Annotated in this window: 44 protein-coding genes (2 of these 44 cut by a window edge); 21 read left to right on the forward strand and 23 right to left on the reverse strand. The window is 65.8% G+C overall.

Annotated elements, in window-relative coordinates:
- Window positions 1-2201, forward strand: the 3' portion of a protein-coding gene (gene mfd, locus IAQ70_RS06605; RefSeq protein WP_190988522.1) for a transcription-repair coupling factor. It extends 1480 nt beyond the left edge of the window; only the last 2201 of its 3681 coding nucleotides appear in the window; the start codon falls outside the window, past its left edge; it ends in the stop codon at window positions 2199-2201.
- A 6-nt stretch (window positions 2202-2207) separates the two neighbouring features.
- Window positions 2208-3014, forward strand: coding sequence for a metal-dependent hydrolase (locus tag IAQ70_RS06610; protein ID WP_190988523.1), 807 nt, complete (start codon window positions 2208-2210; stop codon window positions 3012-3014).
- Between the two features lie 85 nt (window positions 3015-3099).
- Here the strand turns inward: IAQ70_RS06610 and IAQ70_RS06615 are convergent, their stop codons facing one another.
- The 6 genes from IAQ70_RS06615 to nirB all read right to left on the reverse strand — a co-directional run bounded on the left by IAQ70_RS06615 (window position 3100) and on the right by nirB (window position 10060).
- On the reverse strand, window positions 3100-3345 hold the full coding sequence (locus IAQ70_RS06615; RefSeq protein ID WP_190988524.1) for a hypothetical protein: 246 nt from the start codon (window positions 3343-3345) through the stop codon (window positions 3100-3102).
- A gap of 50 nt (window positions 3346-3395) precedes the next feature.
- The gene (gene deoC, locus IAQ70_RS06620) at window positions 3396-4121 is read right to left on the reverse strand and encodes a deoxyribose-phosphate aldolase (RefSeq protein WP_190988525.1); all 726 of its coding nucleotides are present in this window, start codon (window positions 4119-4121) and stop codon (window positions 3396-3398) included.
- 102 nt (window positions 4122-4223) lie between these two features.
- Window positions 4224-5084: an FAD-dependent oxidoreductase gene (locus IAQ70_RS06625; RefSeq protein ID WP_190988526.1), complete on the reverse strand. Its 861-nt coding sequence runs from the start codon at window positions 5082-5084 to the stop codon at window positions 4224-4226.
- 148 nt (window positions 5085-5232) lie between these two features.
- A complete protein-coding gene (locus tag IAQ70_RS06630; protein ID WP_190988527.1) occupies window positions 5233-6378 on the reverse strand; it encodes a uroporphyrinogen-III synthase in 1146 nt (381 codons plus the stop codon).
- A gap of 14 nt (window positions 6379-6392) precedes the next feature.
- Window positions 6393-7427, reverse strand: coding sequence for a uroporphyrinogen-III C-methyltransferase (gene cobA, locus IAQ70_RS06635; RefSeq protein ID WP_190988528.1), 1035 nt, complete (start codon window positions 7425-7427; stop codon window positions 6393-6395).
- A 2-nt stretch (window positions 7428-7429) separates the two neighbouring features.
- Entirely contained in the window at window positions 7430-10060 is a 2631-nt protein-coding gene (gene nirB, locus IAQ70_RS06640; RefSeq protein ID WP_190988529.1) for a nitrite reductase large subunit NirB, read from the reverse strand.
- 294 nt (window positions 10061-10354) lie between these two features.
- Between nirB and nirD the strand changes: the two genes are divergently transcribed.
- Window positions 10355-10729 (forward strand): nitrite reductase small subunit NirD, encoded by a 375-nt coding sequence (gene nirD / locus IAQ70_RS06645; RefSeq protein ID WP_190988530.1) that lies wholly within the window; start codon window positions 10355-10357, stop codon window positions 10727-10729.
- Window positions 10730-10738: 9 nt separating this feature from the next.
- Here nirD and IAQ70_RS06650 read toward each other — a convergent pair whose 3' ends face one another.
- Together IAQ70_RS06650 and IAQ70_RS06655 are read right to left on the reverse strand one after the other, a co-directional pair.
- On the reverse strand, window positions 10739-12535 hold the full coding sequence (locus IAQ70_RS06650) for a phospho-sugar mutase (RefSeq protein WP_190988531.1): 1797 nt from the start codon (window positions 12533-12535) through the stop codon (window positions 10739-10741).
- Between the two features lie 64 nt (window positions 12536-12599).
- On the reverse strand, window positions 12600-13418 hold the full coding sequence (locus IAQ70_RS06655; protein ID WP_190988532.1) for a purine-nucleoside phosphorylase: 819 nt from the start codon (window positions 13416-13418) through the stop codon (window positions 12600-12602).
- 117 nt (window positions 13419-13535) lie between these two features.
- On the opposite strand from IAQ70_RS06655, the gene IAQ70_RS06660 reads away from it, so the two are divergent.
- On the forward strand, window positions 13536-14954 hold the full coding sequence (locus IAQ70_RS06660; protein WP_190988533.1) for an NAD(P)H-quinone dehydrogenase: 1419 nt from the start codon (window positions 13536-13538) through the stop codon (window positions 14952-14954).
- A 68-nt stretch (window positions 14955-15022) separates the two neighbouring features.
- Window positions 15023-15208 (forward strand): PspC domain-containing protein, encoded by a 186-nt coding sequence (locus tag IAQ70_RS06665; RefSeq protein ID WP_190988534.1) that lies wholly within the window; start codon window positions 15023-15025, stop codon window positions 15206-15208.
- A 29-nt stretch (window positions 15209-15237) separates the two neighbouring features.
- Here the strand turns inward: IAQ70_RS06665 and IAQ70_RS06670 are convergent, their stop codons facing one another.
- Together IAQ70_RS06670 and IAQ70_RS06675 are read right to left on the reverse strand one after the other, a co-directional pair.
- Complete coding sequence (locus IAQ70_RS06670; protein ID WP_190988535.1) at window positions 15238-15933, reverse strand: hypothetical protein; 696 nt, start codon at window positions 15931-15933, stop codon at window positions 15238-15240.
- A gap of 1132 nt (window positions 15934-17065) precedes the next feature.
- The gene (locus IAQ70_RS06675) at window positions 17066-17563 is read right to left on the reverse strand and encodes a hypothetical protein (protein WP_190988536.1); all 498 of its coding nucleotides are present in this window, start codon (window positions 17561-17563) and stop codon (window positions 17066-17068) included.
- A gap of 1132 nt (window positions 17564-18695) precedes the next feature.
- On the opposite strand from IAQ70_RS06675, the gene IAQ70_RS06680 reads away from it, so the two are divergent.
- The 6 genes from IAQ70_RS06680 to IAQ70_RS06705 all read left to right on the forward strand — a co-directional run bounded on the left by IAQ70_RS06680 (window position 18696) and on the right by IAQ70_RS06705 (window position 24300).
- The gene (locus IAQ70_RS06680) at window positions 18696-19376 is read left to right on the forward strand and encodes a hypothetical protein (RefSeq protein WP_190988537.1); all 681 of its coding nucleotides are present in this window, start codon (window positions 18696-18698) and stop codon (window positions 19374-19376) included.
- Window positions 19377-20574: 1198 nt separating this feature from the next.
- Window positions 20575-22953 (forward strand): VWD domain-containing protein, encoded by a 2379-nt coding sequence (locus tag IAQ70_RS06685; RefSeq protein ID WP_190988538.1) that lies wholly within the window; start codon window positions 20575-20577, stop codon window positions 22951-22953.
- The gene (locus tag IAQ70_RS06690; protein WP_223859382.1) at window positions 22865-23299 is read left to right on the forward strand and encodes a DUF4158 domain-containing protein; all 435 of its coding nucleotides are present in this window, start codon (window positions 22865-22867) and stop codon (window positions 23297-23299) included. The genes IAQ70_RS06685 and IAQ70_RS06690 overlap by 89 nt, the downstream gene beginning before the upstream one ends.
- Window positions 23300-23535: 236 nt before the next feature.
- A complete protein-coding gene (locus IAQ70_RS06695) occupies window positions 23536-23691 on the forward strand; it encodes a hypothetical protein (RefSeq protein ID WP_190988539.1) in 156 nt (51 codons plus the stop codon).
- A 175-nt stretch (window positions 23692-23866) separates the two neighbouring features.
- A complete protein-coding gene (locus IAQ70_RS06700) occupies window positions 23867-24055 on the forward strand; it encodes a hypothetical protein (protein ID WP_190988759.1) in 189 nt (62 codons plus the stop codon).
- Window positions 24052-24300 carry a hypothetical protein gene (locus IAQ70_RS06705; protein WP_317983602.1) on the forward strand — a complete coding sequence of 83 codons (249 nt, stop codon included), beginning with the start codon at window positions 24052-24054 and terminating at the stop codon, window positions 24298-24300. Before IAQ70_RS06700 ends, IAQ70_RS06705 begins: the two co-directional genes overlap by 4 nt.
- A 67-nt stretch (window positions 24301-24367) precedes the next feature.
- On the opposite strand, the gene IAQ70_RS06710 is transcribed toward IAQ70_RS06705, so the two are convergent.
- From IAQ70_RS06710 to IAQ70_RS06720, 3 genes are read right to left on the reverse strand one after another with little or no spacing between them, the layout of a single operon-like run.
- The gene (locus IAQ70_RS06710) at window positions 24368-25930 is read right to left on the reverse strand and encodes an FAD-dependent oxidoreductase (RefSeq protein WP_190988540.1); all 1563 of its coding nucleotides are present in this window, start codon (window positions 25928-25930) and stop codon (window positions 24368-24370) included.
- Window positions 25927-28155 (reverse strand): molybdopterin oxidoreductase family protein, encoded by a 2229-nt coding sequence (locus IAQ70_RS06715; protein ID WP_190988541.1) that lies wholly within the window; start codon window positions 28153-28155, stop codon window positions 25927-25929. The genes IAQ70_RS06710 and IAQ70_RS06715 overlap by 4 nt, the downstream gene beginning before the upstream one ends.
- A gap of 1 nt (window position 28156) precedes the next feature.
- Window positions 28157-29557 carry an MFS transporter gene (locus IAQ70_RS06720; RefSeq protein ID WP_190988542.1) on the reverse strand — a complete coding sequence of 467 codons (1401 nt, stop codon included), beginning with the start codon at window positions 29555-29557 and terminating at the stop codon, window positions 28157-28159.
- A gap of 272 nt (window positions 29558-29829) precedes the next feature.
- Here IAQ70_RS06720 and IAQ70_RS06725 point away from each other — a divergent pair, with 272 nt between their 5' ends.
- Window positions 29830-31242, forward strand: a complete 1413-nt coding sequence (locus IAQ70_RS06725; protein ID WP_190988543.1) for an MFS transporter — start codon at window positions 29830-29832, stop codon at window positions 31240-31242.
- A 138-nt stretch (window positions 31243-31380) separates the two neighbouring features.
- Here the strand turns inward: IAQ70_RS06725 and IAQ70_RS06730 are convergent, their stop codons facing one another.
- From IAQ70_RS06730 to IAQ70_RS06755, 6 genes are all read right to left on the reverse strand, one after another.
- Window positions 31381-32112, reverse strand: coding sequence for a glutamine amidotransferase (locus IAQ70_RS06730; protein ID WP_190988544.1), 732 nt, complete (start codon window positions 32110-32112; stop codon window positions 31381-31383).
- A 62-nt stretch (window positions 32113-32174) separates the two neighbouring features.
- A complete protein-coding gene (locus IAQ70_RS06735; protein WP_190988545.1) occupies window positions 32175-32627 on the reverse strand; it encodes a YybH family protein in 453 nt (150 codons plus the stop codon).
- Between the two features lie 18 nt (window positions 32628-32645).
- The gene (locus IAQ70_RS06740; RefSeq protein WP_223859296.1) at window positions 32646-34460 is read right to left on the reverse strand and encodes an acetyl/propionyl/methylcrotonyl-CoA carboxylase subunit alpha; all 1815 of its coding nucleotides are present in this window, start codon (window positions 34458-34460) and stop codon (window positions 32646-32648) included.
- A gap of 129 nt (window positions 34461-34589) precedes the next feature.
- On the reverse strand, window positions 34590-35258 hold the full coding sequence (locus tag IAQ70_RS06745) for a Maf family protein (RefSeq protein ID WP_190988546.1): 669 nt from the start codon (window positions 35256-35258) through the stop codon (window positions 34590-34592).
- Between the two features lie 9 nt (window positions 35259-35267).
- Entirely contained in the window at window positions 35268-37793 is a 2526-nt protein-coding gene (locus IAQ70_RS06750; RefSeq protein ID WP_190988547.1) for an MMPL family transporter, read from the reverse strand.
- A 1-nt stretch (window position 37794) separates the two neighbouring features.
- Window positions 37795-38511, reverse strand: coding sequence for a TetR/AcrR family transcriptional regulator (locus tag IAQ70_RS06755; protein ID WP_190988548.1), 717 nt, complete (start codon window positions 38509-38511; stop codon window positions 37795-37797).
- Between the two features lie 160 nt (window positions 38512-38671).
- Here IAQ70_RS06755 and IAQ70_RS06760 point away from each other — a divergent pair, with 160 nt between their 5' ends.
- The gene (locus IAQ70_RS06760) at window positions 38672-39259 is read left to right on the forward strand and encodes a hypothetical protein (protein ID WP_190988549.1); all 588 of its coding nucleotides are present in this window, start codon (window positions 38672-38674) and stop codon (window positions 39257-39259) included.
- Window positions 39260-39358: 99 nt separating this feature from the next.
- Here the strand turns inward: IAQ70_RS06760 and IAQ70_RS06765 are convergent, their stop codons facing one another.
- The 4 genes from IAQ70_RS06765 to IAQ70_RS06780 form a co-directional block, all read right to left on the reverse strand.
- Complete coding sequence (locus IAQ70_RS06765) at window positions 39359-40822, reverse strand: dicarboxylate/amino acid:cation symporter (protein ID WP_190988550.1); 1464 nt, start codon at window positions 40820-40822, stop codon at window positions 39359-39361.
- A 122-nt stretch (window positions 40823-40944) separates the two neighbouring features.
- Window positions 40945-42660: a DUF885 domain-containing protein gene (locus IAQ70_RS06770; RefSeq protein ID WP_190988551.1), complete on the reverse strand. Its 1716-nt coding sequence runs from the start codon at window positions 42658-42660 to the stop codon at window positions 40945-40947.
- Window positions 42661-42669: 9 nt separating this feature from the next.
- A complete protein-coding gene (locus tag IAQ70_RS06775) occupies window positions 42670-42912 on the reverse strand; it encodes an acyl-CoA carboxylase subunit epsilon (RefSeq protein ID WP_317983603.1) in 243 nt (80 codons plus the stop codon).
- Window positions 42909-44492 carry an acyl-CoA carboxylase subunit beta gene (locus tag IAQ70_RS06780; protein WP_190988552.1) on the reverse strand — a complete coding sequence of 528 codons (1584 nt, stop codon included), beginning with the start codon at window positions 44490-44492 and terminating at the stop codon, window positions 42909-42911. Before IAQ70_RS06780 ends, IAQ70_RS06775 begins: the two co-directional genes overlap by 4 nt.
- 240 nt (window positions 44493-44732) lie before the next feature.
- Here IAQ70_RS06780 and IAQ70_RS06785 point away from each other — a divergent pair, with 240 nt between their 5' ends.
- From IAQ70_RS06785 to IAQ70_RS06820, 8 genes are all read left to right on the forward strand, one after another.
- Complete coding sequence (locus IAQ70_RS06785; protein WP_190988553.1) at window positions 44733-45650, forward strand: SDR family oxidoreductase; 918 nt, start codon at window positions 44733-44735, stop codon at window positions 45648-45650.
- Window positions 45651-45758: 108 nt separating this feature from the next.
- A complete protein-coding gene (locus tag IAQ70_RS06790) occupies window positions 45759-46667 on the forward strand; it encodes a biotin--[acetyl-CoA-carboxylase] ligase (protein WP_190988554.1) in 909 nt (302 codons plus the stop codon).
- Window positions 46660-47259: a PH domain-containing protein gene (locus IAQ70_RS06795; protein ID WP_190988555.1), complete on the forward strand. Its 600-nt coding sequence runs from the start codon at window positions 46660-46662 to the stop codon at window positions 47257-47259. The genes IAQ70_RS06790 and IAQ70_RS06795 overlap by 8 nt, the downstream gene beginning before the upstream one ends.
- On the forward strand, window positions 47249-48361 hold the full coding sequence (locus tag IAQ70_RS06800) for an adenylate/guanylate cyclase domain-containing protein (protein WP_190988556.1): 1113 nt from the start codon (window positions 47249-47251) through the stop codon (window positions 48359-48361). Before IAQ70_RS06795 ends, IAQ70_RS06800 begins: the two co-directional genes overlap by 11 nt.
- A 225-nt stretch (window positions 48362-48586) precedes the next feature.
- Window positions 48587-54709, forward strand: coding sequence for an Ig-like domain-containing protein (locus IAQ70_RS06805; RefSeq protein ID WP_190988557.1), 6123 nt, complete (start codon window positions 48587-48589; stop codon window positions 54707-54709).
- 68 nt (window positions 54710-54777) lie between these two features.
- The gene (locus IAQ70_RS06810) at window positions 54778-55749 is read left to right on the forward strand and encodes an AAA family ATPase (protein WP_190988558.1); all 972 of its coding nucleotides are present in this window, start codon (window positions 54778-54780) and stop codon (window positions 55747-55749) included.
- 53 nt (window positions 55750-55802) lie between these two features.
- Window positions 55803-57134 (forward strand): DUF58 domain-containing protein, encoded by a 1332-nt coding sequence (locus IAQ70_RS06815; RefSeq protein WP_190988559.1) that lies wholly within the window; start codon window positions 55803-55805, stop codon window positions 57132-57134.
- On the forward strand, window positions 57131-57671 hold the beginning of the coding sequence (locus IAQ70_RS06820) for a transglutaminase family protein (protein ID WP_190988560.1). The gene runs 2027 nt beyond the window's last position; only the first 541 of its 2568 coding nucleotides appear in the window; its start codon is at window positions 57131-57133; its stop codon lies beyond the right edge, outside the window. Before IAQ70_RS06815 ends, IAQ70_RS06820 begins: the two co-directional genes overlap by 4 nt.

A 57671-nucleotide genomic window follows, 5' to 3' on the forward strand; every position in this document is an offset into this window, starting at 1 on the left:
CCACAGCCGCCGTCGGACGCGGTTTTGTCCTGGACAGCCTCAAACTGGGTCTGCTCACCGAAGCCGATCTGCTCGGACGGACTTCAGCAGGTTCCACCAAGGACATGCGGCGCATGCCCTCCAAGCGGCGGAACGCCGTGGACCCGCTGCAGCTGGTCAACGGCGACCACGTGGTGCACGAACAGCACGGCATCGGCCGGTTCATCGAACTTATCCAGCGCAAGGTTGCGGGTGGCGGCGACGGCGTCCGCGAGTACCTGGTCCTGGAATACGCCCCGTCCAAGCGCGGCGCCCCGGGGGACAGGCTCTTTGTCCCCACGGACCAGCTGGACCAGGTGACCCGGTACGTGGGTGGCGATACCCCGGTGCTCAGCAAGATGGGCGGCTCGGACTGGGCCAGCACCAAGTCCAAGGCACGCAAGGCGGTCAAGGAGATCGCCGGCGAACTCATCCGGCTCTACTCCGCGCGGATGGCCTCCCGCGGCCACGCCTTCGGTCCGGACACGCCATGGCAGCGTGAGCTGGAGGAAGCTTTCCCCTACGTGGAAACGCCGGACCAGCTGACCACCATCAATGAGGTCAAAGCGGACATGGAGCGCGAGATCCCCATGGACCGCCTCGTGTCAGGCGACGTGGGCTACGGCAAAACGGAGATCGCCGTACGCGCCGCGTTCAAGGCCGTCCAGGACGGCAAGCAGGTGGCGGTCCTGGTGCCTACCACCCTGCTCGCCCAGCAGCACTATGAGACGTTCACCGAGCGTTTCTCGGGATTCCCGCTGCGCGTCAAGGCACTGTCGCGCTTCCAGGGCGCCAAGGAATCCAAGGAAACCGTGGAGGGCGTCAAGACCGGTTCCGTGGACGTGGTCATCGGCACACACCGGCTGCTGTCCAAGGACTTCGCGTTCAAGGACCTGGGCCTGGTGATAGTGGACGAGGAGCAGCGCTTCGGTGTGGAGCACAAGGAGGCGCTGAAGAAGATGCGGACCAACGTGGACGTTCTGGCCATGAGTGCCACTCCGATTCCCCGCACGCTGGAGATGTCCCTGACCGGCATCCGCGAAACGTCCACGCTTGCCACACCGCCGGAGGAACGCCACCCCGTGCTGACCTACGTGGGGCCGTACACGGACAAGCAGACCTCGGCCGCCATCCGGCGTGAGCTGATGCGCGAAGGCCAGGTGTTCCTGGTGCACAACCGTGTGTCCACCATCGAACGGACCGCGGCGAAGGTCCGTGAACTGGTTCCGGAGGCCCGGGTTGAGGTGGCGCACGGGCAGATGTCCGAGAGCCGGCTGGAGCAGATCATCGTGGATTTCTGGGAGAAGCGCTTTGACGTGCTGGTGTGCACCACCATCATCGAAACCGGCCTCGACATCTCAAATGCCAACACGCTGATCGTGGACGGCGCGGACAAGTACGGGCTCTCCCAGCTGCACCAGCTCCGCGGACGCGTGGGCCGTGGCCGCGAACGCGCCTACGCCTACTTCCTTTACCCGTCGGAGAAGCCGCTGGGCGAGGTGGCGCTGGAACGCCTCAAGGCCGTGGCCACACACAACGAACTTGGTGCCGGCATGCAGCTGGCCATGAAGGACCTCGAAATCCGCGGCGCGGGCAACCTGCTCGGCGGCGAGCAGTCCGGCCACATCCAGGGTGTGGGCTTTGACCTGTACATCCGGCTGGTAGGCGAGGCCGTGGCCGACTACCGCGGCGACGCCGAGGAAAAGGCCGCCGAGATGAAGATCGAACTGCCGGTGAACGCCCACCTGCCGCACGACTATGTGCCGGGGGAGCGCCTGCGACTGGAGGCCTACCGAAAGCTTGCTTCCGCGCTGACCACCGAGGCCATCGAGGAGGTCCTGGCCGAGCTGGTGGACCGTTACGGGGAACCGCCGCTGCCGGCCCAGAACCTGATCGCCGTGGCCCGCTTCCGCGTGGGTGCCCGCGAAGCCGGCCTGTCCGACGTCGCGCTGCAGGGGAACTTCATCAAGTTCTCGCCGGCACAACTGCCGGAGTCCAAGCTCATGCGGCTGACGCGGATGTACCCGGGCTCCCAGTCCAAGCCTGCGCTGGACGCGGTGCTGATACCGAAGCCCAAGACCGCCAGGATTGGCGGCCGGGACCTACAGGACGCCGAAATCCTGGAATGGGCCAACGGGGTCATCCGCAACATCTTCTCCGACGCACCGCTGGCGGTGAGCTGACCGTTGATGGGAGGACATCACGCCGCGTCGGGAGCCGCGGCGTGGGTAGCTATTGCCTCGACCGGTCCCTACACCCTGGGCTGGTATCCGCTGGATGCCACCGGCATCCTGATCGGCGGCATGGCGACGGCGGGTACAGCCCTGGTGTGCGACTGGGACCACCGCCACAGCACCGTGGCCAACTCGCTGCCGCCGCTGTCCAACGTCATTGCCCGGGGGATCGAGAACGCCAGCGGCGGGCACCGGCAGGGCACCCATTCCATCCTGGGGGCGGCCTTCTTTGTGGTGCTCGCCATGATGGCCGGGCAGATCCAGCTGCAGACCGACTGGGGCCTGCTGTCCATCGGTGCCGGCCTGCTGTGCATGTTCATGATCAACATTGCGGCCAAGGCGCTGAAGCTCTTCCCCAAGTCGGGTTTCATCAGCAACTGGATCTTCGCCCTGGCCATGGCCGGCCTGGTGACGTGGTTTGCCCCGCACCAGTGGACCTGGCTGCCGGTGTCCATGATGACCGGTGTTGTGGTCCACATTGTGGGGGACATGATCACCACCGGGGGCGTGCCGCTGCTCTGGCCGATCGTCATCAAGCCGCCCCGGTTCCTGCGCAAACTCCCGGTGCTCAACGACGTCTGGAAAGCGAATGGGGCGTTTTCGCTGCCGCTGCTGGGCCGGGCAGGGTCGCGGCGGGAGTGGCTGGTGCTGATCCCCGTGAGCGCCTACGCCATGGTGGGGATGTGCGTTGCCGCCTGGGCGGTGGCCCGGCAGCACGGACCGGAAGTCCTCACCGCGGTCTTCAACGTTATCCGCCCTTAAACAAACCAACGCGGGGTCAGATAATGCCCGATAAATCCTTGAGGACGGGCATTAGATGACCCCGCGTTGCGGTGAAGAGCGGTTGTTACTTCTCGCCGGCTGAATCGGAGCGGCCCGTGATGGTCTGCGGGATCCAGTACGCCAGGAAAAAGAGGCCAAGGCAGACGGCCATCGGCCACGGGTTGTCCAGCGTGAGGAATGAAAGCGAGTAGACGGCGCCCAGGAACAGGATGATCATGACGACAAACAGGCCGATGCTCGTTGCAAGGTTGTTTTCGTTCTCGGGGGTCTGCACCTTGGCACTGCCTGACGCTGTGGTCTTGCTGGACATTCGTTCCTCCTCGGCCCCGCGGGGCTCAATCTGTGGCGGCTCCGGGGGCGTCAGTATCCGGCTGAACCCTGTTCACCCTTGACGATCGCAATACCGGAGCTGGCACCTATACGTGTTGCACCTGCAGCAATCATAGCCTGAGCGTCAGCCAGGGAACGTACCCCGCCGGAGGCCTTGACGCCCAGCTCAGGACCGACAGTCCGGCGCATCAGGGCGATGTCTTCCGCCGTGGCGCCCCCGCCGTTGAAGCCTGTGGAGGTCTTGACGAAGTCCGCCCCCGCCTCAACTGCCGCCTGGCAGGCAAGGACCTTTTGGTCGTCGGAGAGGAACACCGTCTCGATGATGACCTTCAAAATGGCCCCGCTCGCGTGGACGGCTTCAGCGACGGCGGAAATGTCATCCACCAGGGTCCCCTTGTCCCCGGCCCGCGCGGCCGCGATGTTGATGACCATGTCGATTTCATCGGCGCCGTCCAGCACGGCACCGCGTGCTTCGAAGGCCTTCACATCGCTTGGGGTAGCACCCAGGGGAAAACCGATCACGGAGCAAGTCAGCACTCCGGACCCCTTCAGGGCGGTCTTGACCGTCTTGACCCAAAGGGGATTCACGCAGACAGACTTGAAGTGGTATTCGGCTGCCTCGGCGCACACTTTGAGGATCTCAGCCTCGCTGGCTTCAGGCTTGAGCAGGGTGTGGTCAATGTAGGACGCGATGTTGCCCGGGGTTGAGTCCGTACCGGCTCCGCGCTGGTCAGCAGAAATGGCTTCGTTGCTCATGATGGTCCTTTCCTCGTGGCCTTGGGGGCCGCTGGAGCCACGGAGTGCAGGGCTCTTTTGGAAACCATCTTGCCACAGCAGGAACCGCGATAAGCCGGAGGGTCAGGCGGCGGTCTGGAGAACCGCACCAGCCGGCGACGCGGTCATCAGCTGGGCGGCACAGGCACCCGCCGCAGAAGCCGCGGCGACCAGCAGTCCCAGCCGGACGCCGTCGAACGTTGCGGCGTCACCGAGTGCCCAGATCCCGGGCACCGAGGTGCGGAAATCCTGGGTGATGGCGATGCCGCCGCCGGGCGCTGTCCGCAGCCCGGCGCCGGCGGCGAGCCCGTCGAGGGAAACCCGTTCCTCGGCCAGGACCACGATGTCGCCATTCATGGTGCTGCCGTCCGGAAAGACGATCCCGGCGGACTGCAGCCCCGGGCCGGGCGTCCGGGGTGTCACCGCGGCGGGCCGCATGGTGGTACGGACGGGCCGGACGCCGCGGGAGCGGAGCACCGCCTCCGCCTGTCCGGCCGCGGCACCTGTGCCCACCAGAATTCCCAGCGGCCGCCTGCCCAGTTCCGCGCTGAGGTCCTTGACGGCGGACCCAATGCGGGCGGCGTCATCAATGGTGGAGTAGCTCAGGCAGTGGTCCGAACCCTCCACGGGGGCCTGCTCCGGTGCTGAACCTGTGGCGATCACCAGATGGTCGTAGCCGAATTCCATGCCGTCTGCCGTGGTCACTGTCCGGGTTCCCGGCTCGATGAAGCTGGCGGGCTGGCCGCACCGGAGCGAGACCTGGGGGAGCGTGGCGAGTTCCAGGAGTTCCGCGGAGACGTCATCCCGGTTGCTGAGGACGGTGATCGTGCCGGTGAACCGGGCCCGGTCCAACTGGCTGACGAGCGCCTGGGCGGCGGGCCCTGCGCCTGCGATGACAATGCGGGTAGCAGTGGGGGTGGACGTGGAGGGTGCCGGAGCGGACATGTGCTGGCCCTTTCGCTGGCGGCCGCTGAACGGCCGGAACTTCGTGATGATGCCAGCGTAGGCGCCCCGTTTTACCGGCGTGTTTCCCCGTCATTGCAGGTTGAACGGGGTGCGTTCGCCAATGTTTACCCGCCGGTAATGCCCTGGGTCACACCCGGATCCGGTAGCCCCGCTTGACCACTGTCTCCACCAGACGGCCGTCCGGCAGCGAGGAGCGGAGTCGGCTGACGGTCATGTCCAGGGCGTGGACCGAGCCCCTCAGCTCGAGCAGGTCCGAGAGCGCTTCCCGGGACAGTACCGCCCCGCCGGCCCCCAGCAGGGCGCGCAGCAGCAGCAGCGGTGCCGGGGCCAGCTCGACAGGCTGCCCGTCCACCCGCAGGCTGCGCCCGCGCAACTCGATGTTGCCGGAGCCGGTGTCCAGGCGCCGGACATGGTTCAGGGCGAGGTGCTCGCACACCAGCCGGATGAGGGCACCCATCCGGAACCGCTCGGGAATGAGCGGGGTGACGCCGGCGTCAAGGAGCGGCTGGGCCGTCACGGGGCCAACCACAGCGGTGGTGACGTTGGTCTTGAGGCTGTGGATCAGCTCCTTGTAGACGCCCATTTCGTGCGCGGTGCTCCACATGGCGTCAACGGCGGGCGCGCTCGTAAAGGTGAGCACATCAAGGTTCCCGCTGCACGCTGCCTCGATGAGGCGGGGAAGCCGGTCTTCGCCGTCGGGCTTCACCCAGCGGTAAGGGGTCACGGTCAGGACGGTGGCACCGGACATGCGCAGCCGTTCCAGCTGCCGGACGTCCGTGTAGCCGTGGAGCTGCACGGCCACGGTCTTGCCCCGCACCCCTTCGGTGAGCAGCATGTCCACCAGCGTGGCGGTGGTTTCGTCGCTGCTGATGCCGACGTCGGCGAGACCGGCCGCGCGGACGGCACCCCGGGCTTTGGGGCCGCGGACGAACATCCGGCACGCGCCGAGCGTCTCCAGCAGTTCCTCCCCGATCCCGAACGAATCGGCCGCCTCGCACCAGCGGCGCATGCCATACGCTGTGGTGGCGATGCAGAGGTCCGGGCGGGCCGCGATGATGGCCTTGGTGTCCTCGATGAGGCGGATGTCCTCCTGCACGGGCGCGATTTTCAGCGCCGGGGCATGCAGCACTTCCGCGCCGCGGCGTTCCAGGGCCTCGATGAGGTCCCGGGAGCGCCGGTGCGACGTGACGCCGATACGGAAACCCTCCAGCGGGGAGCTTCCGGCGTCCGATGCTTCGTCTACCTCAGGTTCTGCCGGTGCCAGTGCGTTCATGGGGGTCAATCCTTTCACGAACCCAGCAGCGAGGCCGCCAGCCTGTCGAGGTCGGCGGCAGCCTCAGCGTGCCCGCGGTTGGCTTCGGCCACCCGGACCACCTCGCCGATGACCAGCACGGCGGGGTTGCTGCAGCCGGCGGCGGCGGAGGTGATGGTACCCAGGTCAGCGATGGTGGTGCGCTGGCCGGGACGGTAGCCGCGTTCGACGACGGCCATGGGCATGTCGGGACGCATGCCTGCCTTGCGGAGCCCGGCGGCGAGCTGGTGCAGGGTGCCGATGCCCATCAGGACCACGATGGTGCCGCCCAGGCCGGCCAGGTGCATGTGTTCCTTTTCGGTGAGCGGCGCGTGGCCGGAGACCACGGTGAACATGTGGCTGACCTCGCGGTGCGTCACCGGGATGCCGGCGGCTGCCGGCACTGAGATCGCACTGGTGACACCCGAGATGACGCGGACGGGGACGCCTGCCGCGACGCAGGAGGCAACTTCCTCGCCGCCGCGGCCGAAGACGTAGGGATCGCCGCCTTTCAGCCGGACCACGTTGTTGCCCTCCAGGGCGGAAGCCACCATCAGCTTTTCGATGTCGGCCTGGCTCACCTTGTGGTGGCCGGGCTTCTTGCCCACGTCCACCAGCTCGGCCGAGGTCAGGATTGGCAGGTCCTGGCACGGCGCCAGCCGGTCGTAGAACACCACATCGGCATCGCGAAGGGCGTTGACGGCGGCGACAGTCAGCAGCTCGGTGGTGCCGGGGCCGCCACCCACGAGGGTGACCTGGCCAACAGGCCCCGCGGCCGGTTCGGCCGCTACCGGGATTCCCGCTGCGCGGCACCGGCCGAGCAGGGCCTCCCAGCCCGGCTGGCCGTCGTCGACGGCGGCGACCAGGAAGGGCCGCTCGGGAACCGGGCCGTCATGCGCGGCACCCTGCGGGGTGCTGAGGCGGTAGACGACCGCGCCCGCGGCTTCGTAGCGGCGGACCGCCTGGCGGGCGGCGTGGTCGGAGCCGGTGACCAGGACTTCACGGCCGGTCAGATCAATGCTGAGCTGCATGGCTATACCTCGTTCTCGTCGCGGGGCCGCATGGGGATGGAGGCGCCGATCAGGACCTTGCCCTTCTCCTCCGGGGTCGCCGGCCGCATCTGGCCGCGCTCGTCGGAGACGAAGGTGATGGAATCGTCCTTCTGGTCCGGGGCGTTGACGAAGGAACGGAACCGGCGCAGGCGCTCGGGATCCTTCAGGGTGTCGGCCCACTCGTCCACGTAGGTGTCAACGTGCTTGGCCATGGCCGCTTCGAGTTCCTCGGCGATGCCCAGGGTGTCCTTGACCACCACATCCTCGACGTGCTTGATGCCGCCGTCGAGCTCTTCCTGCCAGCGTGCGGTGCGCTGCAGGCGGTCGGCGGTGCGGATGTAGTACATGAAGTAACGGTCGATGTACTTGATCAGCGTCTCGTCGTCCAGGTCCTTGGCGAGCAGCTGGGCGTGGGCCGGGGTGGCGCCGCCGTTGCCGCCGACGTACAGGTTCCAGCCGTCGGCGGTGGCGATGACGCCCACGTCCTTGCCGCGGGCTTCGGCGCATTCACGGGCACAGCCGGAGACGCCCATCTTGAGCTTGTGCGGGCTGCGGAGGCCGCGGTAGCGCAGCTCGAGCGCGATGGCCATGGCCACCGAGTCCTGCACGCCGAACCGGCACCAGGTTGAACCCACGCACGACTTCACCGTCCGCAGGCTCTTGCCGTACGCCTGGCCGGATTCGAAGCCGGCGTCCACCAGTTCCTTCCAGATTTCCGGGAGCTCCTCCAGGCGGGCGCCGAACATGTCGATGCGCTGGCCGCCGGTGATCTTGGTATACAGGTTGTACTTTTCGGCCACGGCGGCGATGACGCCGAGCTTCTTCGGGGTGATTTCACCGCCGGCGATGCGGGGGACCACCGAGTAGGTGCCGTCCTTCTGCATGTTGGCGAGGGCGCGGTCGTTGGTGTCCTGCAGGGTGCCGCGGCCGGCGTCCAGGACGTAGGCGCTGTTCTGGCTGGCCAGGATGTTGGCGATGGTCGGCTTGCAGATGTCGCAGCCGGCCCCGGTGCCGTACTTGGCCATGATCTCCTCGAAGGAGGTCAGCTCCAGGACGCGGATGGCGTCGAAGAGTTCCTGGCGGGAGAGCTCGATGTGCTCGCAAAGGGCCTTGGAGACCTCGACGCCGGACTTGGTGAGTTCGGTTTCGAGCAGTTTCTTGAGCATCGGCACGCAGGAACCGCAGGAGGTTCCGGCGCGGGTGCAGCCCTTGAGTTCGCCGAGTTCCTGGACCGGGGCATTGCCGTCGCAGGCACCGCAGCCGTTGACGGTGTCGCGGATGGTTCCGGCGGAGACGTTGTTGCAGGAGCACAGGATGGCGTCGTCCGGCAGTTCAGTTTCCGGCGCGTCGCCGCCGCCGGCTGCCGTGAGGTACGCGCCGGGCTCGGCGCTCAGCTCGCGGCCCAGGAGCGGGCGCAGGCTGGTGTAAGGCGTTGCGTCGCCCACGAAGATGCCGCCCAGGAGGGTCTTGGCGTCGTCGGTGGTGACGATCTTCTGGTAGACGCCGCGGGCGGGGTCGGCGTAGACGATTTCGAGCGAGTGCTCGGTCTTGGCGAAGCCGTCACCGAAGCTGGCCACGTCCACACCGGAGAGCTTGAGCTTGGTTGCGGTGTCGAAGCCGGGGAAGGTGGCCTCGCCGCCGTGGAGGCGGTCGGCCACGATCTCTGCCATGGTGTTGGCGGGGGCAACCAGGCCCAGGCACATGCCCTCGAAGTTGGCCACTTCACCGATGGCCCAGATGCCCTCCACCTCGGTGGCGCAGTAGTCGTTGATGACCACACCGCCACGCTGGCCCAGGCTGAAAAGCTGTTCGTCGCCCTCGGCGGCGCGGAAGAGTTCGTCGCGGGGCCGGACGCCGATGGCCACGATCACCATGTCTGCGTCGATGATGCGGCCGTCGGCCATGAGGACACCCGTGACCTGGCCCTCGTCGTCGGACAGGACCTCCGAGGGGAAGACGCCGCCGTGGACTTCAAAGCCCTTGGCCTTGATGAGCCGGCCCATGGCCTGGCCAGCTCCTTCGTCCAGCTGCGTGGCCATCAGCCACTTCGAACCGTCGATCACGATGGGCGTGGCGCCGAGCTGTTCCGTGCCGGCGGCCGATTCGAGACCCAGGAGGCCGCCACCGATGGTGACGGCGTTGACCTTGCGGCCAAGCTTTTCCGTGAGCTCGGTGATGGCCTTGTTAATGGCCCACACGTCTTCAAGGGTGCGGTAGACGTGAGTGAGCTCGTTGCCGGGGATGGGCAGGCGGGCGGCATTCGAGCCGGTGGCGACCACCAGGTGGTCGTATTCGACGGTGCTGCCTGCAGCGGTTTCCACCGTCTTGGCTTCGGGATTGATCTTCACGACGCGCTCGCCGGTCTTCAGTTCCAGCGAAGCGTGGTCCCACATGGAAGCCGATCCCAGTGTCAGGTCCACGCCGGTGTCCGTGAGGGCCTTGGAGAGTGCCACGCGGTCATAGGGCAGGTGGGCTTCCTCGGTGAGGACCGTGACATGCCAGCCTTCGAGGCCACGGGAATGCATGGCATCGGCGAAGCGGTGGGCAGCGGGGCCGCCACCGGCGACGACGATGCGGCGCGGGTTCTCTGTGCTTGAAGTCTGTTCGGTCACTGTGGGCCTTTCGCATGGGCCGCAGACGGTGTTCTGCGACCTTCTCTGACGAGGTGTCCACTCAGACTACGGAGACGCAGTTTCGCTTCAGTTTCCCAATTGTTTCGTGGGCTTAACTTCTGCATCACGAACGCGTTTCCGACCGGGTGAGGTCTCTTTTACCCGCCGGACACATTCACAGCACGCCGTTGAAACACCCGGTGCCTACGTTATTAGTACGGCCACGAAGGTCATGACGGTCACACAAGAGTGGCCCAACAATCAGACAGACAAGTACGGGGAGTTGAACCGGATATGACGGCAACACTGGAATTAGGGGCACTCGCCGCCGACACCTCGGAGATCGCCGGTGGCTGGCACCGGGTTTGCGCTGTGGCGGAGCTCGAGCTCGCCTGGGGCGAGGCAGCACTCATCGCCGGCCGCCAGGTGGCCCTCTTCCGGACCGGCCCCAGTGAGGTTTTTGCTGTGGCGCACGAGGACCCGGCGACCGGTGCCCACGTGATGGCCCGCGGCATCCTGGGCTCCCGCGGCACCAGGCCAACCATCGCCTCGCCGCTGCACAAAGAGGTTTACGATCTGGAAACCGGTGAATGCTTCGGTACCGCGGCAGTGCGCCTGGAAACGTTCCGCACCCGCATTTCCGACGGCTTCATCGAAGTCGAGGTCTAGCAGGCACCACTAGAGTCCGAGGGCCTCGCGGACATCGCCGATCACGGCATCCAGGGCGAGCCGGGCGGCCTGCCGGGCCTCCGGAAGCTCGGCCGCAGACTCCACCGGACGGAGCACTTCGAGGTAGCACTTGAGCTTCGGTTCGGTGCCGCTGGGCCGGATGATCACCCGGGTCTGGTCCCGGGTCAGGTACAACAGGCCATCGGTGGGCGGCAAGTGTTCGCTCCCTTCGGCCAGGTCCACAAACGTCTCCACTGCGGAAGAACCGAAGGACTCGGGCGGGCTGACGCGCAGGCGGTTCATCATGGCATCCAGCAGGCCCAGATCCGCCACGCGGATGCTCAGCTGATCACTGGCGTGCAGACCATGCTGGAGGTAGAGCTCATCCAGCGTGTCGAAGATGGTCTTACCGGCAGCCTTGGCGGCGGCAGCCATCTCCGCGATGAGGACCGCGGCCGAGATGCCGTCCTTGTCCCGGACCAGGTCCGGCGCCACGCAATAGCCCAGGGCCTCCTCATAGCCGTACAGCAGCCCGGGCACCCGCGAAATCCACTTGAAGCCGGTGAGAGTTTCCTCGTGGGCGTAGCCGGCCGCCGCGGCGATGCGGGAGAGCAGCCGCGAGGACACGATGGAATTGGCGAACACTCCGGCACGTTCGGCACCGGCTGTTTCACCGCCGTCGGGCGTCCCGGCCCCGTCAGGTCCGGCACTGCCCGCCGTAGGACGGGCCGCCGCGAGGCGGGCCACGATATGGGCCCCCAGCAGCACCCCGACCTCATCCCCGCGCAGCATGCGCCAGTCGCCGGTGTCCGGGTCCTTTGCGGCCACCGCGGCACGGTCGGCGTCGGGGTCGTTGGCCAGGACAATGTCGGCGTCAACGCGGGCGGCGGTCTCGAGTGCCAGGTCCAGGGCGCCCGGCTCCTCAGGATTGGGAAAGCTCACCGTGGGGAAATCCGGATCGGGCTCGGCCTGTTCAGCCACCAGCGTGACGTCGGCAAAGCCGGCGGCCGTCAACACCGTCACCGCCGTTTCACCGCCGACGCCGTGCATGGGGGTCAGGACGATGCGCAGGTCGCGGGAGGGGAAGCGGACAGCATCGGCGAGCGCCGCCGTCGCGCGTTCATAGTCTGCGGCCACGGAACGGTCCAGCACAGTCCAGCCGTCCGCGGCGAGGGTGATGGAATCAAGCGCCCCCACTGCCCCAATCCGCGAGGCAATCCGTGCGTCGTAAGGCGCCACGATCTGCGCTCCGCGGCCGCTTGCCTCCACGGCATGGCGGCCCAGGTACACCTTGTAGCCGTTGTCCTGAGGCGGGTTGTGGCTGGCGGTGACCATCACGCCGCCGTCGCAGTCGAGGGCACGCACGGCGAAAGCGAGCATGGGAGTGGGCAGCGCGGCGGGCATCAGGAAGGTGTCAATCCCGGCGGCGGCGAAGATGGCCGCCGTCTCCGCCGCGAAGATGTCCGAGTTGTGGCGGGCGTCATAGCCGACGACGGCGCGCGGCCGGGTTCCGGGCGCGGCCTCACCGACGGCGTGGGTGAGGAAGGCGGCGAGTCCGGCGGCGGCGCGGCGCACCACCACGCGGTTCATCCGGTTCGGCCCGGGTCCGAGGGCAGCGCGGAGGCCGGCGGTGCCGAACTGCAGGGTGCCGCTGAAGCTGTCGGCGAGTTCCTGATTGGCGGCGGCGGAGCCGTCCTCCGCCAGCTGCAGCAGCTCTGTGAGCGCGGCGGCCGTGGCTGAATCCGGATCTTTGGCCGCCCATTCCCGGGCGTGGCTGAACAAGGAGGCGGCTTCGGTGGACGTCATGGGGTCAACGCTATCGTCATTGTTCCCGGAACGGTCCCGGACACTCGCCGGTGGCGCGTTGCAGCTAAAGCTTCGCGATGATCCCGGCCAGCAGTTTGGAGATGCGGGGTCCGGCTTCCTGGCCTGACTCGAGGACTTCCTGGTGGCTCAGCGGCATGGCGCTGATCCCGGCAGCAAGGTTGGTCACCAGGGAAATGCCGAACACCTCCATGCCGGTATGACGGCCGGCGATGGCCTCCAACGCGGTGGACATGCCGACCAGGTCCGCGCCGATCCGCTTGGCAAACTGCACCTCGGCCGGGGTCTCGTAGTGCGGTCCGGAGAACTGGACGTACACGCCCTCATCCAGCGAAGGATCAACCTCACGGGCGAGGTCCCGGATGCGCGAGCTGTAAAGATCTGTCAGGTCAACGAACGTGGCGCCCTCCAGCGGGGACGTGCCGGTGAGGTTGATGTGATCTTTGATGAGGACCGGCGTGCCCGGAGTCCAGTTTTCATTGATGCCGCCGCAGCCGTTGGTGAGGACCAGGGTTTTGCAGCCGGCGGCCGCCGCCGCGCGGATGCCGTGGACCACGGCACGGACTCCCTTGCCTTCGTAGTAGTGGGTCCGGGCGCCCAGGACCAGTGCGCGTTTGCCTTCCTTGGTCAGCACGGAGCGGATGGTGCCCACATGCCCCACCACGGCCGGGGCGTGGAAACCGGGGACCTCGTCCGCGGCCAGGGTGGCGGTGGTCTCGCCGATCAGATCGGCAGCTTCGGCCCAGCCCGATCCCAGGACCAGCGCGACGTCGTGGCTGCCCACCCCGGTCTTCTCGGCAATGTACTCAGCGGCGGAGCGCGCGGCGTCGAAAGGATCCATGGTCAGGAAGTCTGTATTACTCACTGGTACAAGCTATCGTGCCGCCGCCGCTGTGCACAGTGTCACGGGTGCCGGTGACGTGCACCATTGATCCGGGCTTTTTGTTGGTGTCCCGGCGAGATGGGGAGAGAATGGTTGATTGTGACTACGCATCCAGATTTCAGCTCACCCCGGATCGCAATCCTGGGAGGTGGACCCGGCGGATATGAAGCTGCCATGGTCGCGGCCTCCCTGGGGGCGCAGGTCACCATCATTGAACGTGCCGGACTGGGCGGTTCGGCGGTCCTCACCGACGTCGTCCCCTCCAAAACGCTGATCGCGACGGCGGATCTGATGACCCGCGTCGGGGAGGCGGGGGAGCTGGGAGTGAAGTTCGACGTCGACGGCGGCGACTTTGTGCCCGTCATGCACGCCGATCTCAAACACATCAACGACCGCCTCCTTGGCCTGGCCCGCCAGCAGTCACGTGACATCACGTCCGGGCTGCAACAACATCCGAACATCCGCATCATGATCGGCTCCGGCAAGCTCGTGGACAGCCACACCATCGAAGTCCTGACGGCGGACGGCACGGAAACCGTGGAGGCCGATACCATCCTGCTCGCCGTGGGTGCCCACCCGCGGGAGCTGCCGACGGCCCGGCCCGATGGTGAACGCATCCTGAACTGGGCGCAGATCTACAACCTCGATGAGCTTCCCGAGGAACTGATCGTGGTGGGGTCAGGTGTGACCGGTGCGGAATTCGCCTCCGCCTACAACGGTCTGGGCTCCAAGGTGACCCTGATCTCCAGCCGCGACCGTGTGCTGCCCGGGTCGGACACCGACGCCGCAGTGGTTCTTGAGGAAGTCTTCGAGCGCCGCGGAGTGCGGGTCCTGTCCCGCGCCCGCGCCGAAACCGTGGAGCGGACCGACGACGGCGTGGTGGTCACCCTCGGCGACGGGTCGAAGGTCACCGGCAGCCACTGCCTGGTCTGCGTGGGCTCCATCCCCAACACTGCCGGCATCGGCCTCGAAGAGGCCGGCGTGGAACTCAGCGAGAGCGGCCATATAAAGGTCGACGGCGTCTCCCGCACCACCGCGCCGAACATCTACGCCGCCGGCGACTGCACCGGCGTCCTGGCGCTCGCGTCGGTGGCCGCCATGCAGGGCCGGATTGCGATTGCCCACTTCCTGGGCGACGCCGTGACGCCCATCAAGCTGCACCAGGTGGCGTCCAACATTTTTACGTCCCCGGAAATCGCCAACGTGGGGGTCTCGGAGGCCGAGATCCAGTCCGGCAAGTACCAGGCTGACATCATCAAGCTGTCGCTCAAGAGCAACGCCCGCGCCAAAATGCGCAACGCCAAGGACGGCTTCGTCAAAATCTTCGCCCGGAAGGGGTCCGGCACCGTGATTGGCGGTGTGGTGGTGGGACCGAACGCCTCCGAGCTGATCTTCGCCATCTCCATCGCGGTGAAGCAGAAGCTCCACGTGGACGACGTCGCCAGCACGTTCACCGTGTACCCGTCCCTGAGCGGCTCCATCTCGGAAGCCGCCAGGCGCCTGCACGTCCACATGTAACCGTCGCTGGGTGGGCCGGGTGGGGAAAACCCAGGCTCAACCACTGGCATATGCGATAGCGTGGCGACATGACTACAGCACTTGAGCGACCCCGCAGTGGCAAAATCATCGGCGGCGTCTGTGCCGCGCTGGCTGCCCGGTTCGGGCTTCCGAAGTTTCTGGTCAGGCTCGGCTTTGTGATCTTTGGACTGGCGGGGATCGGTGAGCTGGTCTACATCGCTTTGTGGATCATGATTCCGAAGGCCCCGGCCTAGCTTCCGCGCACTCCGGCGGAGCCATCCAGTCAGGACCGGGCGTAGGCCGGGACCACGTGTCCGGCCGCAAAGGGCTTGAACCACTGCTCGAAACCCAGGCTGGCGGTGTCGATTTCGGCAGCGTCGGGGCCGTCCACGTACAACGCTGCGCTGTCCGCGTCTTCGAGAAGGACCTCCTCAACCTGTGCCCGCCAGTCCTCCGGCAGGTCCAGTTCGTAGATATCCTCGGTGATTTCCGCCTGGTCGAGCAGGCAGCGGACGGCGAGTTCGGCAGCGATGCAGCCGGGAGCGGCCCAGCCGCGGCCAAGGGAGGCAGCGACATCGGAGGCGACGACCAGGAACTTCCGCGTGAACCCGGCGTCGTAACTGGACGCGAACTGCGGCGGCAGGGAGGACAGCACGCAGGACTTGGCGATGCCGGACGGGGTGACGGCATCCGGTCCGACCAGTGTTTCGAGATCCCGGAAGAGCTGGTCGATCAGAACACCCGACGAGTTCCAGAGGAGGCCTGCCAGCAGGCGGGTCCGGCTCACAGCTTCTTGCCGATCGTCGGCCGGGACAGCAGCCATTTCGGCCAGGTCTTCCGGGTCGAACAGGAGCAGCTGTTCCGGAGTCATGTCATCCGGGTGCGGATCAAGGCCCAGCAGTTCAAGGCTCAGCCCGGTCAGCCTGCCTGCGTCAGCCAGGAGTTCCTCGGTGATGTCGTCTTCTTCGTCGGCATTCATGGCCCCGATGCTACCGCCGCGACTGCCGGCATGCCGATTCGCGTTACGCGTCCATGTCCGGACTGCCTCAACTTGCAGGCATACCATAAGACTCCGGACCCTTGCGGAGTGGTCCTAAAGTTGGTTGGGTCAGCTGCCCTGGATCCTTTGCCATCTACCCCGACCCTCGCCTGTAGAGCATCACGGCAATGACTATGCCCAAGACAACGAACCCAACTGCGGCAATGATGATAATCATGAGCGCCTGGGACTCGTCAGTTGCCCGGCCCGGTTGCCCGGCCCGGTTGCCCGGCCCGGTTGCCCGGCCCGGTTGCCCGGCCCGGTTGCCCGGCCCGGTTGCCCGGCCCGGTTGCCCGGCCCGGTTGCCCGGTAATGAGCGAGTCGATCACCGGGGCCGCCCCTGCGAGAACCATGAGAATTGCACCTATCCCGAAGTACTTCGCCGACCCGACCTCCGAGGCCAATCCTCCCGGTTTGCCCAAGCGCTTGTTCGACCTTCGGTTTAACTGAGCAATTCGGTCGCGTTGCCAAAACCCCAGGCAGTACTGCTGCGCGGGCTTGCGTCCGCTCGTTATCGGTGGGGACCAGGGACAGCAGGATTTCGACGAGGGCGCGGTGGTCCCCCGGGCGGGGGGTGGCGGTTAGGGCTCAATATGGACTCGCGCCAGTTCCGCAGTCGAAAGACCCGTCGAAACAGTCGATCGCAGCCTGGGCCGAACAGTACTGCGCAAGGTCGGAACTCTCGCCGTGCACAGGGATTGAGGATCGTAGCGCGTCACTCTGCATCGAGAAATGGGACTGCCACCTAGCGCTCCTAGTGCCCTTTGAACAAGGAGTGGCAGCATTCGTATCGGGCGGAATCTTCCAGCAACCCCAGATCTTCGCAGTTTGGCGAACCGAATCCGACCCAGAAGCCGCGAGATATGGCGGCGCCCGGAGGATTCTTGATGAGTACCTTCTCACCGTGGGGGTGTGCCCTGGCAATGGTCGCGGGAATCCACGAGGGACCACTTGTCGGTAATTCCTTCAATGCGGCCCCGACCAGGGACAGCTACGAAAACTGCTGACACCACATGACCGTTATTGGCCAGCTAGCCAAAAACGACCGGATTCCGATGCAAGTGGCGTCGCGTTACGTCCACTTATCCAACATCAATAGGGCTCCGGTCGCAGAAAGCGCCAAAAGGGCTGAGGACAGTCCCAGCATCTTCCCCAGGCCGTCCACCGCTATAGACCCACTATGAGCCCACAGGCGGGCTAAGGCGGCCAGTAAGCCGAGGACCGCAGCGGTGGCTGCAAGATATTTGAACTTCTGTACGAGGTCAGCTCCGCTGGTCAGGGAAACAATAATCAGAACAGCGCTCAAGGCTAGCGAGATGATGATTGCGTGTTTCTCCAGGAACATCGTAAGTCCCGACTTGCGCTCCTTGGAGCTCTGCGCAGCCTCTCTGCTGATGCGGTCATTTAGGAGCTTGGTTTGAACGCTCTCCCACAGTTTCTCTTCGGTTGACGGGATGGAGGCACCGTTGGGTGTGGTGTTTGTAGCAGTTGTTCGATTCTTGCTCAGCTCGTCCCTGTGAGCCTTCACGAGTTGTTCGAGATTGCTGAATCCGTTAGCAGCATCGGTCATAGTGTCCTCCTTCGAGCTGCATACGTTATGCAGCTCATCCGAACATATAGGAATCAAAGTGACCGTTGAAGGGCGCTCTCCGGGCGTGATGGGGGGGAGAGGCCGCTTTGTTCCTTGTTCTCGGGCTGTTCGGACGTCGTTTAGAACTAGTCGATAACGACAGCTTCGGAGGCGGCCGCCTTTTGTTTTTGTAATCTGCGAAAAGCAGAGCGATCCGGCAGAATGACCGTCGCGCGGCCGTTGCTTCTCAGCCTCCATGAGTCAGCGACGCCAACGACGCTGTGAACGATAAGCCACAACTGCGAGAGTGGCAAAGACCAAAGCAGCGTTAGACCTTGAAGGGGGAGATGATGCAGATACATCCCCCTCGTAAAGGGGAGAGACAGATATTAACGAGACGACCGAGCTAGCCTCACGAGTTGAGCGGAGCCACTCGAAATGAAGACTGGCTAACAATGAAGCTCCGACACCCCGGACGATTCCGCTTGCCATCAGCAAGTTCTGCCACGGCTCTAAATCGTCGATATTGGTTACGCGGGCTGAAGCGCGAAAGGCCTGCTTGCTCTCCCAAAGGATTTGCTGGTGTCGGCTAAAGAGGGGGAAGCCCCCCGATGAGCGGCCACGACTGGATTCTGCGAGGTCCATTAATGCCCCAAACATTGCCGATTCGCTCAACGGGTCGGCCCATCACCTGGGAAGGGCCACGAATCTTGCGGAAGCCGGGCGGTCCGCCGCGCAGGGCGAACCAGTGCAGCTACTCACCAGCGGTGGACCGCCGATCAACGCGCCGCCCTTGCTCACAACCAGGTGCCGCGCATACCAGGGACAACGAACTGCTCTTTAACATGAAACTGCTCCCCGTAAGTTAGAACTGAATTTTCAGTCCAACTTTCGGGGAGCAGTTCAAACAGCAGGCCTTTCTTGTGTCCTGGCATCATTGCCGCGGCCGCTGTTGGCCACTGGGTCAGCCCCCACCTTCAGCAGGTCGCACGGGATGATGAGCTGCGGTGATGTTCCCCATGGCTCATGGCCTGCGCCGCCGGCTCACCTGTCCACAGCGGCTGGGTCTCTTTCAGCAGGGACGGCGGCCAGGTGGCTGTTCGGAGGCGTGGCGTCGTCCCGATCGAGCCGGATGGACAACACAACGACTGTGGCCACCATCGAGGAGTACGGGTGTCCCGGCTGCTCGATAAACTGGCCGGCGTTGGTGAAGCACGTACCCCCGCGCGGGCGTAACTGCTGTGATAACGCCCGCGTAACGCTGGGTGGGCCACTATCGACGCGGGAGGTGATGACGATGAGCGAGGGGCCCGGCCGCGACCCGGACACGGCGCGACCCGAGGATGTGCTTGTAGTGCCCGCTTGGCACGACCCGAAGGGACGGACGAAGTTCGTCTGGGATGCCACCACCATCCGTGTCGGTCTCCTTGCCCTCGACCGGCGAAGCCTCTTCTACGCGACCGGAGATGGCGTGCAATTTTCCGGTTCCCTGGACTCCGTAAAGGTCGAGTGGCGGTCCTTTGCGAAGTGGATCAGTGGTTGTTGGTTGACGGTGAACGGTGAGAGTAACCTCATGTACTTCGCCCGGCCGTTACCCGCCGCGCCGCGGGCGACTAAGACGACGCTTAATTCCATCGCTGATAAACTGAGCAGTCCTGCCATCCAGCTTGGAGGACTGGTCTGGAGCGGACTTGGGATGTTGGACCTGGCGGGCAACCTCCTGGCTATTCCCGGTGAGTTTTCCGACCAGAAGCAGGGCATCAGGAACGGGGAAGCGGTGAAGGCGTGGCTGGAGGAGTTCGGGCAGCACTGAACGCCCTGCCTGGCAGAGTCCGCCGGATCGTGCCGTGGTAGTTCGTCACCGTCAGGGTCAGCCGGGGCAGATCGCAATGACAAGAAGGTGAGTCAATGTGGCTGCATGCTCGTGAGCGGTTCCTCGCTAATGGTGGCACTTAAGATCCCGACCATCAATGCTGATAACAGCGTCGGGATGTGTCTCCGTAATCTTGATCTGCTCACCCTTGTAAGAGAACTGTGTCTCTTTAGTGTCCATTTCCGTTCCTTTCATTGGTTACGGAATATGCGCCGAAGTCGCCGCCTGCAGTTTGCGGAGGACTTCGACGTCGATTAGCGCCTGCTGTTTTCTGGAAACTCTCCAAAATCAACTTCCGGGGCAGAACTTCCCGACAAGCTGGACGCGGTTTTACTGCGTAATTTTTTTCGCGAGAACTCCGTCAGGAATCTTCCAAAGTGTATGGCCACAGTGTAGGCCTGTGAGGACCCGCTGAGTAGAGCCCGATGAGATTCACGTAAAGTGTTCGCGAATTGAGGCACGCGCCCCATTTCGCGGGCACTTTACGTGAGTCTCGGCGCCAGAAGTGTTCGTTCAGTACCGAGCAGCATCTAGTCAGCCGCTCCCGTCGTGACCCATGCCGCAATAAGACGAGGGCTCTAGAAAAGGAGCATTCCGCCCCGGACCTCGCCGCGCAGCTCCATTTCGACGGTCATCTCACGGTGATCTCGTAGCCCCGGTCGCTGACAATGCACGTTAGATGGGAGCCGCCGCTCCCTGTAAACACCAGGTTTGTATGGCGGGCATGATCACGCGATATGCCGGGAGGAATCTGCACTCGGCTGTAACGGTACAGTAACGCGGCTCGCTGTTTGATTGCGGCTATAGACCCTTCTAAATGGCGGCAAATCATGTTGATGCTGAGCGCGTCACCCGTTCTCAGGGGCGTTTAGACGTGGCGCATAACGTTCTCCTCCATCTCCTGCGACTGGCCGCGGGAACACTGCTCCTTTTGGTCACGGCATTGGCCTGGTCTGCGCTCCCGACGGCTGTGGCTTCCATTGGCATTGGCGACCATCCGGCCCCGGCACTTTCTGCTGGCCAACCCGTTGAAGACATGCCCTCGTCTTCATTGGAAATAGTCGCTCTGCAGGCTGACTACCGGTTGGACGAATCTTCCAGCCTGACCTATCGGTTTACGAACGGCCAAATGCGCTGTATGGCCAGCAGTAGCTCCGCCGCTGCCTTGCAAGTTACGTCACTGGAGCACGACGGAAAGCCCGTCCAACCACAACTTGCCTCCGTTAGTTTCGAGGATGGGTATGCTCAGGCTGTTGCTCCGACCCTGACCGAGCTGGCGGCTGGAGGTTCATCCACGCTGGAACTTAAAGTCATGCGCGGGGAAGAGGACGCGCATCTGGGACTAATTACTGTAACTGCCGGCGACGCGGCTTCCACGTACGGGACCCAGTCTAGGTGGCCCATAGTCACCCCGGGCCGCTACCGTTTGACGGCAACCTATCAGGCGCCGTGGCTCGTAAACTCCTCGACCCCTTGTGCGGCGCACACGCCAGTTACTGTGGAGTTCAACGTGAAGGACCCCAATTCGGTGGAGGTCCTGCCCTACTTCATTGCAGGCCTTGTAGTGCTTGTCCTCGTGGCCTTTATCCTCTTTTTCCTCCGTAGACGGCGGAGACAAGGGACGACCGCCCTGACATTGCTTTTTGTATTTCTTTTCGCAGTTAGCGGTGTCACCCTCTTTGGACAGCAGCCGGCCTTGGCCTCCATCGATGTGCATCCAGGCGTTCAACAGCGTTTCAACGACTGCAAGAGCAAGTACCAGGCACACGGCGGGGATGAGGCAGGAGTATACGAGAGGACGACCACAGCCGACGGCGAAGTGAAGCTGCGCCGGTCATTCCCGGAGGGCGATAAACCACTGGATTTGCCCGGCAGCAGACACTACGATCTACCCGTTCCCGGCGGAACCGTTGCCTGGGATCTGGACCCCACGCAACCACCCCTGACGGGCGGAGTTCCCCGCGATGCCTGCAGCGAGCTTTACCACGAGCTGGCGCATGCTGATGAGCAATTGAGGAACAAGCGGACTGACCGCCGTATTTGCGTATATGACGGCCCGAACGGGGAAGTAATGAGTAATATCCCGATGACCGAAGTGGCGGCGACGCGCGCGGAGAACCAGTACCGGGCATCCCAGGGCCTTCCCCTGCGTACGTCTTATTCTGAAGATAGGAATGGGACTCCCCTTAAGTTGCCGCCTGACGGGACTCAGTGCAGGCCACGGGCGTTGATAGACATCCTGCTCGGGAACGGGGGGGCAAAGTGTTCGGCGGACCTCGGCTGTAGCACGATGTACGGAGACCCCCACATAAGAACCTTGGATGGCGTGTATCTTGACGTGCAGGCGGTGGGTGAGTTCTACGCTGCCCGGTCTCTGGCCCCGGATCCTGATCTCGCTGTGCAGGTAAGAATGGCCCCCTTGCCTGGGTCGCGGTTTGTCAGCGCAGTGACTGCTGCTGCCGTGGGGGTCAATGACAACAGGATCGGGTTCTTTCTTGCTGGCGGCGGAGTATCCCTGACCGTTCGCGTCAATGGACAAACGGCTGACATGTCTTCGGGTCACATCGCGCTTGCAGGCGGGGGAAGCATCGACCGCTCAGCGGACGGCACATATTCGGTGACTTGGCCCGACGGATCCACTCTGTGGATGACGCAGCAGTACTCCGTTCTGAACCTGAGGATCGGGTTGGCCGCCTCCCGCCAAGGCGCAGTGAACGGTTTGCTCGGGAGTTTCGACGGAAATCGGGACAACGATATATCCACACGGGAGGGAACCACGTTCATGCCACCTGTGGCATTTGGGGATCTGTACGGCGGGTTCGCGCAGAGTTGGCGGATCAATAGTGCAGAATCCCTGTTCGACTACGGGGCTGGACAGGACACGGGTACGTTCACTGATACGACGTTCCCCGACCGGTTTTTCTCCGCAAAGGACCTTGGTGACACCGGTTCCGCCGAACAAGTCTGCCGTTCCTCCGGCATTACGAGCGACCCATGGCTCGCCAACTGCATCCTGGACGTTGGGCTCACAGGAAACCCCCGATTTGCCATCTCAGCAGCCGAAGCGCAAGTCTTCACGATTTCGGGATCGCTGCAGTTCGTCACACGTTCCGGCGCGGACCGTCTCGGATCAGGCGACGGAAACCTAGCGCCCGACGGAACAGCCGACGCGGTCCTTACCGCCGAATTGAAGGGCCACATAGCGAATCTGGTATTGGCCGTGTGTAGTGAAGACGGGACACCCGCCTCCCACCACTGGGATACATACGCCGGCAGCGCGCCCATTCCGCCAGGCTTCTCGTTTGGCGTGGGTAGTCAGACATGGTCGCTGGGTATTTACAGCGGGAGCACCCAACTGAACTCCAGCGACGGTTCGATGCCCACCTTGACGCTGAATGAACCGCGCACCTTCGAACTGCATGTCCAGGATGACGGTAGCTTGGCGGCAAGCGGGCGGGTCTGCCTCAGCGTTTTCGCACCTGACGGGTCGTCCTACCGCATCGCTGCCCGTTTCTGAACCGTCAAGAACTCATATCCGTCTGGGATTCGCTGTTCAGCTGGCTAAGGTGCGGGTCGTGAGCCGATTCCTGACCGATCCGTTGGCCATTCCGTGGTCGGTGGTCGAGTCCCTGGCCGGACAGCTGGGTATTGCGGATGCTTCCGTTCTGAAGCTTTACGCGCAGCGGGGACAGACCGGTTATGAGCATGCCGAGGAGATCTCCGCCGTTTACGCGTACGTGGACTTCGCTGATCCGGAGAAGAACGAGCAGCTGAAGCTGTTCCTGTCGGCCCGGGCCTGGACTTCGCCGGAGGGGCCGGTGCGCTTGTTCGAACGGGCCGCGGTCTGGTTGGGGTCGCCGTAGTACTCGGGAAAGATCGGGCGGATATGTCTGGGTAGGCTTCTGATCAGGGGATCTTTTGGCTCAAGTGGGAAGTTGCTGGTGGTCGTTCAGGTGTTCACGGACGAGGAGCTGGAGGGGCTGCGGCGGTTTCCGGAGATCGGCCGGGAGTGCGCCGGATTGCCGCCCACCCAATGCCCCTGCCTTAGCGTGTCCGTGGACTCCTGCCTCTGTCCCAACACAGGCCCTGGGGGGAGTGGGTGACCCTGGACGTCGACCACTCCCAATGGCAAAGCCACCTGAACCGGATGCAGAACCTCCGCCGGGGAAATCCCAGCCTGTACGAGCCATCGACGGATATCCGGGAATTCGGCGAAAGCCTTTATGCACTGTACTGGTCCGTCTGGAATCTGTGAGACGCGTCAAGCCTGCTCCAGGCCTACCGGGCACTGCTTATGAGATCCTGGCGAGGGCCCTGTCGAAGAAGATCAGGACATCCGTCTTGCCTACGAGGGCGACCAGGTGGGCATAGACGCCCGCCAGGTCTGTGTCGACCGACACCTGCTGCTGCAGGCAGTCGAGGAATTCTTGATGCGGTCGACCATCGCCACATGCCGCGATCAGGCCTTTCGCTTCCGCCACTGCCAGTACCTGACGATCGACGCCACCGTCCCCGGATACCTGACGATCCGGCTCGACCCGCTCCCGACACGGCGGGCCACGACCGCGATCGCCGAACTCTGCGACCACCTTCCGCAACACCTGTTTCCGAAGAGGTGAAGCGGAGATTCAGCCGCCTCACTCGCTACATGATGGTCTTCACGCCCGTCATGCTGATCCTGACCTTCATGCCGATAGATACCGAACCGTGGGTGTGGATCAAATTGGGCATCCTCGCTATGGGAACCACCATTCTGATCGTATGGGCAACCTGGTTTTCGTTATGGCAACGGGATGAATACTGGCGTGAAAGGGGCAAGGACCCGAAGCATCCCGAACGCTTGCCCGAGGGGACGGCTGAGTGAGCAAGCTGAGCTTGCAGTTCGCTCGGGCTGTGCTTGACAATGATTCCCCGCCAGGCGTCAGGTCAACTCAGGCGGCGGGGGCCGCCTGGAAGTGTTTTTCGATCATGCCCTTGATGTCCTCGTGGCAGCCGCCGCAGCCGGTGCCGGCGCGGGTTGCCTTGGATACGTCGGCCACAGTGGAGCAACCCCCCTCGACTGCGCCCTGGATTTTGGCCCCGCTGACTCCGGCGCAGCGGCACACCGTGCCCGCAGGATCGGCCGGGCCGGAGGACGCCAGCTGGTCCGGGCCGTCCAGCCGGAGCAGCAGTGACCTGTCTGCCGGCAGCTCCGCACCGCGTTCGAACAATCCCACCAGCTCGGCAGCAGTCCGCGGCATGCCCACCGCTACCAGGCCTTCCAGCACCCCGCCGCGGGTGGTCATCTTCACGTAGCGGCCGTGCTCGGGGTCCGCCCACTGGGCGATCTGCAGGCGCGGACGGCCGTGGACGGCACCGGCCGTCAGGGCTTCCTCGTCCCACGGATCGGCCGCATTGTCCCCGGCCACTGCCATGTTCATGCCCCGGGCCTTGAGGACAATGACGCCGGCCTGCTCCTGGGGCAGTTCCGCCAGCGCGTCGGCTTCGTCCTGCGTGCCGGTGGCCAGCAGCGTCAGGTATTCGGCCAGCCATTCTGCCTGCCGCCAGCCCGGGCCCACCAGCCCGGAGGGGCCCTTGGCGGTGCGGCACTCATTGCAGCCGGGGTCCGGGCAGCGCACCTCGGCGCAGTCACCGATCGCGAAGATGTGCGGTTCGTGGTGCGCACGGAGCCGGTGGTCCACCAGGATTCCGGTACCGGTGGACAGGCCGCAGCCCTCTGCGAGCTCGGTCCGCGGCCGGACGCCGCACGAAAGGACCAGAAGGTCGCCGTCAATCGCGGAACCGTCAGCGAGCAGCAACGCCGAGAAGCCGCCGTCGGGCGCGTTGTGCTCCACCCCCGTGGAGCGGGCGTTGCCGGCCATCCGGACGCCGCACCGGCGCAGGCCGGCAGCAAGGACCGCACCGCCGCCGCGGTCGATGTTCCGGCCCAGGGGATGGGGACCGTTGTGGACCACCGTGACGGTGGCGCCCTCCTCCGCCGCGGCGAGGGCGGTCTCGAGGCCCAGGACACCGCCGCCGAGCACCACCACCCGCTTGCCGCCGTCGACCGCCGCACGCAGAACCGAAGCGTCACGCAGGTCGCGGAGCGCGGTGACGCCGGCCGGCAGGACGGGCGAGGCCGGGTCCGGGTTGATGCCGGTGAGGTTGGGGATCACAGGACGCGAACCCGTGGCGAAGACGAGGCGCTCATAGTGAACCGTCGTGCCGTCCGTGAGGACCACCTGCTGGCGCGCCCGGTCCACGCGCCGGACTTTGACACCGAGGCGGACATCCACGCCGTCGGCGATCAGGGCGGCCGCGTCGGAAAGCGCCAGGGCATCCGCCGTGGTGCGCCCCACGCCCAGGTCGGCGACGAGGACGCGGTTGTAGGCGGCCTCCGCTTCCTCGCCTACAACGGTCAGGCGGACATGCCCGTCGCGGACCGCCGGCAGCAGTTCATCGATCAGGCGGGCCGCCACCGGGCCGAATCCGACAATGACAATCTGCTCGCTCATGAGGCCTCCGTCGTTTGAAGAACGCTGTGCTGACGTTCCGTGCGTGCCGCCGCCCGGACCCACACCTTGTTGAACTTGAATTCGGGCATCCCGGAAACGGGGTCGGTGGCGGCTTCCGTGAGCCGGTTGGCGCTCTCGAGTTCCGGGAAATGGAACGGCAGGAACACCGTCTCCGGACGGATGGCGGTGCTGAGCTCGGCCCGGCAGAGCACCTCGCCGCGTTCGTTGGCCACCGAAACGAAAGCGCCCTCGGTGATGCCCATGGCGGTTGCGGCGGCGGGGTGCATCTGCACTTTGGCCTCGGGCTGGGTGGCCAGGAGCTCGGACACCCGCCGGGTCTGGGCGCCGGACTGGTAGTGCTCCAGGAGGCGGCCGGTGATGAGGGTCATGGTTTTGGCGGCAGGATCCGGATTAGCGGCAGGCGTACGACGGCGGCGGGGCGTCACTGCGGTCAGGACCGCCTTCCCGTCGGGGTGCGCAAACGTGTCCAGGAAGAGCCGCGGCGTGCCGGTGCTGCCCGCGGGGTAGGGCCAGTAGGCGGCCTCGCCGCGGTCCAGCATGGCGTAGTGGATGCCTGAGTAGTCGGCCAGTCCGCCGGCAGAGGCGAGGCGCAGCTCCTCGAACACCGTTTCCGGGTCTTCGCTGTACGTCGAGGGGGCATCGAGAGCCTCGGCCAGCCGGGCCATGATCCACAGTTCGCTGCGGGCTCCGGCCGGCGGCTGGATGGCCCGGCGGCGGCGCAGCACGCGTCCCTCAAGGTTGGTCAGGGTGCCCTCCTCCTCGGCCCACTGCAGGACCGGCAGGATGAGGTCGGCCTCGGCGGCGGTCTCGGACATAAAAAAGTCGCAGACCACCAGGAAGTCCAGGCTGCGGAGCCCGGCGATGACGGCGTTCGCGTCGGGGGAGGCCACCGCGATGTTGGAGGCGTGGACAAAAAGGCACCGCACGCCGTCGGGCTGTCCCAATGACTTCAGCAGCTGGACGGCGGGCAGGCCGGGCCCGGGGATGGTTTCCTCGGGGACGCCCCAGACGCCGGCCACGTGGGCGCGGGCGGCGGGGTCGGTGATCTTGCGGTAGCCGGGCAGCTGGTCGGCCTTCTGGCCGTGTTCGCGGCCGCCCTGGCCGTTGCCCTGGCCGGTGAGCGTGCCGTAGCCGCTGCGGCTGGAGCCCGGCAGGCCGAGAAGGAGGCTGAGGTTGATCGCGGCGGTGGCGGTGTCGGTGCCGTCGACGTGCTGTTCCACGCCGCGGCCGGTGAGGATGTAGCTGCCGCCCTTCCGTGCGCCGTCGGCCAGCCTGCGTGCGGTTTCGCGGACGAGCTCCGCCGGGACCCCCGTGATGGACTGGACGCGCTCGGGCCAGAAGGCATTGACGCTGCGGACCACGGCGTCGTAACCGGTGGTCCGTGCCGCGATGAAGCCCGCGTCAACGAGGTTTTCGTGGATGACCACGTGCGACAGGCCCAGCAGGAGGGTGAGGTCGGTGCCCGGCAGGGGCTGCAGGTGGAGGCCGCCGCCGTCGGCAGTGAAGTTTGCTGTTGCCGAGCGCCTCGGATCCACCACAATGAGGCCGCCGGCATCGCGCGCACCTTTGAGGTGCTGGACGAACGGCGGCATGGTTTCGGCCACGTTGGAGCCCAGCATCAGGATGGTGCTGGCGGTGTCCAGGTCCGTGAGCGGGAACGGCAGGCCGCGGTCCAGGCCGAAGGCCCGCATGCCGGCGGCTGCCGCGGAGGACATGCAGAACCGGCCGTTGTAGTCGATGCGCGAGGTGCCGAGGGCCAGGCGGGCGAACTTGCCCAGCATGTAGGCCTTCTCGTTGGTGAGGCCGCCGCCGCCGAAAACGCCGACGGCGTCCCTGCCGTAGCGTGCCTGGGTGTCCTTGACGGCGGTGGTCACCAAAGCCAGGGCCTGGTCCCAGCCGATGGGGCGGTGGATGCCGTCGGCACCCTTCAGGAGCGGCTCGGTGACGCGTCCCGGGTGGTTCAGGAGGGTGGCCGAGGTCCAACCCTTCCGGCACAGGCCGCCGCGGTTGGTGGGGAAGTCGCGTCCTTGGACGTTGAGGGGCGCTTCGGGGAGCGGTGACTCGAAGGTTTCCAGCACAGCAGTGCCGGCAGCCACGGGCACTGGCCCCGGCTTGGAAGCCGGGGCCAGTCCCGCTGGAGACGTGAGCGTCATGGCGCACTGCAGGGCGCAGTAGGGGCAGTGCGTGTCGGCGCTTTTGGTCATGTTAGACGTGTCCCATCGCGTTTCGGTTGGCGTTGCGGATGTAGCAGAACCAGCAGACCGCCAGCATCAGGACGTAGGCGCCGACGAATCCGTAGAACGCCGGGGTGTAAGAGCCGCTGGCCGTATTGGACGCGTTCAGCACCTGCGGGATCACGAACCCGCCGTAGGCGCCGATGGCCGAGATGAGGCCGAGGGCGGAGGAAGCGAGCCGCTGGGTGGTCACCGAGTCGGCACCGTTCCGGGCAGCCCGGCTGGAGGTGGCGAAGATGACCGGGATCATGCGGTAGGTTGCGCCGTTGCCGAAGCCGCTGGCGGTGAAGAGCATCAGGAACAGGACCAGGAAGAGCCAGAAGTTCTTCAGCGGCAGGGTCCAGATCATGGTCAGGGTAATGACGGCCATGGAGGCGAACGCGGCCACGGTCATCCGGGCGCCGCCCATCCGGTCGGCCATCCGGCCGCCGTAGGGACGGGCCAGGGAACCGACCAGCGGGCCGAGGAAGGCCAGCGACAGTGCCACGGTGCCGACTCCGATGGAGGAGAACGCCGGGAAGTAGTCCTTGATGAGCTTCGGGAAGACGCCGGCGAAGCCGATGAACGAACCGAAGGTGCCGATGTACAGCAGCGCCATGACCCACAGGTGCGGTTCCTTCAGCGCCGCGACCGAACCGGCCACGTCACCCTTGGCGCTGGTGAGGTTGTTCATGTACTTGAAGGCGCCGTAGGCCGCCAGAAGGATGAACGGAACCCACATCCAGCCTGCCAGCGGCAGGTTGACGGTGCCCGCGGCCAGGAGGGTGATGACAATGGGCACGGCGAGCTGTGCGACGGCGGCACCCATGTTGCCGCCGGCGGCGTTCAGGCCCAGCGCCCAGCCCTTTTCGCGGGCCGGGTAGAAGAAGGTGATGTTGGCCATGGAGCTGGCGAAGTTTCCACCGCCGAAGCCGGCCAGGGCTGCCACCAGGAGCATGACGCCGAACGGGGTTTCGGGGTTGGAGACGCAGAGTCCCAGGCCGACGGCGGGGATCAGGAGCAGCAGGGCGGACACGATGGTCCAGTTCCGGCCGCCGAAGCGGGGAACCATGAAGGTGTAGGGAATCCGGAGCGTGGCGCCCACCAGGCTGGGCATCGAGATCAGCCAGAAGATTTCCGACGTCGTAAAGGTGAAGCCTGCTGCCGGCAGCTGGACCACCACGATGGACCAGAGCTGCCAGACCACGAAGCCGAGGAACTCGGCGAAGATGGACCAGTTCAGGTTGCGCCGGGCGATGGTGCGGCCCGTGGCTTCCCACTGCTCTTTGTTTTCGGCGTCCCAGTTGGCGATCCAGCGGCCGGGGAGGAATTCCAGGGCCGGGGCGGCTGCGGTTCGGGTGGAGCGAATGTCTGTGGTGCGGTCAGCAGTCACGGCGTGCCTCCTTGAAAGTTTGTTGTCCCTCAAAGGTAGGGACGGCGCGTTTCGCGGACGGTCGCGGTGTGTTAACGCCCTGTGACATTTGCCTATCTGCGTCCTCAAAGCCGTGTGAGGCTAGGATTGGTGCCACCACGTGAGACGAAGCCCACAGGTCCAGATGCTGGAACATTTGTCCATTGACTGGACGGCGGGAACTAATATTGAACTCTAACTACTGCGCGCCTGGCCTCTCCATGCCCGGCCGGTTCTCATGAAAGTGTGTCCATATGTCATCCACACAAACCTCCGCGGAGCCAGGATCACCGAAGGCGGTGAACACGCGCGGCCGCGTGATCGTTGCCAGCCTGATCGGTACCACGGTTGAGTTCTACGACTTCTACGTCTATGCGACTGCCGCTGTGCTGGTCTTCCCCGCACTGTTCTTCCCCAACCAGAACGAGACCACGCAGCTGCTGAGCTCGTTCGCTGTGTTCGGCGTGGCATTCGTCGCCCGCCCGCTGGGGTCCATCGTCTTTGGCCACTTCGGTGACAAGTTCGGCCGCAAGGGCACCCTGGTGGCCTCGCTGCTGACCATGGGCATTGCGACGTTCCTGATCGGCTGTCTGCCGACGGCGCTCGTTCCGGGCTGGGAGTTCTGGGCCCCGGCCCTCCTCGTGGTGATGCGCTTCGCGCAGGGCCTGGCCCTCGGCGGCGAGTGGAGCGGCGCGGCCCTGCTGGCCACGGAGAACGCCCCCGCCAACAAGCGCGCCATTTACGGCACGTTCCCGCAGCTCGGTGCGCCCATTGGCTTCATCATCGCCAACGTGATCTTCCTCGTTGCCAGCTACGCCCTGTCACCGGCAGCCTTCCTGGCCTGGGGCTGGCGTGTGCCGTTCCTGATCAGCGCCGTGATGGTCATCATCGGCCTGTACGTGCGCCTCAAGCTGATCGAGACGCCTGCCTTCACCAAGGTCCTTGAGTCCAAAGAGGTGGCCAAGCTGCCCCTGGCCCGGGTCTTCAACACCAGCTGGCGCCAGCTGATCCTGGGCACGTTCATCATGCTCGCGACCTATGTGCTCTTCTACCTCATGACCACGTTCACGCTGACCTACGGCACCCGCGCCTCCAGCCTGGATGCTGCCAAGGCGGCCGCAGAAAAGGCCGGCAAGCCGATGTCCGAAGCGGCAGCTGCTGCGTTCGTTCCCGGCCTGGGCTTCACCCGCAACGACTTCCTCTGGATGCTGATTGCCGGCGTCGTGTTCTTCGGTATCTTCACCCTGGTCTCCGGACCGCTCGCCGAGAAGTACGGCCGCCGCAAGATGCTGCTGGCCGTGACGGCCGGCATCTTCGTCTTCGGCCTGCTGTGGGTCCCGCTGTTCAGCAGCGGCTTCGTGGGCACCATGGCCCTGCTGATCATCGGCTTCTCGTTGATGGGTCTCACGTTCGGACCCATGGGCGCCATCCTGCCGGAGCTGTTCCCCACCAACGTCCGGTACACCGGTTCGGCCATCAGCTACAACTTCTCCAGCATCCTGGGCGCAGCGGTGGCACCGTTCATCGCCGTCTGGCTGTGGGAAATGGCGAAGGGCAGCCCGGTGCTGGTGGGCGTCTACCTCACCGTCATGTCCGTCCTGACGCTGTTCGCCCTGTTCGTGAGCAAGGAAACCCGCGACGTGGACTACGAGAACAACGTGGCCTGACCTTCCAGCCCAGTTAGTGCCGGTGATGCCCGGCGTGTTCCCCGTTATTCCGGGGAGCGCGCCGGGCATTTCTGCGTCCCGGGCCGGACGACGTGGGCAGGAGCGTACGACGGCGGCGCCCGCCGCCCATCCGAAGGCTCACCCCGCGTAGCGGGACACGAAGTTCTTCAGAATGGTCATGGGCTCGGTCACGGTGAACCCGCGGGCGGACGCCATCAGCTCCTCCGCGGATTCCGGCGGAAAGTAACCGGCATGGCAGTAGATATCGATCCGGGTGACCAGGCCCTCAACATCCAGTTCGGGATGGAACTGGGTGGCGTACAGGTTCTGCTTGATCCGGAACATCTGGACCGGGCAGGCCTGTGAGGACGCCAGCAGCACGGCGTGGGAAGGCAGCGCGGTGCAGGCTTCCTTGTGCCCGGTGAAGGCAGTGAACCGGCGCGGCATCCCGCGCAGGACGGGATCCGCGACGCCCGCGTCCGTCAGCTCGATCTCCACTCCGCCCAGGGGTTCGCCGAACGTCCTGTCAATCACTGCACCCTGGTGCGTTCCCAGCGTCCCCACCCCGTAACAGGCGCCGAGGAATGGGAAGTCCTGGTCCACGATCCGGTCAAGCAGCCCGGCAAGTTCCCGCTCCACGCGATGCTGGGTGGGACTTTTCTCTTCTGCGGGATCGCTGGACGTGAACGGGCTGCCGCCCACGATCACGCCGGCGTACCCCGCCAGGTCCAGTTCCGGCAGAGGAGCGGCCTCCAGCCGGATACGGCGGAGCTGTTCCGGTGCCAGCCCGCCGTACCTCAGGTAGGCGGCGTACTCATCCTCGGCGGCGTCATCTTCGGCCCGGGAGGCGAGGAGCAGGAAAGGCTTCACACGCTAAGTCTGCCCGCGGCCCCCTGATGAGCGCCAGAGCACGCCAACGCCAAAGCAGGGTCTCAGTGCCCGGCAGGTTCACCCGCGGACTGGGCCAGGGACCGCCGCGACTGCGGCCGGGCGGCGGGGTCGGCGTGCCGGTGGACCAGCTTCCAGTACCCTTCCTCCCGGCGGAAAACACTGGTCACACGGAGCGCGAACTCCTCCGTCAGCGGTGCACCCTCCAGCCGGGCCCGGAAATGTTCGGTCTCCACCAAGAAGGCGGTGTCCCGTGCGGTGTAGGACGTGATGGTGTCGAACCCCAGCATCTCGCCGTCCTGGAACTGCCTGGACGCCTGGTCCAGGCGCGCTTCCACCTGGGCCCAGCCGCGGGCAATGCCGCCGAAAGGATTGGCCAGGGTGACGTCGTCGAGCCTTGAATACAGGTCCTTGACCGGGCCGGGGTTGCCGCGGGTGATCTCCGGAACGGCCAGGTGGTAACGGGCTACTTCTTCTTCAAAACTGGGTGCAAGCATGGGGTGCCTCCGGCGCTTCTAGTCTTCGATCCTGGCGATGACGGCGCCGGCCGCGATCGTTTCACCGGGCGCGGCACCAAGGCCGGTAATGGTTCCGGAACGGTGCGCGGTCAGGGGCTGTTCCATCTTCATGGCTTCGAGCACCACGATCAGGTCACCTTCGGCCACCACGTCGCCGTTGGCCACGGCCACCTTGACGATGGTGCCCTGCATCGGGGACGTCAGCGAGTCGCCGGTGGCGGCTGCCGCGGCGCCGCCTGAGCGGAGGCGTTTCTTGGATTTGCCGGCCTTCGCGCCGCCGCCGGAACCCGTGCCGACGGATCCAAGGGAGGCCGGCAGGACCACTTCGAGGCGTTTGCCGCCGACCTCGACCACCACGCGCTGGCGTTCACCGGCGTCTTCAGCGGCCACGCCGGTCCCGTCCGGGGACCAGGCGGGAAGGTTGTTGACGAATTCTGTTTCGATCCAGCGGGTGTGGACCTTGAAGGGGCCGTCGGCCGGAGCGAAGTCGGGATTGGTGACCACGGCCAGGTCGAAGGGGATGACCGTGGGGATGCCTTCCACCACCATCTCCTCCAGCGCACGGCGTGAGCGCTGCAGGGCCTGGGCGCGGGTGGCGCCCGTGACGATCAGCTTGGAGAGCATGGAGTCGAAGTTGCCGCTGATGATGTCGCCCTGCTCCACGCCGGAATCAATCCGGACACCGGGTCCCGTGGGGTTCTTCAGGCTGGTGATGGTTCCCGGTGCGGGCATGAAGTTCCGGCCCGGGTCCTCGCCGGTGATGCGGAACTCGATGGAGTGGCCACGGACCTCGGGGTCGCCGTAGCCCAGTTCCTCGCCGCGCGCCAGGCGGAACTGTTCGCGGACCAGGTCGATGCCCGTGACTTCCTCGGAAACGCAGTGCTCCACCTGGAGGCGGGTATTGACCTCCAGGAAAGAGATGGTGCCGTCCTGGCCGACCAGGAATTCGCAGGTGCCCGCGCCGAGGTACCCGGCTTCCTTCAGGATGGCCTTGGAGGATTCGTACAGCCGGCGGTTCTGCTCTTCGGTGAGGAACGGGGCCGGGGCCTCTTCCACGAGTTTCTGGTTGCGGCGCTGCAGGGAGCAGTCACGGGTGGAGACCACAACAACGTTGCCGTGGGCGTCCGCAAGGCACTGGGTTTCCACATGGCGGGGGGCGTCCAGGAAACGCTCGATGAAGCACTCGCCGCGGCCGAAGGCTGCCGTGGCTTCCCGGACGGCAGATTCAAACAGCTCCGGAATCTCCTCGCGGGTGCGGGCCACCTTGATGCCGCGGCCGCCGCCGCCGAAGGCAGCCTTGATGGCCACCGGCAGGCCGAACTTGTCCACGAATTCAAGGATTTCCTCGGCTGATTGCACGGGGTCGGCGGTGCCGGGAACCTGGGGTGCGCCCACCTTTTCGGCGATGTGGCGGGCCTGGACCTTGTCGCCGAGGGCGGAGATGGCGTCGGGGGAGGGGCCGATCCAGGTGATGCCGGCTTCAATGACCTTCGCCGCGAACTGGGCGTTTTCGGCGAGGAACCCGTAGCCCGGGTGGATGGCGTCGGCACCGGACTGGCGGGCAGCGTCGATGATCTTGTCCATCACCAGGTAGGACTCGGCGGCCGTGTTGCCGCCCAGGGAGTAGGCCTCGTCTGCGAGCCGGACATGGAGCGCGTCCCGGTCAGGATCGGCGTAGACCGCCACGGAGGCAATGCCTTCATCACGTGCCGCGCGGATGATCCGCACTGCGATTTCGCCGCGGTTGGCGATCAGCACCTTGGTGAGGTTCGACTGCACGGGACTTGCGGACTGCTCCAAAATTGCTGACAAGGCGTCTCCTTCTTTCCTTCAGGGAGCCTAGCGCGATTTTGAGGGTTCCGCCGATATTACTTGCGGATTCCGCGTGTAAACCGGCAATGCTTTGTAGGAAACCTACAAACGTCCGAGCAATCGGGGCGATTATGGCGCGGGCCAAAGCTCCGTGATGCGCACGTTGGCCTGGCCCAGAAGCGCCCGGAGCGTCGAAATGGAAAGGCCGACGACGGTGTGGGGGTCCCCGTCCACCTTCCGGATGAAGGCCCCGCCGAAGCCGTCGATAGTGAACGAGCCGGCGCAGTGGAGCGGTTCCCCGGTGGCGATGTAGGCGTCGATTTCCTCCGGTTCCATGTCCGTGAAGTGGACCTCGGCGGAGGTGACCGCCCCGAGAGTCGCGCCGGACCCCGGCGCCGCAGCGCCGTCGTCGGACGCTTCACCCGTGCCGTCCGCCGCCACCGCGCGGCAGTCCACCAGCCAATGCCCGGTGTGCAACACCCCGCTGCTGCCGCTCATCCGGAGCATCCGTTCGCGGGCGACCTCTGCGGTGTACGGCTTGCCGTGCGCCTCGCCGTCGAACTCAAACACCGAGTCGCAGCCGATGACCAGCGCGCCCTCCGCCTCGGGCAGCGCGGCCACGGCCTCGGCCTTGGCGCGCGCCAGCAGCAGGGCGGTATCGTGCGGATCCGTGACCCCGTAACGGGCCTGGACTGCGTCCTCGTCAACGTCGGAGACCAGCACCGAGTGCTGAATCCCGGCGTCGGCCAGGAGTTTGGTGCGGGCGGGGGACTGGGAGGCCAGGATCAATCGGGTCACGGATTCAGCCTAGTGGACGGGCTGGGCGAGCTCCTGCGGCGTGTTTTCCCGGCGTTCGAGCTTGGCGCCCTCGACGTCCACATCCGGCAGGATCCGGTCCAGCCACTTCGGCAGCCACCAGGTCTTTTCGCCGAGCAGGTACATCACGGCCGGCACAATCGTCATCCGCACGACGAAGGCATCCAGCAGCACCCCGAACGCCATGGCGAAGCCCAGGGGCCGGACCATGGTCAGGTGGCTGAAGATGAAGCCGGCGAACACGCTGACCATGATGATCGCGGCGGCGGTCACCACCGCGGCGGCATGGCTGAAGCCGATCCGTACTGCCTTTTTGGCCGGTGCGCCGTGCATGTAGGACTCGCGCATGCCGGAGGCGATGAAGACCTGGTAGTCCATGGCCAGGCCGAACAGCACACCGATCAGGATGATCGGCAGGAAGCTCAGCACCGCGCCGGGATTGGCGACGTCGAACACGGCCCCCAGCCAGCCCCACTGGTAGACGGCCACGACGAGGCCGAACGCGGCGGCCAGCGACAGCAGGAAGCCTCCGGTTGCCAGCAGGGGAACCACGATGGAGCGGAACACCAGGAGCAGGAGGATCAGCGAAAGCCCGACGACGATCGCCAGGTAGGGCGGCAGGGCGTCGCCCAGTTTCGTGGAGACATCGATGTTGCCGGCCGTCTGGCCGGTCAGCCCGATGGTGACCCCCGTATCGGCCTGGATCTGTGCGCCGCGTTCGCGGAGTTCGCTCACCACCTGCACGGTGCCTGCCTTGGCCGGACCTTCCTCCGGGATGACCTGGAAAACGGCGGTGCGGCGGTCTTCACTCAGCGCCACCGGAACGGCGGCCACGACGTTGTCCACGCCCCGGATCAGGTCGGCGACGTCGTACTGCAGTTCCCGGGCACGGGCTTCGTCCAGGCCGGCCGGGAACTCGCCCACCACCACAATCGGACCGGTGACGCCTTCGCCGAAGCTGCGGGCCGTCACGTCATAGGCCTGGTAGGCCTCGGAGTCCACCGGCTCGGAGCCGCCGTCGGGCAGGGCGAGCTGAAGCTGCGCGGCGGGCAGGGCCAGGGTGCCGAGCAGTAGCACACCGGCGACCATCGCCACGATGGGGTGCCTTGTTACCAGGCCGCCCCAACCGCGGGTGCTCTTGGCTTCGTCCCGGGCGACGTCGGCGGCCTCGTGGCCGGCTTCGGCGTTGTGGGCCTCCGCTTTGGCCCAGGCCCGCCGGGAAATGATGCGGCGCCCGATCAGGGACAGCATGGCCGGCGTCAGCGAGAGGGCAACCAGGACGGCAACAGCCACGGTGCCGGCGGCGGCCAGGCCCATCACGCTCAGGAACGGCAGACCCGGAACCACCAGGGCGGCAAGGGCGATGATGACGGTCAGGCCGGCAAAGAGCACCGCGTTGCCGGACGTTCCGGTGGCACGTGCCACGGATTCCTCCGGGTCCATGCCGGCAAGCAGCTGGGTCCGGTGCCGGTTGACGATGAAGAGCGAATAGTCGATGCCCACGGCCAGGCCAAGCATCAGGGCGAGCATGGGGGAGATGGAGCTCATCTCGAACGCACCGGACAGGGCAAATGTGATGCCCACGCCAACGCCGACGCCGATCACGGCCATCAGCAGCGGCAGCCCGGCGGCGATCAGTGTGCCAAGCATCAGGATCAGGACGAGGGCGGCCACTGCGATGCCGATGATTTCGGCCGTGCCGAAGAGCTCGGAGATGTCCTCGGTGATTTCCTTGCTGGCCAGTGCTGTGACGCCGGCGGCCGCCGTTTCATGCGCGATGTCCTGGACCTGCTGCCGCACGGCAGGGGTGAGGGCGTTGATGGAGGTGGTGAACTGCACCTGGGCCACCGCGGCCTGGCCGTCCTTCGAGACAAACCGGATCCCGCCGGAAGCCTCAGCCTGGCGCTTGCCCAGGTCCAGCTTCGCCTTAGCGGCTGCGAGTTCCTGCGTGCCGGCAGCAAGCTGTTCCTGCCCCTGGGCCAGGGCAGCCTTCTGCTGTCCCAGCCGTGCCTCGACGACGGCGGCGGACGCTCCCGCGGCCGTAAGCTGCTGCTCTGCGGCACTCAGCTGCGCCGCGCCGGCGTCGAGCTGGGTCCGTGAGGCGTCCAGCTTGGCCTGGCCGGCAGCAAGCTGCTGCGCGCCCTCGGTGATGGCCTGTCCGGCCTGGTCCAGCTGGGCCTGCGTGGCGAACGGATCGGTGGTGGCCTTGACGTCCGGGAGTTCCCCGAGTTTGGTGAGGGCGGCCGTGACGGCAGCGCGGCTCTCGCCGGTGAAGCCACCGGCGGGGGCTTCGAAAACGATCGTTGCGGAGCCGCCCGAGGCTGCGGGCAGTTCCTGCTTCAACTTATCCGCGATGCGCTGGGTCTCCGTGCCCGGAATCTGGAAATTATTGGAGAGCGTGCCGTGGAAGGCGGCAGCCGAGCCGCCGACCGCCACCAATGCGGCGAGCCAGAGTGAGATGACCAGCCATCGGTGGCGGTAGGAGAACTTGCCGAGGCGGTAGAGCAGCAGGGCCATGTCAGAGCCGTTCTTTGAGGAGGGTAGGGGCGGCGGTTGGTGGGGCCGTGGACGGTGCTTGGGCCGCGGCAGCCGCGGCTGTGCCGGTTGCCGGATGGGGACTCCCGAAGCCGGAGCCCAGGTGGCCCATGGCATCAATCAGCAGTTGGCGAAGCACGGCGAGCGAGGCGGGGGAGAGATCGGCGCCGCAACGGGCGAACCAGACATCCATGGCTGCCCGGCCACAGGAGATGACGGAACCGGCCAGGGCACGCAGGTAGAGCTCATCGACGGCGGCGCCGGGGGTTCCCGCGAAGCGCTCCCGCGCGGCGTTGATGATCTGCCCGGTGCAGTGGTCCCAGGCTTCGAGTTCGGAGCGGGAAAGGAGCGCGTTCTCCTGGGTCAGGGTGAACAGCTCAGCCAGCGGAGCCACGGTCATGGGGTCCGCCAGCTGCATGAGGGCAGCCCGTGCGGATTCGAGGATGGGCTCGTCGGCGGGACGCTGCCTGAACTGCTGCAGGGCGCTGTCCAGGAATCCGTTCGTCACTGCGGCCAGTGCGGCTTCGATGCTGCTGAAGTAATTGAAGAAGGTCCGCCGCGAGATGCCGGCCATCTCGGCAACATCCTCCACCGTGAAGTTCCCGGGCCCGTTGCTGCGCAACAGCGCGAAGGCGGCATCGGTGATTGCCTGGCGCGTGGCGGCCTTGTTGAGTTCGCGTCGGGAGAGGGTCTCGGTCACGAAATTACACTACGTGCAAGTTTGCACGCCGCGCAAATTAATTCACAGGAAGATGAAAGGTTCCCAACAGCTGGAACTGATCCTGCCGGCCGAGACTGGATTAGTCCCGACAGGGAGAAGATGACCAGCCGTCAGGGACGGCAGATTCAGGAGAAAACGAATGGCACGCACTAGGAGAATCACGCTGGGCCTGACGGCTACGGCACTCGCCCTTGGAGCCGGAATCGGGGTTGCCGGGATGGCCTCTGCAACCACGACGCCGACCCCCACCCCCAGCGCCAGCTCAAGCACCTCCGCGGACGCCAGCACCGCCCCGGCCGAGGGCAAGGGCGGCCGGGGTGGCCACGGCGGCCACGGCGGCTTTGGCTTCGGCGGCGCGGATGCAGCTGAACTGGCTACGAAACTGGGCGTGGACCAGACCAAGCTGACCGATGCCTTGAAAGCCTTCCGCGACGCCAACAAGCCCGCCGCCGGTACGGAGAAGGGTACGACGGCTGACGGAACCAGGCCTGACCCCGCAGCCCGGCAGGCTGAACTTGCCAAGTCGCTCGCAGCATCGCTGGGTATCGACGAGGCCAAGGTGACGGCGGCGCTGGAGGAACTGCGCACCGCAGAGCAGGCAGAACACGCCGCGGAACTGAAGACCCGCCTGGACAAGGCCGTTACCGACGGCAAGCTGACCCAGGCTGAGGCGGACGCAGTCACGAAGGCCGTGCAGAACGGGGTGATCGGCGGCGGCGGCCGCTGACCCGCAGGGCAGAGAGTAAAGGAGCCGCGAAAGGAAGAAGTCCCCGGAACTACTAAGTTCCCGGGGACTTCTTCGTTTGCACTCTTTGAGGCGGCGGTATTAGGCCTTTGCGCCGGCCAGTTCCCGTACGGCGTCGGCCGGGTCAGTACCCCGGGCGGCGGCGGAAGGATCCGCGGTGGCGGAGTCGGCGTCGTCATCCGCGAACGGGTTGCCGTTGCGGGGCGCGTTGTAGAGCGCCTCGTCAAGGATGCCCTGGCGCTTGGACACGATGGCGGGGACGAGCGCCTGGCCCGCGACGTTGAGCGCGGTGCGGCCCATATCGAGGATGGGGTCGACGGCCAGCAGGAGGCCGACGCCGGCCAGCGGCAGTCCCAGCGTGGAGAGCGTCAGGGTGAGCATCACCACGGCGCCGGTGGTGCCGGCCGTAGCGGCGGAGCCGAGGACGGAAACCAGGGCGATCAGCACGTACTGGGTGAAATCGAGCTGGATGCCGAAGAACTGGGCCACAAAGATGGCCGAGATGGCGGGGTAGATCGCGGCGCAGCCGTCCATCTTCGTGGTGGCGCCCAGGGGCACGGCGAAGGAGGCGTACGCACGCGGAACGCCCAGGTTGCGTTCGGTGACCCGCTGGGTCAGCGGCAGGGTTCCGATGGACGAGCGGGACACGAAGGCCAGCTGCACTGCCGGCCACACGCCGGAGAAGTACTGCTTGACGGAGAGCCCGTGGGTGCGGACCAGAACCGGGTAGACAACAAACATCACCAGGGCCAGGCCGACGTAGATGGCGAAGGTGAACTTGCCGAGTGCGCCGATGGTGTCCCAGCCGTAGACGGCCACGGCGTTGCCGATCAGGCCGACCGTGCCGAGGGGCGCGATCCGGATGATCCACCACAGGACCTTCTGGATAACGGCCAGCGCGGAAGCGTTGAGGTTCAGGAAGGGCTCCGCGGCCTTGCCCACCTTGAGGGCGGCGACGCCCACGGCGATGGCGATGACCAGGATCTGGAGCACGTTGAAGCTGACGGAGGTGCTCACGGTCGTGGCGGCGTTGGCGCTCTCGGTCACCGTGGAGCTGGCCCCGAGGCCGAGGAAGTTCTTGGGGAACAGGCCGATCAGGAAGGACCACCAGTCGCCGGTTTTGCCGGCGTACTTGGCTTCCTGGGTGATGCCGGTGTTCGCGCCCGGCTGCAGGAACACACCAAGGCCGATGCCGATCAGGACCGCGATCAGCGACGTGATGGCGAACCACAGCAGGGTGTTCCAAGCCAGCTTGGCGGCGTTGGATACCTGGCGCAGGTTGGAGATGGAGCTGACCACTGCCGTGAAGATCAGCGGGACCACGGCGGTCTGCAGCAGCGAGATGTAGCTGGAGCCGATGGTCTGCAGCGTGGCGCCGAGGCCGTTGGGCTCGGTCTTCGTGCTGCCCGTGTACTTGGCCAGCAGGCCGAGGCCAAGGCCCACAATCAGGGCGGCGATGATCTGGAAGCCGAACGAGCCAGCCCATTTGGGCAGCTGGAAGCCGGTCTTTCCTGAGGATTCGGGGGTGCGGGTTTGAGTGCTCACCAGAACACGCTAGGTCCGCAGCCCTTATCACGGCCAACGGATGTTGAGAAATGTTACGCCGACACATTCCCGTCCGGGCCCACAAATCCGCGCATCCGGCGTCATACAAGGCAATTGTGAAGTTATTCCCGCAACCCGTGTGGCAAAGATCTCTCGTTGAGCAGTGCCCGACGGAGCGTATCCAGTCCGACCGAGCCGATGTTCAGGGCCTTGGTGTGGAAGGCCTTGAGGTCGAAGCCCGGCCTGGCTTCGAGGTCGGCGCGGATCTGTTCCCAGAGGCGCTGCCCTACTTTGTAGGAGGGGGCCTGGCCGGGCCAGCCGAGGTAGCGGGTGAATTCGAAGTTGAGCTGGCCTTCGCTGATGGCCAGGTTTTCCTTGAGGAAGTCGAAGCCTTTGTCCGGCGTCCACGTGCCGGTGCCCCAGCGTTCAGGGACGTCGAGTTCGAGGTGGACGCCGATGTCGAACACCACGCGTGCCGCGCGCATCCTCTGGGCATCCAACATGCCCATGCGGTCACCGGGGTCGGCCAGGTAGCCGAGTTCCTGCATTAGCTTTTCGGCGTACAGGGCCCAGCCTTCACCATGTCCGGAGGTCCAGCAGACGTTCCGCCGCCACTTGTTGAGCAGTTCCCGCCGGTAGGTGGCGGTGGCTACCTGGAGGTGGTGGCCGGGGACGCCCTCGTGGAAGACGGTGGTGGTCTCGGCCCAGGTGGTGAACGTGTCTTCACCGGCGGGGACGGACCACCACATCCTGCCTGGCCGGCTGAAGTCGTCGGAGGGTCCGGTGTAATAGATACCGCCTTCGTCAGTGGGGGCGATCAGGCATTCCAGCTTCTTCATGACAGCGGGAATCTCGAAGTGCACCCCGGCAAGGTCGGCCACGGCTTTGTCGGAGAGTTCCTGCATCCAGGCCTTGAGGGCTTCAGTGCCCTTTAGCTGGCGCGCGGGATCGTTGTTGAGGACGTCTTTCGCCTCCGCAATGCCGGCCCCCGGCTTGATGACGGACGCGACCTTCTCCTGCTCGGCGATCAGCCGGTCCAGTTCCCGGACGCCCCACGCGTAGGTCTCTTCGAGGTCGACGGCGGCGCCGAGGAAGGAGCGCGAGGCCAGTGAGTAGCGTTCCCGGCCGACGGCGTCCTTCTCCGGTGCCACGGGCAGCAGCTCCGTGGTGAGGAAGTCCGCGAGCTGCTGGTAGGCGCCGCGCGCAGCGGCAGCACCGGCGTCGAGCTTTTCCTGCACTGCGGTGCCAAGCGGACCGTCAGCAGTCCGTGCCCCGGCGGCGAGCTTCGCGAAGAAGCCGTCCCCGGCGGCGTATTTGGTGGCCTGTTCGATGACGGCGGAGACCTGGCGGGCGGCCGACACTTTCCCCGCGTCCTTGGCGTGGCGAAGCGAATCGATGTAGCCCGCGATAGCGCCCGGAACATTCAGGGCGCGGCCGGCGATGTGCTCCCACTGCCCGGCCGTGTCAGTGGGCATCAGGTCAAAAATGGACCGGATGTCCTGCGCGGGCGAAGCGATGTTGTTCAGGTCAGCCGCGTCCCAGCCGGACCCATGGATTTCGAGCTGCAGTCCCAAACGCTCCCGCATGGCGTCCAGCGTGACGGCGTCCACGTCGTCCCCGGGTGCCAGGCCGTCCAGGGCCGCCAGCGCCTTGGCTGCCTCCGCCGCGAATTCGGCGGTGCCGGCAGGGGAGAAGTCGGGGTACTCGGTCTCGTGCCCGGGCAGCCCGAGCTCCGTGGCAAAGGACGGATTCAACCGGATGAGCGTGTCGGTGTAGGCATCCGCCACGGCATCGATGGCGGAAGGCGGACGGACAGCAGACGGGGCTTCGGTAGTCACCCCACGAGCTTATCCCCGGCTTCGCCTCCACTCGCCGGGACCCGGCGTGGGCGCGAGCCGCAACTGCTGCCGGCGCATCCAGTGCCGGAGGTGGGGCTTCCCGGTGCCCGGCGCGTCCGTGACGCCGAGGGAAAGCACGACGGCGGTCAGCGCCGCGAGCTCCTCGGCCGACGGTTCGCCCTTGACCACGGAGAACAGCGGCGGGGCAGCCTCGGCGGGGCCTTGCGAGGTTAGGGGGTGGTTGGGGATCACAGCGGGATGTTCCCGTGCTTCTTGGCGGGCAGGCTGGCCCGCTTGTCACGAAGGGCGCGCAGCCCCCTGATGATCTGGATCCTCGTCTCGGACGGGGCGATGACTGCGTCCACGTAGCCAAGCTCCGCAGCCTGGTAGGGGTTCAGCAGCTCTTCTTCGTACTGCCGGATGACCTCGGCGCGGCGGCCTTCGACATCCCCGCCGCTTTCGGCAACGGCGACCAGTTCGCGGCGGTAGAGGATGTTGACCGCACCCTGTGCGCCCATCACGCCGATCTGGGCAGTGGGCCAGGCGAGGTTAAGGTCCGCGCCGAGCTTCTTGGAGCCCATCACGATGTACGCCCCGCCGTAGGCCTTGCGCGTGATGACGGTCAGCTTGGGGACGGTGGCTTCCGCGTAGGCGTAAAGCAGTTTGGCGCCGCGGCGGATGATGCCCTGGAACTCCTGGTCCTTGCCGGGCAGGAAGCCCGGCACGTCCACCAGGGTGATGATGGGGATGTTGAACGCGTCGCAGTTCCGGACGAAGCGGGCAGCCTTCTCGGAGGCGGCAATGTCCAGCGTGCCGGCGAACTGCAGCGGCTGGTTGGCGACGATCCCCACAGTGTGTCCCTCAACGCGGCCGTAGCCGATGATCACGTTGGGGGCATAGAGGGACTGCATCTCCAGGAAATGCGCGTCATCCACGATCTGCTCGATGACGGTGCGCATGTCATACGGCTGGTTCGCGGAGTCCGGCACGAGGGCATCGAGGGCGAGGTCGTCGTCGTCGGGCTCCAGTTCCTGCTGGTGCTCCAGCACCGGGGCCTCGGCAAGGTTGTTGGACGGCAGGAAGTCCAGCAGTTCGCGGACAAACCCGATCGCGTCGGCCTCGTCGGAGGCAAGGTAGGTGGATGTGCCCGTGTTGGCATTGTGCTGCCGTGCGCCGCCGAGCGTTTCCATGTCCACGTCCTCGCCCGTGACGGTCTTGATGACGTCGGGACCGGTAATGAACATGTGCGAGGTCTTGTCCACCATCACCACATAGTCCGTGAGCGCGGGGGAGTACGCGGCGCCGCCGGCGGACGGTCCCATGATGAGGGAGATCTGCGGGACCACACCGGAGGCGTGGACGTTGTTGCGGAAGATGTCCGCGAACATGGCCAGGGAGGCCACGCCTTCCTGGATCCGCGCACCGCCGCCGTCGAGGATGCCCACCACGGGGCAGCCGTTGCGCAGGGCGAATTCCTGGACCTTGACGATTTTTTCGCCGTTGACCTGGCTGAGGGACCCGCCGTAGACGGAGAAATCCTGGCTGTAGACGGCCACCGGGCGCCCGTCCACAGTGCCGTAACCGGAAACCAGGCCGTCTCCGAGGGGCTTTTTCTTTTCCATCCCGAAGGCGGTGGAGCGGTGCACCGCCAGGGCGTCAAGCTCCACAAAGGATCCCTCATCGAGGAGGAGGTCGATGCGCTCGCGGGCGGTGTTCTTGCCGCGGGCATGCTGCTTCTCGATGGCTTCGGGGCCGGAGGGCTGCTCTGCACGGGCCTGGCGGTCGCGGAAGTCGGCGATTTTTCCCGCTGTCGTGGTCAGGTCGTGGCTCATCAAGTGTCTCCGGCTCTGTAGCAGATTGGTGCTGTAACAAAATGGTGCTGCGTCTCGGTGCTGGCGGGGCAGGTCTGATGGCGGGATTTAAGTAGCTTCCGCACAAAGGACGAACCCTGCTGGCTAGTCTAATGACGCTTTTGCGGAGGACGGCTGTAGAAAACCTACAATTTTGTGGCACATCCGCCCATCAAGCAGTATGTTACTGACCAGTAACATATCTGGACTACAGTGGAGCCCATGACTTCCAGCAATGACGCAAGGTCCGCCGCCATCACGCCGTACCAGCCCACCGGCTCCCTTCGGGGCCGCACCATTTTGATGTCCGGTGGCAGCCGCGGCATCGGCTTGGCCATTGCCACCCGTGCTGCCCGGGACGGCGCAAACGTGGTCTTGTTGGCCAAGACCGGCGCGCCCCATGCCACACTCGCCGGCACTGTCCACAGCGCGGCGGAACAGGTTGAGGCCGCCGGCGGCCAGGCACTTGCCATCGTGGGGGACGTGCGCCGCGACGAGGACGTGGCAGCCGCCGTGACGGCCGCCGTCGAGCGTTTCGGCGGTATCGATGTGGTCCTGAACAATGCCTCCGCAATCGATCTGTCCACCACGGACGACGTCGAGATGAAGCGCTACGACCTGATGCAGGACATCAACGTTCGCGGAACGTTCCTGCTGTCCAAGCTGGCGCTGCCGGCGCTGCGTAGATCGGACAACGCCCACATCCTGACCCTCTCGCCGCCCCTGAACCTGGACCCCAAATGGGCCGGCAGGCACCTTGCTTACACGATGGCCAAATACGGCATGAGCCTGACCACCCTGGGCCTGGCCGAGGAACTCAAGGCGGACGGGATCAAAGTCAACTCCCTGTGGCCGTGCACGCTGATCGACACCGCGGCGATCCGGAACATGCCCGGCGGCCGGGCCATGGTGCAGGCTGCCCGTGGACCGCAGATCATGGCGGATGCCGCCCACGCGATCCTGACCGGCGGCAATCTCGCCGGCGCTTCGGCCGCCGGATCGTCGCCCGCCGGCAGGGGTGCCTCCAGCGGGAACTTCTACACGGACGAGCAGGTGCTGGCGGCGGCAGGAGTCACCGACTTCCGGCCCTACAGTCTCGGAGCAGCCGAGGAACAGCTCGTGCCGGACCTTTTCCTCTAAAGCACATCCCGGTCAGGTGCCTGGCGTCAGGTGCGTGAAGTCATGTGCCTGGGGTCATGTGCTGGCCGGAACAGCCGCCGGAGGCCTGTGAGTCGATAGGATTCAAGTATGGCTGACTCACAAACCCCGGGAAGTCCGTTGAACCGCGGGGCCCTGGCGGACCCGGATTTCCTGGCCGCCACCGGCATCGCGAAAATGGTGGTGGTGGACTCCACCGGATCCACCAACGCGGACCTCCTGCGGGCAGTGGCCGTTGAGCCAAAGGAGTGGCCTGACTTGTCGGTGCTGACGGCCGAGTACCAGACCGCAGCCCGGGGCAGGCTGGACCGGAGCTGGGAGGCGCCGCCGCTGAGTTCGGTGTCCGTTTCCATCGTCCTGCGGCCCATGAACGCTGAGGGCAGGCCCCTGCCCACTCACACTTATTCGTGGCTGTCGCTGCTTGCCGCGCTGGCCCTCCGCGAGACGCTGCTGGAGACGGCCGGCATCCCCGCTGAGCTCAAGTGGCCCAACGATGTCCTGGTCCGCGGCCGCAAGATCGCCGGGATACTGGCCCAAATGGGCCCCCTGGGCGACGGCTCAGTGCCGGCTGTGGTCCTCGGGACCGGCCTCAACGTGACATTGACGGCGGCAGAACTGCCGGTGCCCACAGCCACCTCCGTGGCGCTTGAGCAGCCGCTGACCGATGACCGGACCCAGCTGCTCAAGAGCTACCTGGCACACTTCGCCCGGCTCTACCGCAGCTTCTGCAATGCCGACGGCGACCCCACCGCCGGGTTGGCCGGTGGACCTTCCCTCCACAAGCGCGTGGAGTCGGTGATGGTCACGCTGGGCAGGCAGGTGCGCGCGCAGCTGCCGGGAGACCACGAGATCATCGGCCATGCAACCAGGCTGGACGAGTATGGTTCGCTCCTCGTGGTGGACCAGGACGCCCGGGAACATGTAGTGACCGCCGGTGATGTGGTGCATCTGCGTCCCTGGACCCCGCCCGGCCAGGACACCGAAGGTGGTTATGCGTAAAGGCCTCGTGCCGGGCGAACAGGTCATCACCATCACGCGTCCGCAGCCGAGGAGACTGGCCGGGCCGGCCGCAGCCTTCATTGCCGCACCGGCCGCCGCTGCCTTCGCGAGCGCCTGGACCCTGCGGGGCGAGGCCGCCCGGTTAATGCCGGCCATCTCCGCGGATTGGGCACCGTGGATCGCCCTCGCATGCGCCCTGGCCGCCGTGTGGATATGGTTGGCATATTGCCTGCCGCCGCTGCTGCGCTGGCAGGGAACCCGTTACATACTCACCAGCCGGAGGATTGTTGCCCGCTACGGCATGGTGCGGCGCCGGGATGAACAGGTCAATCTCGGCTCGGTCCGCAACGTGACGGTCCACCAGTCGGTGTGGCAGCGCATATTGCGCTCCGGGAATATATCCTTGGAAACCGGATACCAAAGCGTGGTGACCATCCAGGATGTCCCGGAAGCGGCACGGTTTCGGGACTTTGTGCTGGATGCCATGGCTGAACTGCCTGCGGGCAGGGATCCGGAGACCGATGAACTGCCGGAATATGCCGATGACGAACTGCCGTGGGAGTTGAGAGAAGGTGGACACGATGAACGATGAGGACCAGCAGGACCTTCCGGCCCGCGCAGCCGAAAGTGCCCACCCGCCAACGGGTGCACTGTCCGCTGAACGGCTGGCCGCCAAAGCGCTCGAGGCCAAGCTGTTGGGCGGCGAACGCAAGCTGCGCCGCCGTGAGGTGGCTGCCGGGGCAGGGTTGTCGCTCCTGTCCGCGCGGAAGCTCTGGCGCGCGCTGGGCTTCCCGAACTTCGGAGACGAAGATGTTGCGTTCACCGAACGGGACCAGGCCGCGCTGTCCACGGTGGTGGACCTGGTCCGCTCCGGAGTCCTGACCGAAGAGGCCGCAATCTCGGTCACCCGAGCCATCGGCCAGATGACTGACCGGATGGTGGTTTGGCAGATCGAGGCCCTGGTTGAGGACATGGTCCACGAGCAGGGCGTGACGGACGCTGTGGCCCGCAAACGCCTGGTCAACGAAATGCCGGCGCTGCTCGACGCGCTGGAGCACATGCTTCTCTACTCGTGGCGGCGGCAGCTCAACGCCGGCATCCAACGGCTCGCCGTCCGCGCCGAAGCCGGACTGCAGGCGAGCGAAGAGGGCCGCGAAGGCGACGAAGACGATGCGCCGCTGCCGCTGGCACGTGCCGTCGGGTTCGCCGACCTCGTGTCCTACACAAGCCTCTCCCGCCGGATGAACGAAAAGACCCTCGCCCGACTGGTCCAGCGCTTCGAGAACAAATGCGCTGAGATCATCTCCGTGGGCGGTGGCCGGCTGGTCAAGACCGTGGGCGACGAAGTCCTCTACATCGCCGAAACACCGGCAGCCGGGGCCGAAATCTCACTGGCACTGTCCCGGGCCTTCACCGAGGATGAGATCCTCCCTGAAGCGAGGGTGGCAATGGTCTGGGGCAGGATCCTCTCCCGGCTGGGTGACATTTACGGGCCCACGGTCAACCTGGCTGCCCGGCTCACCACCCTTGCTGATCCGGGGACGGTCCTGATTGACTCCATGACGGCTTCGGCGCTGGATCATGACGAACGCTTTGTCCTGGTTCCGCAGCCCGCCGAAAACGTCCGCGGCTTCGGCGAAATCCACCCTGTGCTGTTGGCGCGCGGTGAAGGCAGGGGCCTGGTAGTCGACTAGCGTCAATCGCCTGCCTTGTGCCGACCCGCGGATTTATCCAGTTGTTGGCGTATCACGCTATAGTCGGACGTTGTGGCCGCCCGCGTCCACTGCACAGGGGGAGCGCTACCCATCGCGACCCCAGCCCCGCTTCGGTAGGCTAACGCGGGAACAGAGAGCCCGGTACCGGGTCTTTGGACGGTGTGGCCGGGGGGCCGCGACAAATTTCAGGGGAATAGAAGAGCTGTGACAACTCTGCTGGGGAAGCTTGGTCTCAAGAGACGCCACAACAAGATGGTCACCGGATCGGCTTTTGCTGCCGCGGGTGCCGTGCTGGTTGCCAGTGCGATCATCTATCCGGGGTTTAAGACCACTGAAGTGGAATTGAACGACGGCGGGGTGTGGGTTGTCAGTAAGTCCAATAACGCCGTGGGCCGGCTGAATTATCCGTCGCGGGTGCTCGACGGTGCGGTGACCCCGGCGAGCACCACCTTTGACATCCTGCAGAACGCCGGGAATGTGTTTGTGGATGATGCCACGGGTTCAACGCTGAACCAGGTCTCCCCTGCGAACATGCGCCTGGGCGGGGACAAGCAGCTGCCTGGCTCCGCGGACGTAAGCTTTGGTGCCGGCGTGATCTCGGTGACGGATCCGGCCGCCGGAAAGGTCTGGGCCCTCTCGCCTTCCACCGTGAATGGATTTGACCAGGAATCTTCCGAACCGGTGATGGTCGGTTCGGAGGGTCTGGTGTCCGCGGTCGGTGCCGATGACCGGGTGTACTCGGCGGATCCGAAATCCGGCGTGGTCACCGTGACCGCCGTGGACGCCAACGGTGACGTGGTGGCCTCGGATACCAGCACCTGGGGTGAGCTTAAGGGTGCAGGTGATCTGCAGATCACGGTGGTGGGGGACAAACCGGTGGTGCTGGACGCTGCGGCGGGGAGCCTGTTCCTGCCCGGCGGCAAGCGGCTGCAGCTGGACAATGCGCGGGATGCGAAGCTGCAGCAGGGCGGTCCTGCGAGTGACTTTGTCGCCATCTCCACCCGGAAGGCGCTGCTGAAGCAGCCCCTCGACGGTTCCACTGCCAAAACAGTGTCCTTCGACGGCGAGGGCGTGCCGGCTGCGCCGGTGCAGCTGGGCGGGTGCGTGCATGCGGCGTGGTCCGGGGCGAACAAGTATGTGCGTGACTGCACCAATGATGCCGACGATAAGAACGTGGACGTGCCCAAGGCAAGTGCGTCGCCGTCGTACGCGTTCCGGGTGAACCGGGACCTGGTGGTCCTGAACGATGTGAACTCCGGGAACGTGTGGCTGGTGAACCAGAACATGCAGCTCGTGAACAACTGGGACGACGTTGTGCCGCCCAAGAACGAATCCGACGAGCAGGACCAGGAATCGGCGGACAACAACACCATCAACGTCCTGCCGGACCGCACCAAACCCAACCGGCCGCCGGAAACAAAACCGGACGCCGTCGGTGTCCGTCCCGGCCGCACCACCATCCTCAGCGTCCTGGACAACGACTCCGATCCCGACGGCGACGTCCTGACCGCCGCCGTCGGCGACTCCGGACCCAAAGCCGGAACCCTCCAGAGCATTTACGGCGGCACGGCATTCCAGATCTCCGTGCCCGCTGACGCCAGGCCCGGCACCGAAACGTTCAACTACAACGCTGCCGACGGCCGGGGGCTTTCCGCCGGCGGACAGGTCACCCTCAACGTGGTGGGGGACGACGAAAACCGCCCCCCGGCCTTCAAACGCGGCGGTGACGCCACCACGATGCTCGTGGAACAGGGCAAGTCCGTCAGCCAGAACATCCTCACCGACTGGACCGATCCCGACGGTGACGACCTCGTCCTGATGGACGCCAAGGCAGACAACGACCAGGACCAGGTCAAAGTCCGCCGCGACGGCCTGCTGACGTTCCAGGACTCCGGCGCCACCGCCGGAAAGAAGAACGTCGAAGTCACCATCTGGGACGGCCGCGCCACGGTCACGGGAAAAGTCGTGATCAACGTCCAGCCGCCAGGTGCCCTCGCGCCGGTGGTCAACGCCGATCACGTCACTGCTGTGGTGGGGCAGGACCTGGTGATCTCACCCCTGAAGAACGACGTTGATCCCAACGGCGGTGCCCTCCGCCTGGCCCAGGTGGAGGCCAACGGTCCCGCCGAACTGGGTCCCGTCACCGACGGCGGAACCTTCACGTTCCGCAGCACCACCCCCGGCCCGGTCTACCTGACCTACATCGCCAGCAACGGGCCGCAAAGCAGCCAGGGACTGATCCGCGTTGACGTGGAGTCCGGCAACGACGCCGGCGATCCCGTCGCCGTCCACGATGTTGCCTTGATGCCAACCGGCGGCAGCGTCCTCCTGGACCCGCTGGCGAATGACTCGGACCCGTCCGGCGGCGTGCTGGTCCTGCAATCCGTGAAGCTTCCGGAGAACACCACAGCGTCCGTGAGCGTGATCGACCACAGCGTCCTGCGCATCACCGATGTCTTGGGCACCAAGGAGCCCTTCCGCTTCGAATACACCATGTCCAACGGCAGGAAGTCGGCCACCGGCAGTGTCGCCGTGGTCCCGGTCCCGGCTCCCGCCGTCGTCGAAGCACCCCAGCCCAAACCCGACGAAGTAAACGTCCGGGTCAACGACGTCGTCACCATTCCGGTGCTGGAAAACGACACCCACCCGCAGGGCCAGCAACTGACCGTTGACCCCGTCCTGCCGCAGGCCGTGGATGAACTGGACGGCAAGAGTTTCGTCTCCGAAAACACCGTCCGGTTCATCGCCGGCGCCCAGCCCAAAACGGTCCGGGCCATCTATAACGCCGTGGACCCGCAGGGGCAGAAGAGCGCCGCTGCTGTCACCATCCACATCCTTCCGCTGGAAGGCGCCGAGAATTCCCGGCCGCAGCCCCGGAACCTCACCGCCCGGGTGGTGGCCGCCGGCACAGTGCGGATACCGGTACCCCTGGACGGAATCGATCCCGACGGCGACTCCGTGCAGCTGACCGGCATTGACAGCACCCCGGCCATGGGAACCGCCACCGTGGGCAGCAACTTCATTGACTTCACCGCGGCCGGCGACGGCGCCGGAACCGACACGTTCCGCTATAAGGTGGTGGACCGGCAGGGCGCCGTCAACACCGGCACCGTGACGGTCGGCATCGCCCCGCGGGGCGAAACCAACCAGAACCCCACCCCGGTCGATGACGAGGTGAAGGTCCGGCCGGGACGGCAGATCGCCGTCGACGCCACCGGCAACGACACTGACCCCGACGGCGACCTCATCCGCATCCTCACGGACGGCATCGAGGCTGACCCCGCCCTCCAGGCCACCGTCAGCAAGACCAGCGGGCGCATCATTCTGCTGGCCCCCAACGCGGCCGGGACCGTCAACGTCCGCTACGCCATCGCCGATGACCGGGGGGCATCCGCCCAGGCCACCATCCGCGTGGTGGTCGACAACGAGGTTCCCCTGAAGGCGCCCATTGCCCGCGACGACCGGGTGACGTCCGCCCAGGCCATGGGAAAGACTGCCGTGGACGTGCCCGTCCTCAAAAACGACGAAGATCCCGACGGCGTGGGTGAGAACCTCAAAATCAGCACCGAGGCCGTCACCGCACGCCCCGGGGCCGACGGCAACATGATCGTGGAGCTCACCGAACAGCCGCAGCTGATCCCGTACTTCGTCGAAGACGTGGACGGCCAAAAATCCACCGCCATCATTTGGGTGCCGGGCCTGGGGCAGCAGGTCCCCACCCTCGCCAAGGACGAGGTCATCGAGGTCATCTCGGGGCAGTCCGTGAACGTTGACCTCAAGGACTGGGTGAAGGTCCGTGAGGGACGGTCACCCCGCCTGACCCAAACAGACCGAATCAAGCTCATCGGCTCGGACGGCAGCAACCCCGTTTCGGGCGACGGAACCTCGCTGAAGTACTCCGCCGGCGTGGACTATGTGGGGCCCGGCTCGCTGAGTTTTGAAGTGACCGACGGCACCGCCGTTGACGATCCTGCAGGCCTGAAGTCCACCCTCAGCGTCCGCACGAAGGTGCTGCCGGACCCGAACCGCAACAACCCGCCCGAACTCCTGGGCGCGAAAGTTGAGGTTCCGAAGGGGGAGTCCGCCGACCTGGACCTGAGCCGGCTGACCTCGGACCCTGACCGTAACGACGTGGACAACATGAAGTACGAACTGGTGGGCGGCAGCCCTGCCAGCTTCAATGCCCGCATGGACGGCAAGATCCTCAAGACCTCGGTGGACGGATCAACCGCCACCGGCACCTCGGGGGCCGTTCAGGTCAAGGCGACGGATCCGCGCGGACTGGAAGCGACCGCCACCTACCAGCTGTCCGTCATCGCCTCCAACCGGCCCAAACCGGTCGCCAATGACGACCTCGAGCCCAACGCCGCCGCCGGTAAGCCGGTGACAGTCAGGGTCCTCGCCAACGACGCCAACCCCTTCCCTGAAACTGCATTGAAAATCATCGCCGCCACTGCCGAAACCGGCAGCGGCAATGTGGAGGTCTCCGGCGATGCAGTTACGGTGACCCCGGCACCGGGGTTCAGCGGGTCAATGGTGGTCTCCTACACGGTGGCCGATAAAACGCAGGAAGCCTCGAGGCAGGCCACCGCCCGGATCCGGTTGACCGTCAAGGACAAGCCGTTGGCACCCACCACACCGCAGGCGCAGAGTGTCGGGGACCAGACGGCACTGCTGACGTGGAGCGCGCCCGCCGACCGCGGCTCACCGATCACCAAGTACACGGTGTACGGCGCCGGCTTCAGGCAGGACTGCCCGGCCAACACCTGCACGCTGACCGGACTGGTCAACAACACCAAGTACACGTTCGAGGTCACGGCCACCAACGAGTTCGGCGAGTCTGACCGCTCACCCGCCTCGGCGGAGGTCAGGCCGGACGTCAAACCGGACACGCCCCTGGCGCCGACGCTGAAGTTCGGCGACAAGCAGCTCGCGGTGAACTGGGTGGCCCCGGCCAGCAAGGGATCACCGGTCAAGTCGTACGACCTGGAGATTTCGCCGGCCCCGGCAGGCCAGAACGCCCAGGTCCAGAACCTGACCGCTGTCAGCTACGTCTGGAAGGGACTCCAGAACGGGGTGTCCTACAAGGTGCGTGTCCTGGCCCGGAATGACGCCAAGGAACCGTCCGAGTGGAGCGCGTATTCGGCAGCTGAAGTGCCTGCCGGCGTGCCGGCGACGCCGGCTGCCCCGTCAGCGACGGCGGCCCCTTCGGTGGGTCCCCAGAGCCAGCTTAAGGTGTCCTGGACGGCGCCGAACAACAACGGTGACGCAGTGTCCGCGTATACCCTGACCACCCTGAGGGGAGGGGCTGTAGTGTCATCCCAACAGGTCGCGGGCACCTCGCAGAACGTCACGGTGGACAACTCCGAATCGGGCTACACCTTCACCGTGTCAGCCACCAACAAGGCGGGGACCTCCGGGACGAGCGCGCAATCCGCGGCCGTGCGTGCGGTGGGCAAGCCCGCCATGGTGGGAACGCCGTCGGCCACCCTCGTCGGCACCAACGCCGACGGCGGAAAGATCGATGTCCGGTTCACGCAGCTGACCGACGCGCAGCGTAACGGATCGACGGCAAACGAGATCTCGTACATGTACCGGCTGACCTCCGGCGGCGGCAGCGGAAGCATTCCTGCCGGCGGGGGAGTCGTGGCAGCCGCCAACGGCACCGACACCGCCGTCGTCGTCTGGGCCGTCTCGTCCCGCAGCTCAACGGCAGGTGACGCAAGCCCGGCATCAAACAGCGTCAACCCCTACGGGCTCGCTTTCGCTCCGACCGTGACGGGAAGCGGCAGCGGCGGCGTCGGCGACAAGACGGTCTCCTGGAGCTGGAACCAGCCAAGCGGCAACGGCCGCGCCGTAACCGGATACCAGTACAGCCTGGACAACGGCACGTGGCAGGACACCGGCCAGCGGTCCTTCTCCAAGAGCGTCGGCTACAGCGAAACCCACACGCTGGAGGTCCGCGCGGTCAGCGCAAACCAGCCCGGCAGGATCGGCAGCGACACCTCCCGCAGCGGGGCCGCGCCGCCGCCGCCGGTCCCGACGTCGTGGTCTATCACCGCTACACCGGTGCGCAGCTGCACCGAGCCGGGATACGGAACAGACAGTTTCCGGCAGGGCAACCCGTCCTCCTGCGTCGGCGGAGGCAAGTGGATGCCCGCGAACCAGGCAGCTGATTCGGACTTCTACGTGGTCTGGTACAAGACCTCGGAGAATCCTTCCGGCATCTGGTACCACCTGACCAGCGGTGCCGCGTCAGGGAACTACGTCCGCAGCGATACCACCAACCACCCCGGCAACCCGCCAAACGGAATGCCCAAGCGCTAAGCCGGACAGCCCCGCCCCCGGGGTTCGCCGCCATACGACTCCAGCACCACAAGCAAAGGACCCCTTTCATGACGATGACCACCGAGCAGGCCGAATGGTTTGCAGGCACTTTCGACAAGCTCGTGTCCAACGTGGGCCAGGCGGTGCTCGGAAAGGAACATGTCATCCGGCTGACGTTCACCGCCATGCTGTCCGAGGGGCACGTCCTGTTTGAGGATGCGCCGGGCACCGGCAAGACCATGCTGGCCAGGGCTATGGCAGCAACGGTCCAGGGCTCGAACAACCGCATCCAGTTCACCCCCGACCTCCTGCCCTCGGACGTCACCGGTGTGACCATCTACGACCAGAAGACGCAGAAGTTTGAGTTCCACAAGGGCCCGATCTTCAACAACATCGTCCTGGCCGATGAAATCAACCGTGCCTCGCCGAAGACCCAGTCGGCGCTGCTGGAGGTCATGGAAGAATCCCGGGTCACTGTGGATGGTGTGACCTATGAAGCAGGCCGGCCGTTTATGGTCATGGCCACCCAGAACCCCATCGAGCAGGCCGGCACCTACCGTCTTCCCGAGGCCCAGCTGGACCGCTTCCTGATCAAGACCTCCATCGGCTACCCGGACCACGCCTCCACGGTGCAGCTGCTGGGCGGCTCCAACCTCAGGGACCGTTCCAAAGAACTCACTGCAGTCATCACCACGCAGGCTGTCGCGGACATGGCTGATCTGGCAGCCACCGTGCACGTTGATACGGCTGTCCTGGAATACATTTCCCGGCTCTGTGAGGAGACCCGTAACGCGCCCGAGAGCCGGTTGGGCGTCTCCGTGCGTGGCGCCATCGCCATGGTGCGGGCTGCCAAGGTCTGGGCTGCGAGCCAGGGGCGCAACTTCGTCCTGCCGGACGACGTCAAGGAACTGGCCCCCGTGGTCTGGACCCACCGCTTCGTGATGGACCCGGAAGCGGAGTTCTCCGGCGCCACAGCCGAGGCCATCCTCGCCCGGGTGCTTTCCGATGTCGCCGCACCGCAGCAGCGCGCCACCGTCTGACGCTCCCCGGCGCCTCAGATAAATCATCCTCCAGCGCGAACAAAGGTACCTCTATGTCCAGCAGCACTCCGTTGATCCGGCTTGCTGAACGCCTCCGGGAACCCTTCCACCGGAACGGCAAACCCACCAGGCTGCATCCCTCCTCCGTTTGGGGTGAAGCCAGCAGCACGGCCGCCCTCGCCCTCACACCGGCGTGGGAGAAAGTCCGTGGACTGTGGCTGCGCTACGCATGGCCCGTCCTCTCGGTGGTCAGCGTCTTGGGCTGGTCAGTTCTTGCCGCTTCGATCCTGCTGTGGACCGCGGGGCAGGCCTTCGGCTGGCAGGAGGCAAAGGCTGCTGCCATCGCGGCGTTTGTCCTCTTCCTGATCGCCATCGGGTTCATCCTGGGCAGGTCCTCGTACGGCGTGGTCCTGGATCTCGCCCGGACGCGGGTGGCAGTGGGGGACAGTGCCGTGGGAAGCATCGCCGCCTCCAACACCTCCACGCGCCCGCTGCTGCCGGCCGCACTGGAACTGCCGGTGGGCAACGCCACCGCTGTTTTCCACCTGCCCAGGATGAAACCCCGGCAGGTGCACGAGGACCTGTTCACCATCCCCACGGCCCGCCGCGCCGTCATCGTGGTGGGGCCCGTCCGGTCTGTCAGGGCAGACCCGCTGCACCTGCTCCGCCGCCAGGTGATGTGGACCGGGCCGGAAGACCTCTTCGTCCACCCGCGCACGGTGGCCCTTGCCGGTTCCGCGGCCGGCTTCATCCGCGACCTTGAAGGCATGCCCACCACGGATCTGTCCAGTGCCGACGTGTCCTTCCATGCGCTGCGCGACTATGTCCCGGGCGATGACCGGCGGCACATCCACTGGAAGACCACGGCGCGGACCAACAAGCTCATGGTGCGCCAGTTCGAAGAGACGCGGCGCGCCCACCTGGCCATCTCGCTTTCCATCAATACCGACGAATACGCCTCGGAGCAGGAATTCGAAATGGCCATTTCGGCGGCCGCGTCGATCGGACGGCAGGCCATCCGCGAGCAGCGCGAGCTCAATGTCCTCACCCAGAAGGGGCCGCTTCGCTGCGAAACCGGCCGCAACCTGCTGGACGACATGACCCGGATCGCCGGCGCACCCATGCGGCGCAACGCCGTCGACCTCGCCCGGACCCTGGCCGACACGGTGCCTAACGCTTCGGTGGTGTTTTTCGTCGTGGGCAGCCATGTGACGCCCGCGCAGCTCCGCTCGGCAGCGGCGTCCGTGCCGCCCGGTGTGCGGAGCCTGGCGGTCCGGCTCCAGATCGGGGCAGCCCCCGGCCGCGCCAATATTGCCGACCTGACAGTGCTGACGCTCGGCGACCTCGCCGACCTGGCCATCGTCCTCAGAAAGGCAGCCGCATGAGCTCCGCATCCGGCTTCCGGCCCCGGGCGTCCCCGCGGCGGCAGGATGAGTCGGCCTTCGCCGACGGCCAGCCCGCCTGGCACTTCATGCTCGACGCCGGCGCGCTCACCGTGCTGCTCGGGCTGGGCATCCTGGGATTCAGCCTCAGCTTCGGCGGCGACCCCTACTACCTGATCTCCGGATTCGGCGGCATCATCCTGGGCCTCGGCATCGCCGCCCTCAACACCCACCTGCGCCTTGGCCTGCTGATCACCACGGCCCTCGGCCTGGGCGCCTATCTGGTCTTCGGAACGTTCCTCGCTGTGCCGGATGCCGCGATCGCTGGCTTCATTCCCAGCCTCGACTCCCTGCGTACGCTGCTGCTGGGCGTGGTGTTCGCCTGGAAAGACATGCTCACCGTGGGCGTTCCGGTGGGATCCGCCGGCGGCGTGCTGATTGTCCCGTTCCTGAGTTCACTGCTCACGGCACTGGTGGCCGGGCTGCTGACCTGGCGCCGAAAGAGCCCGTACTGGCCGCTGCTTCCGGTGCTGGCGCTCT

Source organism: Pseudarthrobacter sulfonivorans (genome assembly GCF_014712225.1).
GTDB lineage: Bacteria > Actinomycetota > Actinomycetes > Actinomycetales > Micrococcaceae > Arthrobacter > Arthrobacter sulfonivorans.

Excerpts from the sequence above, each read along its gene's own strand:
- IAQ70_RS06610 (WP_190988523.1), top strand. The coding sequence starts at position 2,208 with ATGGGAGGACATCACGCCGCGTCGGGAGCCGCGGCGTGGGTAGCTATT.
- IAQ70_RS06615 (WP_190988524.1), bottom strand. The coding sequence starts at position 3,345 with ATGTCCAGCAAGACCACAGCGTCAGGCAGTGCCAAGGTGCAGACCCCC.
- deoC (WP_190988525.1), bottom strand. The coding sequence starts at position 4,121 with ATGAGCAACGAAGCCATTTCTGCTGACCAGCGCGGAGCCGGTACGGAC.
- IAQ70_RS06625 (WP_190988526.1), bottom strand. The coding sequence starts at position 5,084 with ATGTCCGCTCCGGCACCCTCCACGTCCACCCCCACTGCTACCCGCATT.
- IAQ70_RS06630 (WP_190988527.1), bottom strand. The coding sequence starts at position 6,378 with ATGAACGCACTGGCACCGGCAGAACCTGAGGTAGACGAAGCATCGGAC.
- cobA (WP_190988528.1), bottom strand. The coding sequence starts at position 7,427 with ATGCAGCTCAGCATTGATCTGACCGGCCGTGAAGTCCTGGTCACCGGC.
- nirD (WP_190988530.1), top strand. The coding sequence starts at position 10,355 with ATGACGGCAACACTGGAATTAGGGGCACTCGCCGCCGACACCTCGGAG.
- IAQ70_RS06650 (WP_190988531.1), bottom strand. The coding sequence starts at position 12,535 with ATGACGTCCACCGAAGCCGCCTCCTTGTTCAGCCACGCCCGGGAATGG.
- IAQ70_RS06665 (WP_190988534.1), top strand. The coding sequence starts at position 15,023 with ATGACTACAGCACTTGAGCGACCCCGCAGTGGCAAAATCATCGGCGGC.
- IAQ70_RS06670 (WP_190988535.1), bottom strand. The coding sequence starts at position 15,933 with ATGAATGCCGACGAAGAAGACGACATCACCGAGGAACTCCTGGCTGAC.
- IAQ70_RS06675 (WP_190988536.1), bottom strand. The coding sequence starts at position 17,563 with ATGACCGATGCTGCTAACGGATTCAGCAATCTCGAACAACTCGTGAAG.
- IAQ70_RS06680 (WP_190988537.1), top strand. The coding sequence starts at position 18,696 with ATGGACAACACAACGACTGTGGCCACCATCGAGGAGTACGGGTGTCCC.
- IAQ70_RS06685 (WP_190988538.1), top strand. The coding sequence starts at position 20,575 with ATGGCCAGCAGTAGCTCCGCCGCTGCCTTGCAAGTTACGTCACTGGAG.
- IAQ70_RS06690 (WP_223859382.1), top strand. The coding sequence starts at position 22,865 with ATGACGGTAGCTTGGCGGCAAGCGGGCGGGTCTGCCTCAGCGTTTTCG.
- IAQ70_RS06700 (WP_190988759.1), top strand. The coding sequence starts at position 23,867 with ATGCGGTCGACCATCGCCACATGCCGCGATCAGGCCTTTCGCTTCCGC.
- IAQ70_RS06710 (WP_190988540.1), bottom strand. The coding sequence starts at position 25,930 with ATGAGCGAGCAGATTGTCATTGTCGGATTCGGCCCGGTGGCGGCCCGC.
- IAQ70_RS06715 (WP_190988541.1), bottom strand. The coding sequence starts at position 28,155 with ATGACCAAAAGCGCCGACACGCACTGCCCCTACTGCGCCCTGCAGTGC.
- IAQ70_RS06725 (WP_190988543.1), top strand. The coding sequence starts at position 29,830 with ATGTCATCCACACAAACCTCCGCGGAGCCAGGATCACCGAAGGCGGTG.
- IAQ70_RS06735 (WP_190988545.1), bottom strand. The coding sequence starts at position 32,627 with ATGCTTGCACCCAGTTTTGAAGAAGAAGTAGCCCGTTACCACCTGGCC.
- IAQ70_RS06750 (WP_190988547.1), bottom strand. The coding sequence starts at position 37,793 with ATGGCCCTGCTGCTCTACCGCCTCGGCAAGTTCTCCTACCGCCACCGA.
- IAQ70_RS06760 (WP_190988549.1), top strand. The coding sequence starts at position 38,672 with ATGGCACGCACTAGGAGAATCACGCTGGGCCTGACGGCTACGGCACTC.
- IAQ70_RS06780 (WP_190988552.1), bottom strand. The coding sequence starts at position 44,492 with ATGAGCCACGACCTGACCACGACAGCGGGAAAAATCGCCGACTTCCGC.
- IAQ70_RS06785 (WP_190988553.1), top strand. The coding sequence starts at position 44,733 with ATGACTTCCAGCAATGACGCAAGGTCCGCCGCCATCACGCCGTACCAG.
- IAQ70_RS06790 (WP_190988554.1), top strand. The coding sequence starts at position 45,759 with ATGGCTGACTCACAAACCCCGGGAAGTCCGTTGAACCGCGGGGCCCTG.
- IAQ70_RS06795 (WP_190988555.1), top strand. The coding sequence starts at position 46,660 with ATGCGTAAAGGCCTCGTGCCGGGCGAACAGGTCATCACCATCACGCGT.
- IAQ70_RS06800 (WP_190988556.1), top strand. The coding sequence starts at position 47,249 with ATGAACGATGAGGACCAGCAGGACCTTCCGGCCCGCGCAGCCGAAAGT.
- IAQ70_RS06810 (WP_190988558.1), top strand. The coding sequence starts at position 54,778 with ATGACGATGACCACCGAGCAGGCCGAATGGTTTGCAGGCACTTTCGAC.
- IAQ70_RS06815 (WP_190988559.1), top strand. The coding sequence starts at position 55,803 with ATGTCCAGCAGCACTCCGTTGATCCGGCTTGCTGAACGCCTCCGGGAA.